Genomic DNA, 57671 nt, shown 5'->3' with positions numbered 1-57671 from the left:
GTGGTGAGGTCCGCTCCGCGCACACCGCGCGCGTGCAGGGTCTCGGTCAGCGCAGTGGACAGACGCGCGACGGCGTCGAATGCGTCGGAAACGGCCGTCTGTGTCACCGATACTCCGATCGTCAATCGCACGATGTCGGGAACAGCTGTTGCAGTGGCAGTTCCGGTCACCGTGACAGTGGACGGCTCCGAGGTGAAGGCGGTGGTGGGCACGTGTGGTTCCTATCCGATTCGTCCGGCGGATATGACACTCCGCAACATCAGGTCCAATTGCTCGTAGGCGCCCGCAGCCAGTCGTTCGAGAAGCGCAAGTTTCAACTCGGGTGCCTGTGCGGTCAGTTCTGCATATCGCTCCGGAGTCAGCACGGCCACGGTGACCGTGGAATCGGCGCGGATGTCGTTGAGGAACGGAGTGTCGAGGAACATCGTCATCTCGCCGAACGTCATTCCGGCGGAGAGCGTCGTGATGCGGTGCTCGACCCCGTGCGCGTCGGTGAACATGGTGCTGACCTGGCCACTGAGAATCAGGTAGAAGCCAGACGCCGATTCACCTCGGCGGGCGATCTTCTCGCCGCGGGCATAGGCTCGCGTCTCCAACTCTGCCGAGAATCCCTCGATCTGTGCCGCGGACAGAGCATCGAGAACTGGGTGGTCCTCGATCGAGATCGTCGACGCCTGCCGATCGACCTCACAATGCACCGCAAGCAGAGTGTCTTCGCACCACTGCATGGCGGAATCGAGATCGGCAAAAACCCGACCACTTCTTCTGGCGGGGTCGATGCTCGAACTTCGTTGTCCCAGCAGTCCTTGCGGATCGACGACGGCCACCGCACAAGCCTGCTCGGCCAGTTGAACCTGCAGCGCGGTGATCATGCGTACTGCGACGTCGCTGGCGTCGTCGACGCGGCGGACGTCGATGACGACAACTTCGAGGCCCTCGTCCACCGAGCCGATTTCGCGGACCGCCGATTCGGCACCGGTGAAGAGGAGATCGCCGTGCAGTTCGTAGACCCGGCTGCGCTTGCCGACGTCGTCGAGCACGGCTTGTTCGGTCGGGGTGCGTCGTACTCGCGACGGTGCTTCGATGACGCTGTATCTGGCCCGGATCGACGAGCGTGACGCCCGCGTCACGTGGAGGAAGTGCAGTTCGAGTTCCTTCGACAGCGCGCGGGCAGACGCAACTCCGCGAACACTGTTGCCGTGAACGTCGAGCCTGGGGGAGTACACGGCGATGCCGATCTGGCCCGGCAGAACCGCCAGCACTCCGCCGCCGACGCCGCTCTTGGCCGGCAATCCGACCTCCACCAGCCACTTGCCGGCGCCGTCGTACATCCCGCAGGTTGCCATGACACTGAGGACCTGTTCGACGCCTGCGGGTGCCAGCGCACGCTCGTGGGTGAGCGGATTGACGCCGTTGTTCGCCATCGTCGCAGCCATCAGACTCAGATCACGGCAGGTCACGTCGATCGAACACTGACGGAAGTACAGGTCGACGGCCTCGTCGGGATTGCCGGTGATGACGTCGAAGGATCGCAGCATGTGGCCGATCGCACGGTTGCGGTGACCGGTGCGGGCCTCGGAGGTGTAGACGGCTTCGTTGAAGGTCAGCTCGCGACCTGCGTATCGCGAGTACGCCGAGCGGATGCGCTCGAAGCGGGCCTCGGGATTCGGTCCGGCAACCAGTGATGCAGCGGTGATCGCCCCGGCATTGATCATGGGGTTTCGTGGCCGTTCGGTGAGCGGGTCGAGGCTGATTTCGTTGAACGGCTCGCCGGATGGTTCGACGTCGATTTTCGCGGCAACCGCCTCGCTTCCTCGATCGGCGAGAGCCAAGGCGTAGGTGAAGGGCTTCGAGATCGACTGAATGGTGAACGGGATTCGCGAGTCACCGATCTCGTAGACGTAACCGTCTACGGTGGCGATGCAGATTCCGAACGAATCGGGGGCGACCGCCGCGAGTTCGGGGATGTAGTCGGCCAACTCGCCTTCGTCGAGTGATCGGACTTCGTCGAACACTCGCGTTATCAGGTCGTCGACCACAGTTCCCATACGTCGACCTTAAGCTGACATGGCGGTCGTTTTGTGGAAGAAGAGTTGCCGAGTCGATCGCGACGGATCCCATTTGTCTGTGATTGCGATCACGAGCGATCCGCGGGATTTCGCTGTTACGCGAAGTCACACCGGAATCGGGCCGAGTCCGCGTGTCGGTTCGCCGGAACGCTCCGTAGACTGGCAGCACTGTCGCGAAGACAGCCGCGGCGCGCACCGGTGCAGCTGTGAAGCACGGAGGGAGCGATCTCGTTGGGTGTTCTTGCCCGCATTCAGGGTCCTGACGATCTACGTCAGTTGAGCCACGCCGAGATGACGGAGTTGGCCGACGAGATTCGTGAGTTCCTCGTGCTGAAGGTCGCTGCGACCGGTGGTCACCTCGGGCCCAACTTGGGCGTCGTGGAGTTGACCCTCGCACTGCACCGAATTTTCGACTCGCCGCAGGACGCGATCATCTTCGACACGGGCCATCAGGCCTATGTACACAAGATCCTCACCGGTCGTCAGGATCAGTTCGACACTCTGCGTAAGCAGGGTGGACTGTCCGGGTATCCGTGCCGCGCCGAGAGCGAACACGACTGGGTCGAGTCCTCTCACGCTTCCGCCGCGCTGTCCTATGCCGACGGCCTCGCGAAGGCCTTCGCGTTGACGGGTCAGAATCGCCACGTAGTTGCCGTCGTCGGTGACGGTGCGCTGACCGGCGGAATGTGTTGGGAAGCTCTCAACAACATCGCGGCAGGCAAGGACCGTTCGGTGGTGATCGTCGTCAACGACAACGGCCGCTCGTACGCGCCGACCATCGGCGGCCTCGCCGACCATCTTTCGGCACTGCGAACCGCACCGAGTTACGAGCGCGCCCTCGACAGTGGCCGACGCATGGTCAAGAGACTGCCCTGGGTGGGGCGCACCGCGTACTCCGTCCTGCACGGAATGAAGGCGGGTCTCAAAGACGCGGTCAGCCCTCAGGTCATGTTCACCGATCTCGGTATCAAATACCTCGGACCGGTGGACGGACACGACGAAGCCGCCATGGAATCGGCATTGCGCCGGGCGAAGGCCTACGGCGGACCGGTCATCGTGCATGCCGTCACTCGTAAGGGCAACGGTTACGCACACGCCGAGAACGACGTGGCCGACCAGATGCATGCCACCGGTGTCATCGATCCCGTCACCGGTCGCGGCACCAAGTCGTCCGCGCCGGACTGGACGTCGGTCTTCTCGGCCGCGTTGATCGAGCAGGCTTCGCGTCGTGAGGACATCGTCGCCATCACCGCGGCGATGGCCGGGCCCACCGGCCTCGCAGCATTCGGTGAGAAGTTCCCCGATCGGATTTTCGACGTCGGTATCGCCGAGCAGCACGCGATGACCTCAGCCGCCGGTCTTGCACTTGGCGGACTTCACCCCGTCGTTGCTATCTACTCGACCTTCCTCAATCGGGCTTTCGACCAGTTGTTGATGGACGTCGCTCTACTCAAGCAACCGGTCACAGTCGTGCTCGACCGCGCCGGGGTCACCGGAGTCGACGGCGCCAGCCACAACGGCGTCTGGGATCTTTCGCTGCTCGGAATCATCCCCGGAATCCGCGTCGCGGCACCGCGTGACGCAGACACGCTGCGGGAAGAGCTGGACGAGGCGCTTCTCGTCGACGACGGCCCAACCGTCGTTCGTTTCCCGAAGGGCGCTGTACCCGAAGCGATTCCGGCCGTGAAGCGACTCGACGGAATGGTCGACGTTCTCAAGTCCAGCGAGGGTGAGCGCGGCGACGTGCTCCTCGTCGCGGTGGGCCCGTTTGCATCCCTGGCACTCGAGATTGCCGAGCGGCTCGACAAGCAGGGCATCTCGGTTGCCGTCGTTGATCCGCGATGGGTTCTGCCGGTCGCGGATTCGCTGGTGAAGATGGCGGACAAGTACGCCCTCGTGGTCACCATCGAAGACGGCGGTCTGCACGGCGGCATCGGTTCGACGGTCTCGGCCGCGATGCGTGCCGCCGGAGTGCACACGTCGTGCCGCGACATGGGCGTTCCCCAGCAGTTCCTCGATCACGCCAGCCGCGAAGCCATCCACAAGGAACTCGGACTCACGGCTCAGGACCTCTCCCGCAAGATCACCGGCTGGGTGGCGGGGATGGGTAGCGTCGGCGTCCACGTCCAGGAAGACGCGTCCTCGGCGTCGGCTCAAGGTGAAGTCGCGCAAGGCTGACAGCTCGTCTCACGATAATCTTCACTACGATCTCGAAAAGCGGTGGCCCACGGATCAATCCGAGGGCCACCGCTTTCGGTGAAATCGTGAGAGTTCGCTACTGGACGGATTCGAGTGTGCTGCCTCGCGTTTCCTTCACGAACCTCAGGACGACGAACAGCGACAACACTGCCATGACGGCGTAGCCGGCGTAGGTGTACGACAGATTCCAATCGGCCAGTGCCGGGAACGTCCAGGACACCAGGAAGTTCGCGACCCAGTTGGTGGCGGTCGCAATTCCCACTGCTGCAGCACGCACGCGGTTGGGGAACATTTCGGAGATCAACACCCAGACGACCGGGCCCCAGGACAAGGCGAAGAAGAATACGAATGCGTTCGCCCCGATAAGAGCGATAGTGGCATTGGCTCCGGTCAGCGTCGCCACGGATTCGCCGATCTCGTTCTTGGTCACTGTTGCCGAATGGAAACAGAACGCCGCGGTGCCCAGTGAGATGGCCATACCGGCGGAACCGACCAACAACAGCGGCTTTCGACCGACCCGGTCGATGACGGCGATGGCGACAAACGTACCGACGATGTTGACCAAGGCGCTCACGACGCTGATCAGCAGGGATCGGTCGGCGCCGAATCCGACCGCCTGCCAGAGGGTGCTCGAGTAGTAGAAGATCACGTTGATGCCGACCAACTGCTGCAACGCGGCGAGTGCAATACCGACCCACACCAGATGGGAAACCCCGAGCCGCTTCGAGAAGAGTTGTCGGACTGTGGTCTTGGCTTGCTTCTCCGTCAGAGATTCGCGGATCTCGTTCATGCGTTCGGTGACGGCGTCGTGATCTCCACCTTCGAGATCGGAGATGATCTTGCGAGCACGATCGTCCTTGCCCTGCGCCACGAGGAACCGTGGAGACTCGGGAATCGTGGTTGTCATGATCAGGTACAGGACTGCGGGAACCGCCTCGAGCATCAGCATCCACTGCCAGGCTTCGAGGCCTGCGATCTGATTGCGATCACCACCGGCCGCGGCCTGGAGGGCGTAGTTGACCAACTGCGACACGGCGATTCCGAGAACGATAGCCAGCTGGTACATCGAGCCGAGACGTCCGCGAATCGCGGCGGGAGAGATCTCCGCGATGTAGGCCGGGGCGATGACTGACGCGAAACCCACTGCCAGGCCGCCGACCACGCGCCAGAATGTGAGGTCGTAGACGCTGAACGGAATTGCGGAGCCTACGGCGCCGATGATGAACAACACCGCGGCTATCTGCATGACGCGGATGCGGCCGAGTCGGTCGGCGAGTGTGCCTGCGATCCAGGCGCCGAGTGCTGCGCCGAGCAGAGTCAGTGAGACCGTGAGCCCGGTGCCCGAGGCGCCGATGTCGTACTTGTCTCGGATCGCACCGACCGCCCCGTTGATGACGGCGGTGTCGTATCCGAACAGAAAACCGCCGAGCGCGGCGGCGCCGGCGAAGAGCACTGCATGTCCGACGTCGGCGCGAGTAGCGCCTGATCCTCCGCCGGAGGCGGTTCCGCTGAATGCCATTCCTGCCCCCTCAAAGGCCCTACGGTCGACACCCCGATGCGCCGATCCATCCGCGAGCACTCTGCACGCTACGCCCACCGGGGCAGATTTGGCGGGGACTCACGCGCCGTTACCCAGCTGAGTCCATTCCCGCAGAGAATCAGCTTGACACAGTAATGTCGTATTGATTGCAGTTAGTATGCAAACAATATGGTAAGTGCAGGTGAGGGCGCTTTACTCGCCCGAGAGACGCTCGGCTTTTGCTGCGATGTCTTCGAGATCCTTCGCCATGAATTTCCGGGTCACCCGCGCGCCCAACCGACCGAATACCGCTGTGAAGATCTTCGAGATACGTGAAGTGGATTCGGATTCACCGGAGAAATGCATCTCGAGTATCGTGCCTGTGGCGTCAGGCTTCAGCGTGAACCCACTCGTGTAGTTCATGCCGTGGGAGTTGGCTTTGACGACGGTGCGGGTGGGAGCCTCGACCTCGGTGACCCACATGTCCTCGGTTGCTTCCTTGCCCATCATCTTCCGAGTTTCACGCCACTTGGTGCCGACGGCGTATCCCTCTCCGGCGAGCCGTTCGATACGGATCAGGCCGGAGAGGGTGTCTGCAGCGTTGTCGAGGTCCGTCAGGACCTGCCACACAGTGTCCGCCGGTGCGTTGACGTGCCTGGTTACGGAGATCGAAAGTTCGGCCATGCAGGTGAGCATAAAGACCGTGACCGACACTGCATCTTTTCTAGGCGGAGGCGCGCTTTGCGGCTTCGCTCAACGTCGGTGTGATCTGGCCGAGGACCCACGGCGTGCTCAGGACGTTGACGTTGCTCAGTCCGCCGATGACCCGGGTGTCGCTGAGGAATGCGGTGGATCCACGCTTGACCGCGCCGAGTCCACCGACTGCGGGTATGCCGGACGGATCACCGGAGCCGTCGGTGAAGCCGACAATCACATCGGCGTCGATGTCGGCGATGTTCTCGTAGGAGATCGTCTTGAAGAACGATCCACCTGCATTGTCCGCGGCGAGCTTCTCGACGCCCGGTGCGTTGACGAACCCGAGTTCGGTCAGCACCTGGACCCGCGGATCAGTGGGCAGATAGACGTTGATGTTGCTCGAATCGGTGTCGAAGTTGACCACTGCCAATGTCTTTCCGGCGAACTCCGGGTGGGCTGTGGCGGTATCGGCGAGAGTCGCGTCGAGGCCGTCGACGAGCTGGTCGGCCTCTTCGCTCTTGCCGACTGCCTTGCCGACGATGCGGGTCTGGTCCTGCCAGGATGTCTGCCAGGCCGCGCCGGGGTAGGCGGCCGTCGGTGCGATCTTGCTCAGTTGGTTGTAGACGGATTCCTCGAAGCCCTCGTACGGCGCGAGGATGACGTCGGGGGTCAACGACGCGATGGACTCGATCGGCGGTTCTCCGCTGGCCGGCATGTCGAAGAGCGTTGTCTTGTCCGCGTCGAAGTAGTCCTGCGCCCAGGGCATGACGCCGTTGTCGTCCGCGCCGTAGGTGTACTTGGGCTGTCCGACCGGAGTCAGATCGAGTGCGTACAGGATGTCCTGCGCGTTCCATCCGAGGGTGACGAGGCGCTCGGGCTTCGAGTCGATGGTCGTGGTGCCGAAGGTGTTCTCGATGCTGACGGGGAATCCGTCCGTACCTTGGGATGGCGTGGATGTGCCTGAATCCGAGGAGCACGAGACAAGTGCGGTGACCGCGATTGCAGCCGCACCGAGGGCAGTGAAGCCCCGAACAGAAGTTTTCATGAAGGGCAGCCTAACCTACTGAATTTCGGCAGCCAAACGAAACCGATTGTGCCGTTTATGCAGGTGGGAGTCGGATCTGGACCGCGTTTCTCAGTGCACCGTTTCGGTGGGCAATACTTTCCTCGTGCGATCACAGCAGAAGATTCTCGGCGCCGCCCTCGGACTGATCGAAGGTGGCGGATTCGAGGCTGTGAACATTGCCGCAGTTGCCACCGCGGCCGGTGTCTCGCGCCAGACGGTGTACTCGATTTTCGGCACACGTGAAGAGGTCGTCTCCCAGGCGATGGGCGGTCTCGCTGTCGAGGTTCTCGGGGAGATCACGGCACAGGTGGAGTCGGTCGACACGGCGTGTGAATACGTCGTCGAATTCATCGTTGCCGCGCGAACTGCCGTGCGTGCTCACCCGGTGCTCGCGACTCTGCTCCTCGCCGAGCGGGGAAACCCTGTCTTCGATCTCGAAATGATGAGTCGAGCAATACCTTTCGCTGGTCAGATGCTCACCCCCATGGTCGAACGTGGCCTCGCCACCGAGGCGGAGTTGGATGAGATAGTGGAAATTGCCGTGCGACTGGGGCTTTCGGTTGTTGCATTCGACAGTGACCTCGTACATTCCGACGACTCCTTGCGGGCCTTTCTCTCGAGGTGGCTCGGGCCCGCAATCCGGTCGACCTCGTAGTTCCTTGCCTGCTCCGCCAAAACCTTGACACTCGAGCGTCAGAGTGTCTAGTTTTGGCGTGCCCGGAATTCTCTGGCGACATTCTTCGAGGGAGCACCAGTCATGTCCGGAGTGAAACGTAGATCGTTCTTGGCCGGTACGGCCGCCGTGGGAGTCGCGATGATGGCGCCACGCACTGCCAAGGCTGCAACAGGGATTCCGCTGACCCGTGAGGAACACCGTGTCGTCGTCGTGGGGTCGGGATTCGGCGGCGGGGTGACGGCACTTCGCCTGGCCGAGGCGGGGGTTCCGGTCACTTTGCTGGAGAGAGGGATTCGGTGGCAGACCGGGCCGAATGCCGAGACTTTTCCGCACCCAGCCAGTCCGGACAAGCGCATCCTCTGGCATCAGTCCAACCCGACTCTGTTCGGCAGGCCGGCGATCTTCGAGCCATACGCGGGTTTGTTGGAGACGGTGATCGGTGAGAACATGACCGCGATCTGCGCAGCCGGTGTGGGCGGCGGATCGCTTGTGTACCAAGGGATGACGCTGCAACCGGAAGAAGCGGTCTTCAACACGCACTTTCCGGAGGAGCTCGATTACGCACGAATGGACCGCGTCCATTACCCGCGGGTGGCGCGGATGCTGCAAGTGGAAACTGCACCAGACGAACTGATTTCCAGCCCGAACTACGAGGCGGCACGTGTATTCGCGCGTAACGCAACGCGTTCCGGTCTACCCGTGTCGAAGATTCCGATGCCGATCGACTGGAACTTCGCGTTGGCCGAACTGAGGGGTGAGATGAAGCCGTCTTACACCAACGGTGACGGCGCGCTCGGTGTCAACAACGGTGGCAAGCATTCGGTGGATGTCACCTACATTGCGGCTGCGGAAGCGACCGGATTGGTGAATGTGGAGACTCTGCACCAGGTCACCGATGTCGAGCGGGCCGCCGACGGACGGTGGCGCGTGTACGTGGACCGGACCGACATTTCCGGCAAGATTCTCGAGAACAAGATCTTGACGACGGATGCGCTCGTGATGGCTGCAGGCAGCATGAACACCACCAAACTCCTGGTCCGCGCCGCGGCGACGGGGCGGATCACGGATCTGCCGGACGAGCTCGGCGCAGGGTGGGGGACCAATGCCGATCGGATCTACATCTGGTCGGATCTCGCCGAGAACTTCGGTGCGACGCAGGGCGGGCCGGTCGTCTACGGCAGCCGGAACTGGGACGACCCGCATAATGCGTTCACCGTCATTCAGGCGTCGTTCCCGCCGGTGGCGTTCGACGCTCACAGCACGGTGATGGTCGGATTCGGTGTGAGCCACGACCGAGGTCGGTTCGTGTACGACTCAGCGCGGGGTGAGGCGGTGCTCCGTTGGCCGAAGGACGGGGATTCGGCGATCCAGCAAGGCCACATCGGGCCGGCCGCCCAGCAGATCGCGGCAGGAGGACTGCTCACCGACACCAACGCGTTACTGCCGTCCACCTGGCATCCCCTCGGCGGTGCCTGCATGAACTCGGTGTGCGATCTTGATGGGCGGGTTCTGGGCCAGCGGGGGTTGTACGTGCTCGACGGCGCTCTGCTGCCGGGAAACTCCGCTGCGTGCAATCCGTCGATGACCATCGCCGCCGTCGCGGAGCGCGCGCTCGAGAACATCGTGAAAGACGATGTGGGAACACTCTTCTGAGCCTGCAGAACGTCACGGACGGCGTACCCGAGGGCACGCCGTCCGTGACGGGTCGATCGACTGACTCAGACGCTGGCAACACCGGGCGCGAGGAAGCGCTTGCCGTTGACGGCCTCGGAGGTACCGGTCCGGTCCAGGTACGGCGTGATGCCGCCGTTCCAGAATCCGAATCCGCCGCCGAGCAGCAGGCAGAGGTCGATGTCCTCGGCTGCCGCTACGACGCCCTCGTCGAGCATGATCTGAATTTCCTCGGCAAATGCACGACGTGTGCGCTCGAGGACCTCTTCCGAAGTGGACACCTTGTCACCCTGCGGCCACAGTGCGGCGACCTCGGGGTCGACGGCCTGACCGTTCTCGCCCCAGGTCCACACGCCGGGCTTGCGGGCCTCGACGAGTGCTTCGAGTCCGGGTGAGCTCTTGAACCGGTCCGGGTACGACTCCTGTAGGGTCTCACCGGTGTGCAGTGCCACTGCGGGTCCGACGAGGGCCAGCAAGGTGAACGGCGACATGGGCATGCCGAGTTCGGCGATGGCATTGTCTGCGACGTCGAAGGGGGTGCCTTCGTCGACGGCGGACATGACCTCACCCAAGGTGCGGGTGACGAGGCGGTTGAAGACGAAGCCGGCCTTGTCGCCGCAGAGGACGGCGGACTTCTTCAGCGACTTCGCGGTGGCGAAAGCCGTTGCGAGAGTGGCATCATCGGTCTTGCTGCCCTTGATGATCTCGAGGAGGGGAAGAACGGCCACCGGGTTGAAGAAGTGGAAGCCGACCACACGCTCGGGATGCTCGAGGCCGGACGCCATTTCCGTGATGGAGAGCGAAGAGGTGTTGGTGGCGAGGATGGTTTCGGGAGCAATGAACTGCTCGAGTTCCGCGAAGACCTTCTTCTTGACGTCCATGTTCTCGAAGACGGCTTCGATGACGAAGTCGGTCTTGGCGAACGCGGCCTTGTCGAGGGAACCGGAGACGAGCGCCTTGAGGCGGTTCGCAGCGTCGGGGGACAGGCGCCCCTTGCCCTGGAGCTTCTCGATCTCGGTGTGGACGTAGCCGACACCCTTGTCGATGCGTTCCTGGTCGATGTCGGTCAGGATGACCGGCACCTTGAGCTGGCGGACGAAGAGCAGCGCGAGCTGGCTGGCCATGAGGCCGGCGCCGACGATGCCGACGCCGCTGACCTTACGAGCGAGCGAGCGGTCGGGTGCTCCGGCGGGACGCTTGGCGCGCTTGTTCACCAGATCGAAGGCGTACAGACCAGCCCGGAGCTCGTCCGTCAGCAGAAGATCGGCAAGAGCCTCGTCCTCGGCCGCGAAGCCCTTGTCGAGCGAGGCGGCATCGGTGATGTCGGTGCTGCGAGCCAGTTCGAGCAACTCGACGGCCTTGACGGCGCCGGGAGCGTTGCCCTTGGTCTTGCCGTCGACGATCGCCTTCGCACGAGCAATCGCGTCGTCCCAGCCCTGGCCACGATCGATCTCGGGGCGAGCGGGGGTCACTGTGCCGGCGAGGACCTGCGACGCCCAGGCGAGGGACTGCTCGATGAAGTCGGCAGAGTCGAGAACGACGTCGACGACGCCGAGTTCGAGTGCCTTCTTGGGGGAGAGCACCTTGTTCTGGTTCAGCGAGTTCTCGATAACCACGGTGACGGCGTTCGACGGGCCGACGAGGTTGGGGAGCAACTGCGTTCCGCCCCAACCGGGGACCAGACCGAGGAATGCTTCCGGAAGACCCAGTGCGCCCGCATTGGCGGCAACCGTGCGGTAGTGGCTGTGCAGTCCGACCTCGAGGCCGCCGCCCAGAGCGACACCGTTGATGAAGGCGAACGTGGGAACGGACGACTCACGCAGGCGCCGGAACACCTTGTGACCCAAGCGGCCCAGCTCGAGTCCCTGCTCACGAGAGGTGATCGCGGGAACACCCTTGAGATCCGCGCCGGCGGCGAAGATGAAGGGCTTGCCGGTGACGGCGATGGCAACCGGGTTGGCGGCAAAGGCTTCGTCGAGGGCGGCGTCGAATGCTGCGAGTCCGCCGGGACCGAAGGACGACGGCTTGGTGTGGTCGAAGCCGTTGTCGAGGGTGATCAGTGCAAACGGGCCCTCGATGCCGGGGACCGAGATGATCTTCGTGTAGGCGTTCGTCACGACCTCGTCGGCGAATGCTGTTGCAATATCAGACATTTAGTTAACTCCTGCCTGGTAGTCAGCGTGGTTCGGGTTCTCCCAGATGACGGTGCCGCCCATGCCGAGGCCGATGCACATGGTGGTCAAGCCGTAGCGCACGTCGGGACGCGTCGCGAACTGGCGGGAGAGCTGCGTCATCAGGCGAACGCCCGAGGAAGCGAGAGGGTGGCCACACGCGATGGCGCCGCCCCACTGGTTGACGCGCGGGTCGTCGTCGGCGATTCCGTAGTGCTCGAGGAACGCGAGGACCTGAACGGCGAACGCTTCGTTGATCTCGAAGAGTCCGATGTCCTCGATCTTGAGGCCGGTGCGTGCCAGCAGCTTCTCGGTGGCGGGAACCGGGCCGATGCCCATGACGGCGGGGTCGACGCCCTGGTAGGCGAAGCCCACCATGCGCATGCCGACCGGCAGGCCGAGTTCGGCTGCGGTGTCCTCACCGGCGAGCAGTGCTGCGGTGGCACCGTCGTTGAGTCCGGCTGCGTTACCGGCGGTGATGCGTCCGGCCGGGCGGAACGGCGTCTTGAGCTTCGCGAGATCTTCGACGGTGGTTCCGGGGCGCGGCGGCTCGTCTTCGGTGGCCAGACCCCAGCCCGCGGAACTGCGGGTGGCGACGGGGACCAGGGTGTCGGCGATGAAGCCGGCCTTCTTGGCAGCGTCGTACTTGTTCTGGCTGTTGACGGCGTAGGCGTCCGTGCGGTCCTTGGTGATGGTCGGGAACCGGTCGTGCAGGTTCTCGGCGGTGTTACCCATCACGAGGGCGCTCGGGTCGACCAGGCGGTCGGCGAGGAAACGCGGGTTGGGGTCTGCGCCCTCACCCATCGGGTGGTGACCCATGTGCTCGACGCCACCGGCGATCACGACGTCGTACTGGCCGAAGCCGATGCCCGACGCGGTCGTGGTGACGGCGGTCATCGCGCCGGCACACATGCGGTCGATGGCGAATCCTGGAACGGTTTCGGGGAGACCGGCGAGGATCGCAGCGGTGCGGCCGATGGTCAGGCCCTGGTCGCCGGTCTGCGTGGTGGCTGCAACGGCAACTTCGTCGATCCGTGCGGGATCGAGCTGCGGGTTGCGGCGAAGCAGCTCACGAATCGCCTTGACGACGAGATCGTCTGCGCGCGTGTCGGCGTACATGCCTTTCGGGCCGGCCTTGCCGAACGGGGTGCGAATGCCGTCGACGAAGACGACGTTGCGTTGGTTGTTTGTGGATGGAGCCACGCGAATTCCTCCTGATGGAGCTGCCCACCGCACCGAAGGGCGGTGAGACGTTGGTTCGGCGATCACGGCCAGGCGTCCGGCCTCGTATCGAGCGTACTACTGCCCATTACTGACCGGTAACTTAACGTGCCGAATTGCTCCAACCTCACACCGGGGTCAGGTCAGGATTCCGGCTCTTCCACTTCGGGCTCGGCCGGGACCACGGAGTTCAGTGCCTCGGCGAGGACGGGAACGGTCAAAGTGCGTTGCCAGCCACGTGCGCCACCGGAAGTGAGCTTGGTCTCGATCGCACTCTCGACTTCGGCGATGTCCGAGTCGGGTTCCAGTTTCCAGTCCCAGCACAGGCGCCTGACCAGGTCGGGTTGGAGCAGATTCTCCACGGGCACCGAAACCTCTTTGCTCAGGTCCGACAGTGCTGCGCGCGCCGCGGTCAACCGATCAGCCGCCGCTGGATCCTGGCGGGCCCAGCGGCCGGCAGCGGGCGGCCCGACGATGGGCGGGGTTTTCGGCGGAAGCTCGCTGTCGGGGAGCTTCCGCGCGGCTTCCAGTGCGTCCATCCAGATACGCGAATAACGGCGTTGACGTGGTCCGCCGAAGACGGGAAGCGAGCGGAGCGCGTCCAGCGACCGAGGATCTTTGAGAGCGGCATCGATGATCGCGGAGTCAGGAAGAACCCGACTCGGAGACACGTCGCGCTTGCGTGCGAGATCCTCGCGCGCCTGCCACAGCGCCCGTACTGCCGCCAACTGACGGGTGGTCTTGAGTGAGGTGATGTGCGACGTACGACGCCAGCGGTCCGGTTTGGGCTTGGGCGGGCCGGCCAGACGGATGTACTCGAACTCTTCCTTCGCCCACTCGAGCTTGCCTTGGGATTCGAGTTCGGCTTCCATTGCGTCGCGCAGTTCGAGAAGCACTTCGACGTCGAGGGCGGCGTAGTTCAACCAGGCGTCCGGCAGCGGACGTGTCGACCAGTCCGCAGCCCCGTGACCCTTGCGAAGTTCCACTCGCAGGGTTCGTTCCACGATCGCGGCGAGTCCGACTCGCTCGAACCCGGCCAGTCGTCCGGCCAGTTCGGTGTCGAACAGTTCGGCCGGCGTCAGGCCCAGTTCGGCGAGGCCGGGGAGATCCTGATCGGCAGAGTGCAGCACCCATTGCAACGGGTTGATCACCTCGGCCAACGGCTGCAGGTCTTGCGCTGTCGGAATCGGGTCGAGAAGGAACGATCCTGCTCCTTCGCGTCGAAGCTGGATCAGGTACGCCCGTGCCGAATAGCGGAATCCGGATGCGCGCTCGGCGTCCACGGCGAGCGGGCCGTGGCCGGAGGCCAGCGCGGCCGCGGCGTCGGCGACACCGGCGGCAGTGGTGATGACGTCCGGAACTCCGTCACGCGGAACGAGCAGCGGAACTACGTCGGAGGTGGGCTCGGTTGCATCATCGGTGACTTCGGACATGGTCACTGACTCTACGTCGCAGTCGGGGCCGGGGTTGTCACCTCAGCGTCGAACAGTTCGTCGAGTGCGGCTCCGAAACCTTGCGCGAGCTGGTCCAATTCGGGTGCCAGATCGGAGCAACTGACGATGCCGACGTCGAGTTTTCCGTCGAGAGACATCACCGTCACGTTGAGACCTGCCCCGTGAAAGATCGGGCCGAGCGGGAACATTCCCTTGATCTGGGCACCGAGGAAGTAGAGCGGGACCGGTGGTCCAGGCACATTCGACACGACCAGGTTGGACACGACGGGGTGACGCTCGGCGAGTTTGAGCGACGAGTACACGCGCATGGCGGCGCCGAACACCGCCGGCGAAGCGAACTGCGACCAGTCCTGGAGCATGTTCGCGCCCAGAGCCTCGTTGTGGTTCTTCGAGGTGGCGTTGTAATCGCTGATCGCGTGCAGGCGTTCGACCGGATCGGCGATCTGGGTGCCGAGTTGCGTGAACATGCCCGAGATCTGGTTCGTGCCCGGACGATCGGATTTGCCGTGGACCGACACCGGCACCATGGCGACGAGGGAGTCCTCCGGCAGCTCGTCCCGGTCCTCCAGATACTTACGCAGTGCCCCGGCGCAGAGCGCGAGAACCACGTCGTTGACCTTGACGCCGTGACGGTCCTTGACGGCTTTGACCTTCGCGAGATCGAGTTGGCTGAACGCGACGTTGCGGTGACCGGTGATCGCGCCGTTGAACGAGGTCCGCGGCGCGGTGAACGGAGCAGGCATCGCTTCACCCTTTCGCGCACGCGTCACCCACTTCGGGAGCATGGCGATTCCGCCGGGGACCAGACGGGCAATTCTTGCGGGTCGGGCGATGACGGCCATGAGTCCGCCGATGGCGATGTCCAGCGTTCCCGCGTCGCCCGCACCCTGTGCTGTGGGATCCACGAGCGCCGGTGAATCCGGTTCGAGACTGCACAGCTGAGCCAGGATGTTCGCGCCGGTGACACCATCGGCAGCGCTGTGATGGATCTTCGACATGACGGCGATCTGTCCGTCGGCAAGTCCCTCGATGACCCACATCTCCCACAGCGGTCGGGAACGATCCAGCGGTTGGCTCGCGATGTGTCCGGCGAGCTCTGCCAGTTCCGCGTGTGTGCCGGGAGCAGGTACCGCGGTCCGGTGGCAGTGCCGCTCGATGTCGAAATCGTGATCGTCGACCCACACGGGGTAGTCGAGATTGAGACGGGAATCTTTGAGTTTGCGCCGGAAGGTCGGCATGGTGGCCATCCGCGAGTCCAACTCGCGAAGCAGCTTCCGGTAGTCGTAGCCGCCCGGGATGGTCGTGGGGTCGAGCAGGACAAGTCCACAAACGTGCAATAGCTGGGTCGGTGTTTCCAAGTAGAGGAAGGTCGCGTCGAGTCCGCTGAGACGTTGCATGACTCATTCTAGAACAGGTTCTAGTATTTTTCCGGGGGAATGCTCAAACGAATAGCAGAGTCAGTCGTTCTGCCGCGACAGCGTGGTTATCCCGGCAGGCGGAAGCCCCGCCGCGTACGCGAGAACCTCGCAGAAAGCCTCGACGTGGTGAGCCAATTCGGACGAAGTTGCAGTCCAGGACGCTCGCAACTCCAGTTGATGGGCTCGCGGAGGCCCGGCGATGTCGCCGTACCGCACGGAAGTTGTGGCTGTGACCGTACCGCCCAGGGCCACAAAAGGTTCCGGTCCGGCCTCCAAAGCGTCCACCAGCCAACTCCAGGCTACTTCGGGAAGTAGTGGATCCGCGGCGACGGCTTCGTCGAGATCGGCCTGGATGTACGCCACCAACCGCATGGTGCCGTTCCACGCCTCGTCGCCGTCCGGATCGAACAACAGGATCAGGCGGCCGAAAGCGTCACCTTCGGACTGCTCGGCCACGACGTCGGAGTCCGGGTGGAGAACCTCGGCCCCCACCGCGTGGCTGTACGGAGCGAGACGCTGCGGCGGGCGGATGGGACCGACCTCTATCTCGGGCCGAACCCGCGCAGCGGTCATCGCCTCCACGGCGGCACGGAACTCGGCCGGGTCGGCTGTCGATCCGGATGTCGTCACAGGTCAGGACGTTAGTCGGGGATGCGGGCGGGGAGGTGGAGGCGCGCCGACCGAGTGTGGCTCGGGTGTGTGGCCGCTCACGAACCGCTCGGGTGTCCGATCCCGAGTGTTGGACGTGGCAGCATTGAGTCGATCGAAGACACACGTTGGCGGAGAGCGCGAGGACTGATGAGCGGGTTGGACAACATGAATTCAGGCATTACCGGGTCGGCGGAATACAGCGCTCGGCGAGTCTTGCCCGACGCACCGTTGCTTGCCGCGGCGACCGGACGCACTCCGAGTCGACGGCCGGTGTGGTTCATGCGTCAGGCCGGGCGTTCGTTGCCGGAGTACCGCGAGATCCGCGCCGGGATCGGCATGTTGGAATCTTGTTTCGATCCGGCGCTGGTCTGTGAGATCACGATGCAGCCGGTGCGCCGTCACGACGTGGACGCGGCAATCCTGTTCTCGGACATCGTCGTTCCACTCAAAGCCGCGGGAATCGATCTCGACATCGTTGCCGGCGTCGGACCGGTGGTCGCCAATCCGATTCGCTCCATCGCCGACGTTGCAGCACTCCCGCGACTGGTCCCCGAAGAGGTAGGCGCAATCGCGCAGGCCGTTCGGCTTCTCACCACCGAGTTGGGCTCCACGCCGCTGATCGGCTTTGCCGGAGCGCCGTTCACTCTGGCGTCGTATCTGGTCGAAGGTGGTCCGAGCCGGAACCACGAGAAGACCAAAGCGCTCATGCACTCCGATCCGAAGACCTGGCACGCGTTGCTCGGAAGCTTGGCCGACACCACGATCTGCTTCCTGCAGGCGCAGCTCAAGGCGGGCGTCGACGCGGTCCAGCTGTTCGACTCGTGGGCCGGCGCGCTCTCGCTGGCCGATTACCGGGAATTTGTTCTCCCGCATTCCGAGCGAGTGTTCGCCGAGGTTGCCGCTGCCGGCGTCCCGCGTATCCACTTCGGTGTCGGCACCGGTGAACTTCTCGGCGCGATGGGGGAGGCAGGCGCCGACGTCGTGGGTGTCGACTGGCGGATTCCGCTCGACGTCGCGGCTGGTCGTGTCGGTCCGGGTAAGGCGCTGCAGGGCAATCTCGATCCCGCCGTACTGTTCGCGGGCCCCGAGGTGATCGATCGTGAGGTGCGGCGGATCGCCGCCGAAGGGGACCGCGCGATCGAGGCCGGTGCCATCGGCCACATCTTCAACCTCGGCCACGGAGTTCTTCCCGACACCGATCCCACGGCGATCACCTCGGCGGTGGAGCTGGTGCACTCGCTGTGACAACGACTCGGCCGTCGGTCGCGGTGATCGGAGGCGGAATCTCCGGTCTGGTTGCCGCGTACCGGCTTCGGCGCAGTCTGGGCTCCGAAGCGGACATCACGATCGTCGACGACTCACCGCGGCTGGGCGGGAAGCTGCGAACGATTGATCTGGGCGGCGGACCGATCGACATCGGTGCCGAGGCTTTCATCGCTCGTCGGCCCGAGGTTCCCGCGCTTCTCGCCGAGCTGGGACTGACCGATCAGATCGTCTATCCCGCGGGCCTGAGTCCGTTGATCTGGTCTCAGGGCTCACTGAATCGGTTGCCGACCGGAACCCTGATGGGAATCCCGGCTTCGGCGGAGTCGGTTCGAGATCTCGTCGACGAGCAGACCCTGGCGCGCATAGCGGCCGAGGCCGGCGTCCCGCTGGAGTGGACCCGCGGTTCCGATTGCAGTGTTGCCGAACTGGTTTCGCAGCGATTCGGTGATCAGGTGGTCAGCCGATCGGTGGATCCGCTTCTGGGCGGGGTGTACTCGGGGCTGGCGGAGACCATCGGCGTGCGTGCAGCTTTGCCGACACTCGCTGCGGCCCTCGATGCGGGCTCTCGGAGCCTCACGGATGCAGTCGCAGCCGCATTGCCGACGCCTGCACCGGGGCCGGTGTTCGGAGCGCTCAGAGACGGGTACGGCATCCTGCTCGATGCGCTGCAGCAGGCCGCCGACGCGACCTTCGTCCGTGGCGAGGCTTCTGGGTTGCGCAGCGACGGGGCTGGTTGGAACGTCGATCCGCTCGGAAGCGTCGACGCGGTGATTCTGGCCGTCCCGGCGCCGCGCGCGGCGGCGCTGTTGGCCGGAGTCGATGCGGATGTTGCGAGTACCGTCGCTCGGATCGAATTGGCGTCGTCCGCGGTGGTGGCGCTCCGGTTGTCCGGGCAGGTCGAACTTCCGCAGAATTCAGGGATCCTGGTAGCCACCGACGCCGACCTGACCGCCAAGGCGTTCACGCTGTCGAGCCGAAAGTGGACACACCTCGCTGATCGCGGTGAGCACCTCGTTCGGGTGTCGTTCGGTCGATTCGGTGCATCGGAGATCGTCGACCGGCCGGATGGTGAGTTGATCGACTTCGCGCGCGCCGATCTCGAGACCGTGACCGGAATCACCGAGGAGCCAGGCGCGAGCTTCGTACAGCGGTGGCACGGAGGTCTTCCCCAATACGCCCCAGGTCACACGGAAATCGTGGCTGAAATCGAGTCCGGGATGACGCAGTTCGACGGCCTCGCCTTGGCCGGGTCGTGGCTGCACGGCGTTGGGGTTCCGGCGTGTGTCGCAGTCGGCACGACGGCGGCTACACGGATATTCGAGCGAGTGGCACGATAGACCCATGGCACGCCTTGATTTCGACAAACTGAACTCTGAAATCCGTTACCTCATGTTCTCCGTGTTCCAGGTGGAACCCGGTGTGCTGGGCGATGATCGGGAAGCTGCGGTCAAGGACGCCCGCTTGTTCTTCGAGGGTCTCGAAGACAAGGGCGTCGTGGTTCGCGGCATCTACGACGTCGCCGGCTTGCGCGCCGACGCGGACTTCATGATCTGGACCCACGCGGCCACCATCGAGGAACTGCAGGCCGCGTACGCGGATTTTCGTCGCACCACCGTCCTCGGACAGGCCAGTGCTCCCATCTGGAGCAACTCGGCGGTGCACCGCCCCGCGGAGTTCAACAAGAGCCACGTGCCCTCGTTCATCGCGGGTGAGGATCCGGGCGACTACATCTGCGTTTACCCGTTCGTCCGCTCGTACGAGTGGTACCTGCTCCCCGACGAGGAGCGTCGTAAGATGCTCGCCGATCACGGTATGGCTGCTCGCTCGTACAAGGACGTTCGCGCCAACACGGTCCCGGCCTTCGCTCTGGGGGACTACGAGTGGATTCTCGCGTTCGAAGCACCCGAGCTCATTCGTATCGTCGATCTGATGCGCGATCTGCGTGCCACCGAGGCTCGCTTGCACGTTCGCGAAGAGGTGCCGTTCTTCACCGGCCCGCGCGTGGACATCGAGAAGCTGGTCCTTTCCCTTCCCTGATCTGCTTCGAAAGTGGTTCCTGTGACAACTGCACCGAACCGGCGTCGTCAACACATGTCCCATTGGGGAATGTTCACCGCCGAATCGGTCGCCGGTGAGGTGACCGCCGTGCATCCGTACGAGGGTGATGCGAATCCTTCGCCGATGCTCGGGAACCTCGCCGGTTCGGTGCGCAGTCGGGCTCGTGTTTCGGGCCCGGCGGTGCGTCGGGGTTGGCTCGAGAACGGGCCGGGTCCCAGCGACCGACGTGGAGCCGACGAATTCGTCTCGGTCTCCTGGGACGAACTGACCGAACTCCTCTCGCGTGAACTGCGTCGCGTGGTCGACGCGCACGGAAACAACGCGATCTTCGGCGGCTCGTACGGCTGGGCCAGCGCCGGCCGATTCCATCACGCGCAGAGCCAAGTTCACCGATTTCTGAATCAGCTGGGTGGATACACCAAGTCAGTTCACAGCTACTCGCTCGGTGCCACCGGTGTCATCATGCCGCGTGTGGTCGGAACGCACTGGAAGTTGTTCGCGCGCTCCACGTCGTGGGATGTCATCGCGAAGCACTCCGATCTCCTCGTCTCGTTCGGGGGAGTGCCGATCAAGAACACCGGAGTCAATGCCGGTGGTACGAGCGATCATCCGACGCGCGGGGCGCTCGACGCGTTTCGTGCCCGCGGCGGGAAGATCGTCTCCTTCAGTCCGTTGCGTGACGACGTCGAGGGTGACTGCGAGTGGATCGCACCCGTTCCGGGAACCGACGTTGCAATCATGCTTGCCCTGGCGTTTGTCCTGGCGTCGGAGGACCTGCACGATCGCGATTTCCTGGGCCGTTTCTGCGTCGGTTACAAACGCTTCGAGGATTACCTGCTCGGACGTTCCGACGGTGTACCGAAGGATCCGCGCTGGGCGCAGAAGATCTCCGGTGTGTCGGCGGAGTTCATCACCGACCTGGCTCGGAGAATGGCGTCTGGCCGGACGCTGGTGACCGTCACGTGGTCGTTGCAACGCATCAAACACGGTGAACAGGCACCGTGGATGGGCGTGACACTCGCAGCGATGCTCGGCCAATTCGGGCTTCCGGGTGGAGGTTTCGGGCACGGCTACGGTTCGATGAACGAGCCGGGTCTGGCTCCGGTGCCGTATCCCTTGCCGACCTTCTCGCAAGGTGTGAATCCGGTGTCGGATTTCATTCCGGTAGCCGCGATTTCCGACCTGCTGCTTTCGCCCGGGGAGGAGTTCGATTACGACGGCCGACGCTTGACCTATCCCGACATCCGGTTGGTCTACTGGGCCGGTGGCAATCCGTTTCACCACCATCAGGATCTCCCGAGGCTGCGACGGGCATTTGCGCGTCCGGACACGATCGTCGTTCACGATCCGTACTGGACGCCGATGGCCCGCAACGCCGACATCGTTGTCCCGTCGACCACCTCGCTCGAACGAAATGACCTGAGCTGCACTCGAAACGACCCGCTTCTGGTCGCGATGCAGCAGGTCGTTCCACCTTTCGAGAACTCGCGTGACGACTACGACACGTTTGCCGCTCTCGCTTCTGCGCTCGGATTCGGGGAACAGTTCACCGAGGGGCGATCCTCACAGGAGTGGATCGAGCATCTCTACGGTCAATGGCGGCCGTTCGTCGATGCAGACGGCGGCAACACACCGACGTTCGAGGACTTCTGGGCAGAAGGGCACTACCGGATGCGAACCGAAGACAACCTCGTGCTCTTCGGTGACTTCCGTGAGAATCCCGAGAAACATCCGCTCTCGACTCCGAGTGGGAAGATCGAGATCTTCTCCGAGACCATCGAGTCCTTCGGCTACGACGACTGCGCCGGCCATCCGCGCTGGTACGAGCCCGACGAGTGGCTGGGTGGACCGCGAGCCTCGCAATTCCCGCTTCACTTGATCGCCAATCAGCCCAAGACGCGTCTGCACAGCCAACTCGATCACGGCGCTGCGAGCCAGGCGTCGAAGATTCAGGGACGCGAGCCGATTCGTATGCACCCCGATGCAGCGGCCGCGCGCGGCGTCTCGGCAGGAGACGTGGTGCGGGTGTTCAACGATCGCGGAGCGTGCCTTGCTGGTGTGATCGTCGACTTGGACTTGCGGAGCGACGTCGTCCAACTTTCCACCGGTGCCTGGTACGACCCGCTCGATCCTGCCGATCCCGACTCTCTGTGCGTGCACGGCAATCCCAACGTTCTGACACCGGACATCGGTACGTCGTCACTCTCGCACGGGTGCACCGGCCAGCACGTTCTGGTGCAGATCGAGAAATTCGACGGGGCCCTGCCGCCGGTCAAGGCGTTCGATCCGCCCGTGCTTCGTTCACGCTGACGGAACCGATCGGCCACCTCTCGCGTCGAACCTCGTGAGCGCCTGAATCAGGTGTCACGATCTATCGAAGGTGGGGGCCATCGTGAGTGCAGCGGATGTTGGTTCGATGCGGGGGCAAGTCGAAGTACTTCGGGCCCAGATCGATTCGATGCAGCACGTTCTGTTGGAGCGGACTCGATCGCTGGCGGACTTGCAGGAGAGGATCGCTCGAGCGACGGCGAGCGCGCGTTCGAGTGACGGCAGCGTGGAAATCGTCGTCGACGCCTCGGGGGCGGTGGTGGGAGTCGATCTCTCGGGGAGTTCTTACGCCAAGCATTCGCCGGCAGCGTTGGGGAATCTGATCCTGGCTACGGCCGCGTCTGCGGCAGAAGACATACGCCGACAGGTTGCCGAGATGACGAAGCCGCTCACGGAGGCGGCCGGAATCGACTTGCCGGACCTGGTTCCGGGCGTGCTCGGATTGCGCGAGATTCTCGAACCTCGTCCGAGCTCCACACCGGCTTCCTGCGACGAGAACTGGGACCGCACCGTTCTGAGGAGCTCCGGCAATGTCTGAACTGGGCGTGAATGTGGCCGCGATGAAAAGTGCTGCACCAGCCTTCGCGGTGGTCGCTGCCGATCTCGACGAGGCGCGGAGCGCTCTCGACGCAGTGGTCGCCGCCGAAGAGGGTTGCTGGGGCACTGACCAGTTCGGATCAGCATTCTCAGGCGCATATGTTCCCGGTGCTGAGTCAGCAGTCGGTGGGATGACGCTGGTCGCGGGCGCGCTGCGCGAATTGACCGCCACGCTGATCGAGATCACCGATCGTTTCGAATCGATCGACACCTCGCTTGCCGACGACATGGCGGGTGGGCTCTGATGGGACTCGAGATTCCAGGCTGGTTACAGGCGGTTGCGTCGGTCGCGGTGGGCAGTGACTGGCCGCAAGGAGACGAAACGGCACTGTGGAGGTTGGGTGATGCCTGGTCAGGCGCGGCTGATCGGATCGAGGCTTCGGCCGCTGCCGGTGGTTACGGATTGCAGGCAGTACTGGCATCGATCGACGGTCGAGCCGGCGACTCGTTGTCTCGGTATTGGTCCGAGGCCGGGGGAGTTGCGGAGGTCTTCGAGCGGTTGTCCTCTGCCGCGGCCGAACTGGGTCAGTCATGCACCGATACCGGCACGGACATCGAGTACACCAAACTGTCGATCCTCGCGGCGCTGGGCGCACTGGCGCTCGAGATTGCCGCCATGGTGGCGGCTGCTGTCCCGACACTGGGTGTCAGTACCGCCGGGGTCGTGGCGGCTGAGGTCGCAACAACACTCACGGTCCGAATGTTGTTGCAGCAATTGTTGATACGAGTGATCGAGGCTGCGGCAGTGGAAGCTGCCGCTGCCGTCTTCTCCGGCCTCGCCATTCAACTCGGGCAGATGACGATGGATCATCGCCAGTCGATCGACGGTGGCAAGGTCGTGACCGAGGGGCGCGACGGTTTCATCAAGGGACTTGCGAACGGAGGGTTGAAGACGACGCCGGATCGTGTCGGCCCTGACCCGAACCCGCCCCCGACCGGTTCGAGAGTGCAGGAGATCGCGCGGGGCGCCTTCGACGACGCGGTGTCGGGAGCGTCCGCTGCGATCGTGACGAAGGAAGTCACGGGCGGCGACGCCTCGTTGACTGACATCACTTCCGGCGCGATCGGTGGCGGGATCGGTTCCGTCAAAGACGGACTTGTCACTCGCAACGAGGACCTGAATGCGGCCGGTCTGAGCCCGACTGCGCTGAACTGGGACTTCTGAGTGGAAAGTCTCGAATCGTGGGCTACCAGTGACACGGGGTAGCCCACGACCTGGCTACTGAGCGGGCTTGAGAACCAGCGAGATCGAGTTGATGCAGTACCGCTGATCGGTCGGCGTCGGGTATCCCTCGCCCTCGAAGACGTGACCGAGGTGGCTGTGGCACTTCTTGCAGATGACCTCGACCCGGCGCATTCCGAGTGAGCTGTCTTCTTTCAGGATCACGGCATCCGAATCCGCCGGATCGAAGAAGGACGGCCACCCGCAGTGCGATTCGAACTTCTCGGTGCTGCGGAACAGTTCGGCTCCGCAGGCCCGGCAGGAGTAGACACCTTCCGTGGTGGTGTCGGTGTACTCGCCGACGAAGGGGCGTTCGGTGCCGGCTTGGCGCAGGACGGCGAACTCCTCCGGCGTCAGTTTTTCGCGCCACTCGCTCTCGGTGTACGTGACCTCAGGTGTGCTGTCGATGCCATCGTGTGAAGAACTCATGCCTCCACGCTAATGCTTTGTCGCCGTTTCGGCTTCGTGGGCAGGTGAGACGGCATCGAGTGGGGGATCGAGGAGGTACGCGGGATCGATTCCCCGATCCAAACGGCCCTCTCGACGCGCGACCAGATACCGGTATCCGAGGACACAGAAGATCACGATCAGCAGAAGGCTCCAGCCGAGGGTGCTCTTGGTGTATTCGGCCGCCCGGCCGAAGGTCGGCCAGCGGTTCGACCACCAGCTGTCGAACGTCATGAAGCCGTAGACGGCGAGCCAGGCCGGCCAGTTCCGCATGACCGAGTTCTTGAGCACCACGGACATCAGGAGCGGGAGCAGCATCATCGAGTAGTACATCTGGCCGAGCGAGGGCAGCAGGAACGACGCGGTCATGATCACACCGGTCGCGGTGGTGAGGAAGAAAAGTTCGTCGTTGCGGTAGTAGCGGTACAGAAGCCACAGCGAGACGACGACCATGGCGGCCAACACGACGCGCAAGAGCAGGATCAACCATTCGGGCAGACCGAAGTAAGCGCCGTTTCCGACAATCGAACTGTTGAAGTAGTCACGAGATTCGAGCAGGTACGGCACGGTGCGGCGGACGAAGTCCATCGGATCCGACGCCAGCGGCCATGCCACGACCGTGAGAATGAACGGGATGCCCAGGGCGGTGACGAACACCTTCCACTGACCGCGAACGAGTGGCAGCAGGAGCAGCGGCGCGAGAGTGGGTTTCACTGCGATGGTGAGACCGATCGCGGCGCCGGCCCACAGATCCTTCTTGCGCATCAGCAACAGGAGGAAGGCAACTTCGCCGAGCAGGACGAGGCCGTTGATGTTGGTGAACACCAACGTGTTGGTGACCGTCTCCGACATGAACGCGCCGAGCACCAGAATCGGCGCCGCGATGGAACTGATCGTCAGGTCGAACAAGCGCAACAGCAGGTAGAGAGCCACGAGAATTGCGACGGCATTGACACCGATGAACAGCCACCGTGAGCGCTCGGGATCGAGGATCGCCAGGGGTGCCATCAACAAGGAACCCGATGGTGGGTACAGGTAATGGGGGTCTACGGAGTTGAAATCTGCGGTGTAGACGTCGCGCCCGTTCCAGAACGCCAGCGCGGCGTTGTAGACCGGTCGGAAGTCATCGGTGATGGCGCCGTTGACTGCTGTGACGATGACACGATTGAGCACTGTCATCACGGCGATCGGCCACAAAACGAAGTTGACGACTTGTTGGGTTGTCCGCCCGGTACGCGGCTCGAGCTGTCGAAGGAACACTTCGGCACGGTACACCGGAGCAGGGTGTGATCGGGGGATGCACCCCTTTTCGGTCGTGGTGGACGAGCGCCCGAGTCAGGCCGGGCACACGCTTCCGTTACTGGGCAGGGAGGCGTCGCTGAGGTAGAGGCGCATCGCCTGTTGAGCGCACGTGGATTGTGCCGCCGGGTGACCCGCACCTTGCCAGTCCAGAGTTGCGAAGCGCGATCCTGCATTGGTCACGACGCCGGTGACGGTCGAGAGTCCGGAGTTTCCGACGGCCGGGTCACCCTGACCGCTCAGCACGAGGACTGGGGGCTTCAACTGATTCGGCAAGGGAGAGTTGGCGGTCGACGGCCAGCTGGCGCACGCCAGCAACCCGAGCGCGGCTTCTCGCCCGAACACCGGATAGTTGGTGCCCCACGTGTTCGCAAGCTCGCGCGCACGCCCGATGCCCGGCCATTGCATGCCGTCGGTGCATCGTCCGATGAACTGGCCGTCGCCGTCCACCTCGTTCTCCGCCCGGGCGGCGCGCTCTCGAATCGGTGAAGCGTTGCCGGTACCGAGCGCGGACAGAGCGTCGGACAGTGAGCGGGTCTCCTGCTCACGGTTGGTTCCGGCAGTCCACAGGCTCGCCGAAATCGCGTTCGACACCGCAGCGGCGGACAGCGGCTGGAATTCATCGGCGCGAGCGCGCTCCATCAAGTCCGTGACCGATTTCTTCGGATCAGGTCCGAGCGAGCACCCCAGCGCCACACATCGCTGAGCGAATGCCGCCAATGCCGCTTCCTCGCCCTGCACGCGGCTTTCGGCCTCGGTCGCAGCGTCGGTGGCAACCGGAGCGGGAGAATCGAGGATCAATCTCGCGAGGTTGTTCGGGTGGGCTGCCGCATAGCTCAGCGCGATGTCCGAGCCGGACCCTGCAGACCACAGAGCGATGGTCTCGACGCCCCACCGTGTACGTAGAGCGTCGATGTCCTCGGCTGCGGAGTCGGCGCCGAACTTCAGTTCTTGAGGGTCGAGGTAGTCCGTGCAGGCAATGGTGGCGTCGTGACCGAGGGCCGCGACCGCATCGGCGGCGTCACCGGTGGTGTCCGAGTCGAATTGGCCCAGATCGTGAAGTCCGCGCCGAATCTCCGGCGTCATGCAGTCGATTGCGGTGGACCTGTCGATTCCGCGGCGATCGAGGGCAACCACGGGATGTTCGGCGAGAACCGTGTTCAAGCCGGAAGCGGCGAGCATGGCCAGAGAGTTTCCCGACGAACGATCGGTGCCCGATGTGAACACGATCGGATACGCGTCGGCAGGCGTCGACGAGGTCCGAGCGCGGGTCAAGCCGGCAGTGAAGTTGCCGTCGATGGCGCCGGTCACGTCGATGGGGGCATTGAATTCCGCGCATTCGAGAATGACGCCGGCGCTCGACGCCGCGAGAGCCTGGTCGGCGAGTGACGTGCCGGTGCAGTCTCGCCACGGTATGTCATCGGTCGGGACGCCAGGGTCAACCGGCGGCGCATCGGGCGACGGTCCCTCGCTCTGGGCAGGGCTGCCGTCGGTGCGGCCTTCGACCGCGACGGCGGGCCGAAGCGACGGACCGGCGCCGCACGCACAACACGTCGCGAGGACGACGGCCATCAAAGCAACTCTGCGCATGCCGACCAGAGTGCCAGGTTCACCGACGTGGCTGCTGACGAACCCATCGAGTGAGGATCGTGCCGTCCGTATCGCCGAGAATGTGCGCGGGACGCATGGCTGTGGGCATTGCGTTGGGGGAGAGGGAGATTCGGCCGACTTTGCTCCCCACCAGTTGAGGTGACGTGGTGATGCAGAGTTCGTCGACGGCATTGTCCTCGATCAACTGCCCGAAAAGTGATGGTCCGCCCTCGCACAGCACGCGACGGAGCTTGCGAGCCGACAAGGCCCTGTCGATGTCGCCGCTGGTGACGTTCGGTGAGTCCGTCACCTCCACCTGCGCTCCGGCAGATCTCAGCGCCGAAATTGCCGCGGAGTCCGCGTCGCGACCGACAACTAGGATCGGTGGAACTTCGGTATCGCGAAGGAGTCGGCTTTCGGGGTCGATCGACGCGTGCGCCGAGACGACGAGGATCGGTGGGACCGGAGCGAGGCCGCTCGCCTTTCGTCGCGCCCGAGCTGCGTCCGAGACCTGCACACCCCCGTAGTTCTCGGCTCGCGCTGTGCCTGCGCCGACCACGACGACGTCACAAAGTTCGCGCAAGATCCCGAATACCGACTTGTCTGCCGGTGTGCCCAGTCCACCGCTCACTCCGTCAACGGAGACGCACCCGTCGATGCTGGAAACGAAGTTCACGCGCATCCAGGGTTGCGAGAGGTTCTCCGGATAGGCGTACAAGCCGCGGAGCTCGTTTTCGTGGCCTGGTGTGAAGTAGGTCGCAATATCCATACGGTGCACATGAGAGATCACATCACGTAGATACCCTTGACGGATGCATGAACGTCTTGTCGATCGCAGCCCGGTGGTACCCGCCGATCAACTGGTAGCTCAAATGGTGCCTCCCGCAATGTTCGACGAGGTGAGTTTTGCGTCCTACATTCCTGATCCGAAGGAACCGAGCCAGGCAGCTGCTGTCGCCAAGGCCGAGGAATTCTCCAAGCGCGTCACCAAGATCCGTAGTGGTGGACGCCGCGGACTGTTCGGCAAGAAGACCCAGGCGACCGGCGCCGGCCTGTACCTCGACGGCGGGTTCGGTGTCGGTAAGACTCACTTGCTGGCGTCGATCTTCCACAGCGTTCCGTCGCCGAAGGCTTTCGGAACCTTCGTCGAGCTGACGCACGTCGTCGGCGCTCTCGGCTTCAACAAGGCGGTCGAAGCGCTCGCCGACCACAGCGTTCTCTGCATCGACGAGTTCGAGCTCGACGATCCGGGCGACACCATGCTCGTATCCCGCCTCCTTTCGGAGCTTTCCGCGCGCGGCGTGTCCATCGTCGCGACGTCGAACACGCTTCCCGGCCAGCTCGGGGAGGGTCGCTTCGCCGCCCAGGACTTCCTGCGCGAGATCAAGAAGCTCGGCTCGATCTTCGAGACGATTCGCGTCGACGGCCCCGACTACCGTCACCGCGATCTCCCGCCCGCACCCGAGCCCATCTCCTCGGAGGAGTTGGTCTCTCGGGCCGACGCCATCGACGGCGCCACGCTCGACAACTTCGACGAGCTGTGCAAGCACCTCAGCACCCTGCACCCGTCGCGGTACAACAAGCTGGTCGAGGGTGTGAAGGCCGTGTTCATCGACGGTGTCCACCCGGCAACGGATCAGTCCGTTGCACTGCGCATCGTGGTTCTCGCCGACCGCCTGTACGACGCGAGCATCCCGGTCACCGTTTCCGGCGCACGCCTCGACGAGATCTTCACTCCCGAGATGCTCGCCGGTGGGTACAAGAAGAAGTACTTGCGCGCGACCTCGCGTCTGCTCGCACTTTCTCGTTTCGAGGTCGCGGCCGGCTAGCCTGCACGCCTGTCAGCTGACGGGGCGCTCCATCACGAAATCGTGGTGGAGTTGTGCGCCCACGAGGAAAGTCTTCGTGCCGACCTGTGTGAAACCGTGCTTTGCGTAGAACTTCTGGGCGCGCAGGTTCTCCTGATTGACGCCCAGCCAGATCCCGGCACTTCCGCTGCGTCGTGCGTGGTCGACAACCGCGTCCATCAAGGATGCTGCCGCGCCGGTTCCGTGGTTACCCGGAAGCACGTACAACTTGCTCAGTTCCGTTGTCGGGCGAAGTGTCACAGCAGCTTTGACGTCCGGGTCGGAGGGCTCGTCGTCGACAAGCATCGCGTAGCCGACGATCGAACCGTCGCGAATGACCTTGAGAACGGTTCGTGTCGGATCGGTCAGGTACTCGGAGAACTTGTCGACGGAGAGAACGTTGTCGATGAAGGCACTGATGTCGTCGTCGGATGCGTCCGGCGGACACGCCAGTGGAAATGTCACCGCTGCCACGTCGGCTATTGCTTCGGAATCCCAGATCCCGGCCCGGTCAACGGTGATCGTCACGTCAGTTTCTGCCTCTCGTGCACACAATTCGGTCAATCAAGTACACCACTTTCCTCGGGCGCAATGCTCAAGCGGCGTTCTCGGCGACCGGAGTTGTGGCTCGTTTCGGTGCGAACGCGGGAGCAAGAACTATCAAGATCGCGCAGAACGCCAGCGGAATCAGGAACCCGATTCGAAGGTCACTGAAGGCGGCGACCGCGCCGACGATGCCGCCGCCGACGACTGTGCCGACGTAGTTGAAGAGGTTGATGCGTGCGATCACCGCATCGACCTGATCCGGGGGAGCCATCCTGCCGGCAGCGCTGAAGCAGATCGGAGCGATCACCGGTACCCCGAGCCCGACGATGAGGAACCCGGCGATGGCAACGGCGGGAGATTGCGCGAGGACGACAACTGTCATACCGACTACGCCGATGAGAGAGCCGATCCGCACGACGGTGGTCTCACCGAATTTCCCGACCCAGTAGTCCCCGGTCAGTCGTGCGACAAGTGCCGCGATCTGATACGCCGCCACGGAAAGGGCAGCGGTCCCGGCGTCGGCGAGCAGTTCGTCCTTGACGTACAGAGTCGACCAGTTTCCGACGCTGAAGTCGACCGCGTAGAACAATGCCATCGCGACGCCGAGGAGGACGAAGGCGCGGGTGGGTACCGCGAATTTCGCGGTGCTCGTGATGTTTGCCTCGGCAACCGGAGACTCGGACCGATCGAGTAGTTGCGGGCCGAAGGCCAGAAGCATCAGTCCGACAACAACTCCCGCGATCACCTGCGTGACGCGGATCGAAATGTCGAGGCCTGCGGTAGCAGAGATGAACAGGGCGCCGACAATCGCTCCGACGCTCCAGGAAGCATGGAACGAGGAGAGGATGAAGCGGCCCTTGGCGTGTTGGATCGAGACTGCCTGCATGTTGGCGGCCGCGTCGACCATGCCGAGTCCGATGCCGTAGATCGCCAGGAAGACGAAGAACATCGCTGCGTTGGGCGCAATTCCGGTTGCCCCGCCGAAGACTGCGATGACGGCGAGCCCAGTTCGCAGGGTCATCTTGCTCGACGTTCTCACGGCCAGCATCTCGGCGAGCACGCTGCCGAGCCCGGCGATGACGGACACGGTGACAACCGCAACCACAACCAGTGTCTCGCTCAGCTCGAACAAGTCCTTGTACTGCGGCAGCTGCGTCAGAATGGCGGCGAGCAGAAATCCTTGAAGTCCGAAGGCCACCGAAGTGGCGATCCGAGCCCTCGTCAGGGTGCGGGTGTTATCCGTCATCAAGCAGGGCCTTTGTCTCGTTCGTTCGGTTAGGCCGAACGGTACTGGATCTTGATACTGGTCGAGTGTCCAACAAAGCTGCGTGTTTTGCACGGTTCTTTGATTAACTGACCGACATGACTCGGCAGCCGACACCAGAATTTCCGACTTCCTTCGTCTGGGGAACCGCCACTGCGGCCTATCAAATCGAAGGAGCTGTGGCCGAAGACGGTCGCGGACCGTCGATCTGGGACGAGTTCTGTGACCGTCCCGGTGTTGTCGTCGGGGGCGACACCGGGACGGTCGCTGCCGATCATTATCACCGCTGGGAGTCGGACATCGAGCTGATGAATCAGCTCGGGCTCGACGCTTATCGGCTGTCTCTGTCGTGGTCGCGCATTCTGCCCACCGGATCGGGGGCCGTGAATGCGAAGGGGCTCGACTTCTACGACCGCCTGATCGACCGACTGTGTTCGGTGGGAATTACTCCTGCCGTCACGCTCTTTCACTGGGATCTGCCCCTTGCCTTGCAGGAACAGGGCGGCTGGATGAACCGCGACACCTCGTATCGGCTGGGGGAGTATGCGCAGGTCGTCGGCGAGCGACTGTCGGATCGGGTCGGAATGTGGATGCCGCTCAACGAACCAGTTGTGCACACGCTTTACGGGCATGCCCTCGGAGTTCACGCCCCCGGACTGGCCTTGGGGTTCGAGGCTTTCCAAGCCGCACATCACCAGCTGCTCGGGCATGGCCTCGCTGTCGAAGCGCTTCGGGCAACCGGATGCACGAACATCGGAATCGCCTCGAACCATGCTCCGGTGCGTGCCGCTTCGGATTCGCCGGAAGACGTGATGGCTGCCGACATCTACGACCACGTCGTCAATTGGATGTTCGCCGACCCGGTTCTGGTCGGGAAGTACCCGGCCGACGAATTCGCTCAGCTGCTCAGCGGTCCTGTCGACGAGGACTTGAAAATCATCGGGGCGCCGCTCGACTGGTACGGGATCAACTACTACGAGCCGACGATGATCGCCGCTCCGGTGGAAGGCCAGGGGACCGAAGGTGTGCTCGAAGTCGACCTGCCCCCGGGCCTGCCCTTTGCCCCTGTCGCGATTACCGGTTATCCCACAACCGATTTCGGTTGGCCGATCGTTCCCGAGGGGCTGGGCGAGATCTTGCGGACGTTCCACGCCCGCTTCGGTGACGCACTGCCGCCGATCTACATCACCGAAAGCGGATGTTCATTCCACGACGCCCCGGATGCCGCAGGCGTCGTCGACGACGAAGCACGAATCGACTACCACGATGCGCACCTTCGCGCCCTCCGATCGGCAATGGACGACGGTGTCGACGTCCGCGGTTATTTTGTGTGGTCACTTCTCGACAACTTCGAATGGGCTGCGGGATACAAAGAGCGATTCGGCCTGGTGCACGTCGATTTCGACACCCAGAAGCGCACTCCGAAGACCTCGTTCGAGTGGTATCGCGCCCTCATCGCCGAGCACAAAGCGGCTCAGGTCTGACCTGTGCGGAGGCGGTCTGGGTTGCATTCTCGAACCGGGCCGCCTAGCCTCGTCTCTCATGAAGCGAATTCTCGTAGTAAGCCGCCGTAGCGGGGTCTGAATCGGACCGACCCCTCGCTGCGGGTCGTCTTGCTACCAGTTGGTCCTCCACTTCATTCCAGGAAGACCACGATCATGACTTACAACTTCGCTTTCGCTTCTGATTCTTCTTCTGCTGCTGATCCCTTCGCGGCGCGTCACGGCAAATCTCTGCCCGCCGGCTTGCGTGCCGAATGCTCAGCGATGTCGTGGACCGAGTTCGAGTCCACGTATGCGGCTATGAGCGGCCCGATCCGTCTGGGTGCGTGGTCCTCCGAGAAGATTGCGCCGGGTCGTTGGGCCTTCGAAGCGACTCTCGGTCTGGGGGAGCGTATCCAGAAAGCGTCCGCCACCTCGACCGGCGCGATCTCGGCCATGACGTCGATGCTGCACGACGCGGGAATCTCGCTCGAGATCCTGTCTTTCCATCAGCACCAGATCGGCCACCGCACTGCGACGTTCATCTTCACCGAGTGCGACGGCCGTCGGAGCTGGGCGATGGGTATTGCGGAGTCGTCGACGGAGTCCTCGCTGCGCGCGATGACTTCGGCAGCGAACCGCTTCTCTCACTGAGCAGCTACAACAATCTGATCAGCTACATCAACCGCAGTACTGACGTGGATGCCCGAGGGGGCTTGCGTCAGTACTGCGGCCCGTGTGTTCGGCGCTCGAACGCAAAAAGCCGGAACCCTGAGGTTCCGGCTTCTTGCATTCTCAAATGGTGCGCGATACTGGGATTGAACCAGTGACCTCTTCCGTGTCAGGGAAGCGCTCTCCCGCTGAGCTAATCGCGCGGGTTCTGGAGAAAAATGGAGCGGACGACGGGATTCGAACCCGCGACCCCAACCTTGGCAAGGTTGTGCGCTACCAGCTGCGCCACGTCCGCATGAGCAATGAACTCCGTTACCGGAACTCAGTACTTTTCTAACTTATCAGACCTGCAAGCAGGTCTTGACCATCAGGCCCTAGGGCCTGACGTGGTGCGCGATACTGGGATTGAACCAGTGACCTCTTCCGTGTCAGGGAAGCGCTCTCCCGCTGAGCTAATCGCGCGAGGTGGAGACGGGAATCGAACCCGTGTGCACGGCTTTGCAGGCCGTTGCCTCACCACTCGGCCACTCCACCGTAAAAGGTTGAGTCACACCTCTCGAGCGGACGACGGGATTCGAACCCGCGACCCCAACCTTGGCAAGGTTGTGCGCTACCAGCTGCGCCACGTCCGCATCGCACCGTGTTGCTTGGAGAGCTGCTCGCTCTCCTCGGTGCGTTGGAAACATTAGCCGACCGTGTCGGATACACACAAATCACCAGCTCAGTGGCGTGTTCGGAGTCGAATCGGCCCGTTGCGCGCGTTGCAACTGTCCGTCTTGGCGATGAATACGGTCTGAAATCAGCTCGAATTCGTAGATTTCGGGGTCGCCTGGAGCAAAACGAATGCCAACCTGGTGATTCGTATTCATCGCGCAGCCGTGTTAATGTTCCAACTCGTTCGAGCGCATGCGTTCGGATGACTTACGGTCCCGTGGCTCAGTGGGAGAGCGTCCGCTTCACACGCGGAAGGTCGCTGGTTCGATCCCAGCCGGGACCACAACAAGAAACCGCCTGGTAACAGGCGGTTTCTTGCATTTCTAGGGTACTTCCTTTTCGGGCCCGTGGGCCCTATGTGGGCCTTGCCAATTTGTTGGCCTCCGCGGGCACGGCTTGTTTTGCGACGGCTTGGCCTGGTAGCGGCACGCTCTGACGCAGCTCTGGTATCTTCGATGTCATACGGCCCCCGTTGGTAGGGAATACCTGCTGAGAGCAGTGATCGGGCGGTTTCATAGCCGCCTGTAGCGAAAAGGGAACTCGGGGATAACAGCAGGCCGCTCACATGACGCCAGCCGCAGAAAGTCACCTGCCGTGCGGAACAACCAGTAATTCTGGAGTTCCGTCGTGTCTTCTGCATCTGCCCTTCCTGACCTTCGTGCGTTCTCAGTGCCCGAGGTCTCTGAACGTCTGCAAATCAGCCAACGCGCCGTCTGGCGCTTGCTTGCCGACGGTCAGCTGAAAACCCTCTTTGCCCGTAAGCCGGGTGTACCGGTGCGTATTCCGGCAGAAAGCCTGCGCGCACTGCTGGCCAACGGTCACAGTGACGGTATTGGTAGCGATGTCTGACGCCGCACGCATAAAACCCGCCAGCGGCGCTGACGGGGGCTTGAAGAAGGCTAGGGAGTCTTGGGGCAACGAAATGCCACGCCGTCGCTTACGGCAGTCACTGCTAGTCCATCGCGGACACGGGTCATAGCGACCGGATCGTCGTACCCGTGACGGCCGGCACGCTGAACCTTGTAGAGCTCGGAGAGGTCGTGGCCACCCGCGACAAGCTAACTGTCCCTATCTGGACGGCCTGGCGCCCGAGATTGGCTGCGCTTCTTCCAAGCAAGGCGACCGTGGGTAATCACATGGGGAGAGTCCTGCGAGCGTGCCAAGGGCGCGGAGAAGGCTTCCTGATGGCCACCGTGATTGTGTGCCGGGGCCGGGACGGGCATGGTGTCGGCGAGCCGTATGGCTCGCCTGCGGATGCTTGGGATGCTCGACGACGCCATCTGTGAGCGCGCAGTGGACATCATCGACCGTCTGCACTGGGTGGTGAGCGCCGCAAGAGCGTGTTTGAGACGCTGAGCGGCATTCTGCGGGGCCTTGAAGCAGCCCCGTCCCGTCGCCGCATCATCGATTCGTTCGTCAAGGCAATCGCGCGATGGGATGTCGAGAACGATGCCCGCGGATGCCAACCGTTGCTCGGCCTCGTAGTGGGCTGCGGATCCGCTGCTTGGTGGTGGTGATCAACCACGAAGGTCAAGAGGGCACGAGCGGGCCGCCTGGTGCGGCGGTGAATGTAGACCCCGACGCGGTCGTGACGCTGCACCCTGAGAGGACGCAGACGCCGATGGGGTCGCGGCGCCTCGGTTGCGAACTGTCAAGGACTGACACGGCGTTCCGGCACCTGGCCGCCTCCGGTGACCTCATGGTCTCGGGGAGTCGCCTCCGCAGTAGCGCGAGGGTGGTGGTGCAGTTTCACACCAAGCCAGTGAGGTCGTTCTGGGCAATGCCGCCGGTACCCGACTCTGCGATGCAGTGCTCGACTTCGGCACGCCGCTGCGAGTTCGCGTCGGTACAGGTGGTGCGAGCGGCCGAGATGGCCTTCTCGGCAGCTTCTTTCGCAGCCTTCGCTGTCAGCAGATCGACCGAGAGCGGCTCACCGCGCCGCACTCGGATCACCCGACGCCGGTGCCTACGAAGGTGCGCTGGACTTATCCGACCGACTCGGTGAGGGCGAGGTTACGCGACTGGTGGCGCTGCACTTCTGGGTGGATTTGGCCCTGGTCGTCGGACCGTGGTCACCTCGACACATGGCCGTGGTCCGTGCGCCTATGGTGCACCTGACGCTGATCGGGTTACGCCGCGGTGATCTGGCAGGGTTTCGCTGGAGCGCAATTAATTTGGACGGTGTAAGCATCGCGGTGGCCGCACGGACTAGGGGCGCGTCACAGGCCGAACCATCGATCAGAGCAATGGCAAGACTGCCACCGCGCGGAGATCACTGAAACTGGCGGCCTCAGTACTGACCGTTCTGCGGGATACGGAGGAACGACAGAAGTTCGCCAAGAAGTGAGCGGGTGAAGCATGGGTCGGGAACGAGATCTCCACGTGCTCATGCACTGGGACGGCCGCGCGATAGCGTCGCGGACTCTGAACGACTGGTGGAAGGAGGCGTTGCGGTACGCGGTCGTGGACATCTCTTGGTCGAATTGGGATCCGCTCCGATTGTCGGCGAAATAAACCAGCCTGGGAATCAGAATCGGACTATTTGGCCGAGTTATTTCGTAGAGGCAATGACCTGCGAGAACGGACGATCCCGAGTTTCTTCGAGTTTCTCCACCACTTTGCCGTAGAGAAACCTCGAGGCGAAACGTGTTCTCCTGTAGGATGATTCGATAGTCGCGCGGTGTTGCGCCCGAGGCATCCGACGCTCTATGGTCAGTCCATGGACGGCGAAAGCGGCAGGACTGGCGCAAACGGGGGGTCGTCCGATTTGCCGCGGTTTGTGGGCGCGCGTGATTTTGCCGAATCCACTGGGATCCCGTTGCGCTCGCTACACCGATATCTGATCCGCGGTCTGATTCCGGGCGCCGAGCGCGTGGGTCCCGGGACTAAATGGCGAATCCCCTTGTATGCCAGTGCGTTCGGAAAACCCGCGACTGACCGCCGTATCCCCGGCGACACCGCCATTTAGCTTACAAATTGAAGAACCCCCGGCACGATTAGGCCGGGGGTCCGTCGAAGGTGCGTTGAGGCCGAGTTACCAGCTCGATTCTCGATGATGCCTATCCCCGAAGGGATTCACTCTTGCCGGAGTGTTCTCAGGGTACATGCTGCCCAGAAGATGTTTCAACAATCACTGCCTCGCATGTTGCAGAACTGCAATCACCCCACGCTGGCTCTGCTCCGCCCCGGTGGAGCGAGCTCTACAAGCTGATCGTAGACTTCAGCGTCCCCGGCCGAGCCTTGATTAAGGGCGCCGACTCCACTGATGGTGCACAATCACTGAAGCCCGGCAACCCGATAGCACTCATCGCCGAAGCTGAGGAACTCGGCGGAGGTGACGCCGCCCATGCCGTGGTTGCTCGAATCCGACCTGATCTTCTGACGGTTGACCTTGATGGATGCGCCGACGTCATACAGTCGGGGGTCCTGGACGCTGCGGAGAGGGTGGGCGCACCGCTGGTCTACTTGGCCGCTTCCGGATCACCCAATTCGGTCCACATGGTTTTCGCGCCAGCTACGGCCTGGGCGCGGACCCATCTGAGGAGCCAGATCGATGAGATTCGCACGTGGGCTGGATACGACACCCGGGCGGTCGATGTCCTCACCCCAGCTCGCTACCTGCGGCTGCCCGGCTCGGCCTCACTCAAACTGGGCGGCGAATTCTGTCGACCGATCGATGTTGACGGCACGCCCCTGTCAGCCGCCGCTGCGGCCGCCCGGGCCCGCGCTGCCCTCGTCAGCATCAACCCATCGACCCGGCGCGATGTCGGTGATACGACACCTCCTGCCAGCGAAAGGCGTTTGCAGCCAACGAATGTGGGCATTGATGCGGTCACCGCTACCGGCATCGTGCGGACATCACCTGAAGACGCATCACCGGCCGTTGTGACCGATATTGCGCCGCGGGCATGGCGCCGGCGGAAGCGATTCACTTACGCGGACTGGCGGATCCTTATGAGCCACCCGCCTGTCGGTACCCGCTCAGACCGAGCCACCGAAGCTGCATGGAGGCTGTGGCAGTCGGGCATCCGCGACTGGTCGATTTCTGGCTGGTACTACCGAAACTGCGTGGTCTTCGAGAAGTTCACTGGCCGGGACAGCACCGCCCCGGGCAGTAGCCGGGCGCACTGGGAGTCCATCGCCACCCGGGCACGTGCGCATCGCCCACCACTGAGCAGCGCTGAGCGCGGCGTTATTGACCGCGTCCGCGAACGAATGTGCTCCTGGACCGACCGCCCTGCCCAGGCCATCGCGATGCTCGCCATCCTCGAGCATCGCTTCACTGATGGCCACGGACTCACTGACCGCCCTATCGCGGTCCGAGATCTGATGTCGTGGCTGAATGTGGCCTCTATCGGCACAGCCAAGGCTCTCCTCGACGGTCTCGTAGAACAGCGAGCCCTCGCGGTCTCCACCCCTTACGCGCAGACCGCTCCCCGAGAAGCGTCCCGATACTCGCTCGTAGATCCAGAAGTTGTTTTATCCCAGTCATATCCAGAACATGACGTCACAATCCTGTGCACTCCGACCCCACCCCCATCCCCCCTTACACCTACCGTCGGCGAGCCGCTCTCCCCGCTCTGGGGCCTGCTGGGCGCTGACTGCTGGCGGGTCTACTCCCATCTACTGGCAAGCTCCACTCCCTTAGCGTCAGCGGTCCTGGCCTCTGAGGTTGATCTGCCCGTGGGTACCCGGCGCTACGGCTGTCTCCGCCTGCTGGATGCTCTGGTGGCCGCGCAGCTAGTCGAGCGGACTGATCGAGGTCGCCGCACGAAATGGGTGGCTCTCGCAGGTGACGCAGTCCGGCGGGCTGAGGAGGCTACCGGTGCGCTAGTGCGGCTGAAGGCACTGAGGACTCGGATCAATGCTGAAAGGGCTGCTTGGCACGCCGAGACACGTACCGAGCACCGCAGGGCCCAGCGTGTGCTGCGCCGGATCCTTGATGGGCTGCGCGAACGCTCGCCGAAACGACAGCTCGAATTAGAATTCGAGGTCGGTGAGGAGTTCTCAGCTGCGAGTGTCGCAACAGCTCGTCCGACCGTTCGGACGAAGCGCGGGCGACACATGCGTCCGCCGGGACGTCCATCAGGTCGGGGAAGTCCCTAGATGAGCGTGACTGCTATGTGATCCCATGTTTGGTCGGAGCCTGGACTCGACCTGCTCACGACCGCCTGGCAACAAGAATTCTCTCGGTGTTGAAGTGCTTGCGCCCGGTCGGCTGAGAATTGGCGGAGCCAACATCGATTACCGCAGCGCAGATGCGGTAATCACGAAAGGTATTCCTATGGAAACGAATGAACCCACGAACATAACGATCATCGGCTGGCCGACTCCGGACGGAGAACCGGCCGCCACGCTAACGGGGTATGCGCGCCCAGAACAGGAGGCGACTGGTCTGGCAGCATTTGCTGCCGCCATCTCGCGGTCTTCTCCCGATGACGTAATTGGAGCAGTGCTCTGGGACAGCCAGTTCGACCAAAGTAGATTCCACGAGGCCGCCGACAGCTCCTTGTTCGCTAAGGATTCCGACGATTGGCTGGCTCAGAATCCAGCGGCTGTTGCGTCAGCCCGTGAACGTCTAATCGAGACAGTCACCAAATACCTCTTCGGGCCGAACCCTGCGCGGGTTGATGGTTATTTGAACACTGGACAATTCGTGTCGGTCTTCAATGATTTGGCAGCCGCGGTCGACGAGCAAAATGACGAGTACCAAGCAGTGGTTGGCCTTGGGGAGCTGCCGGAGCTGAGTCCATACTGGAGGACCGAGTGAAATTGCGACACTCCAACATGAAGCGACAGGCTGTCACGGTCATTGGGGGTTCAGTATCTCCGCGCACATACCGGGCGCTCCAACCACAGAACCCCGCAAGCGGCCTCGTGCTCTGACAGCGCGACTGCCCGGTTCCCCGGCTGCTGTCCCATCTGCAACGCGCGCGGCCGCACGGTGCTGCTGACATTGTGATTTCGATGCCAAGCACCACGGCACCGTACTGAGCGGGTGCTCTGGATGACTTTGCTCAACTTCCGTTCTCTACGTTGTCTGCGATGATCTCGCAGGTTAGCGAGGTTTCGAGGTGTTTGGCTGGGCAGTGCCGTCGACGTGCATGATTCCGAGCTGATGTGGGCCGCGACGATGGCCGCCAGCCCACCGCCGACCTATCCACTCCTCGAGGCGATCGAGAAGCAAGAGCACAAGTTGAACTTTTGTGAGCGAGAGCCGGTACCGGGGGCAGCAGGTGCAGTTCGTGGCGGTTGACCTCAGCACCGATCTCGACGTGCGCGAATGAGGCGGCACTGGCCCACCTGGGGGTGTAGGCGATGGGTTCCCTTCATTTGCCAGCTCGATGAGGGCACGCAAGGTGGGGGGCGGCCCAGGACAGCAACCCACCCCGCGGTGGTACGGCCGCGCGTGAGGGTCTAATGATGTCGAAGACCAACTCGGTTGCCTTGCGGTACAGGGCAACCGATCTGGTCAGCGGCACCCCGGATTAGTGCGCCAGTTGGGGTCGGTGCGGAACTCGCGCGTTCACTCTCGAGGACCTCCTCGAGTCGCGGTTCAAACGGGCGGTGACGGTGGCAGCCGACAGCCTGCAGGACGCGGGCTTCGATGCTGGAGAGATAGAGTTTCCGGACAAGGTGGCTCGGACGGTTTCGTGTTCGGTCGGGCTGATATGACCGCTACGGCGATGAGTGTGCGAGATCCCGGCGACCCACTTGGAGAGGGTGGACGGCGCAAATGCCCGCTCCCCGTCAGGTGTGAATGTGTCGGCAGCGTCGACGAGACACGCGGCAACAGTGGTTGGGTGCGTGGGGATCGCCGCATGTTGGTTGGTCTGGCACCAGCTCTCGAAGCGGCGCCAGGCCGAGGCGTAGGTCTTCAGGGTGCCGTCCGAGTGAGAGGCGGACATCGACTGCATGATCTTGGCGGTCATCGAGTCGGTCAGATCGGGCGCCGCGGCCGCGGCGATGTTGTTTTCCCGGGTGACAGGGACCGGTACTTCTCGCTGAGACGCCATACGGGCACGTTAGCGACCCCCACCGACACTTTTCGTCATCCGAAACATGCGCCGAGGTGGCCTTTTCCCGGAGACGCTGCGAGAAAGGAAATTCTCGTCGGTTACCGCGCATAAATAGGGAGTGACATGTGGGCGGGGTAGAGGGTAGCGGTTTCGGCGTGAATACGTAACTGTCGAGATCTGGCGGGATGCCGCGAAAACTGACAGAACAACCCACCTTGCCGAGCAATATGGGTTGAGTCATAAAGGGATTTGACCTGCATGGATACGGCAGGCTGTCTGCCTGTGTGACGGTTCCGGTTCAGCGGCGGCGTCGTGGCTGTCTGGGACGCTGGTCAGATCATTTTGGAGCGGCGTCCGCCGCGACTCGTGCGCGGTAGGTTCGCCCAGCAGCCTGTTCCCTGATGGCAACAGTCCAGGTCACGGGATCGATGACCGGGGTCGCATGACCGTGATGTGTGCGAAATGCTGGGCGGATGATGTTCACTGATGTCACAATCTATTCGTGACGTTGGGCGCCGCATCGAAACGATTCTGGCTCATCGCCGCCGTTCTTCTTTTGCTGATCAGCATGGGGTCGGTGGCGTGGGTACTTAGCGGTGCGCCGCCGGCGGCAGACGATCAAGCGTTCCGCGCCACGATGGCCGGCTGGGGAATCGGCATCGCCGCGCTGCTGCTAGCTGTGGTGTCACTGGCGATCGCGCTGCGAAGCGAGACCGCGAAACCACCAGCCCAGTCCTCGCAGTCACCCGGCGCGCACACCACACAAGTGATCGACGGAGGGAGCATCGGCACGATTGGCGGCACGCACACGTGGGGCTCGCGGGACACACCGAAAGGGCCTCGTCCTTTATGAGTTGGCCCCGTCGACCGGACCATACTGGTACTGCTCGAGACAGATCTGTCACCCAGTCTGTCACCCAGAACGTCAACGACGGCTATGCCACCTTCGACGGTCACCACGTTCACAATCAGATTCACATCGACCAGATCGTAATCGCCGCCGCGACGTTGAGCCCGGCCGATGCCCGCGACTGCCATGACGCACTGCTGCGATACCAGCTCGAAGAGATCCACCGAAGACAGAATTCGAAGCTCGGTGCCAATCCGGAATACATACGGCCCCAGTACTTTTCCGCCTGGGCGACGTATGCCGGACGCAAGAGCTGGAAACAGCGGGTGGCTGCCTACCTCGACGACATCGAATCAGCCTTGGAGGTGGGTCGGCAACGGCATTCTCTTGAGGAGATCAGGCAGTGGCGTCGCGACTATGTGGACTCTGCAGCCACCAATGCAGGAGTGCGGGCAGCACTGGCCCTGCTGAAGACCACTGATTTGGAGACGATCTTCGCCAGGCTGAGTTCTCGCGACAAGGACAGGGAGTCCACCTACCAGCACGCGGCGAGAGCGGCACAATGGATCGCCCGCCAAGTGAACGACCCCCAATTCGGGCTCGCGTTGTGCATAGCGGGCCTCTTCGGTAGTGGGAAGTCCAGATTCCTCACCGAGATCGCGTACAAGGAAACAATGAAGGGTGACCTGGTGATCTGGGTCCGACCGGCGACCGCCGCCGACACAATCGTCGTGGCCGTCGAACGCTATTTGGCCGAGGCGACCGGTCGGAAAGACGTTGGGCTCGGCGACCTGAGTGGTCTCCGTCGGACTGAGCACGGTGACGTCGCGGTGACGTTCCTCGTCGACGACCTGGACTCGTGGGCACGGGCGACACCAACGCTCCTCGACGAACTGCACAGGCTGGTAGACCACCTGTCGCGATACGACAAGGTGCGGTGGGTGTTCGCGTCCGAAACTAATTGGCTGGATGTAGTCACGCCGGTGGCGTCGACTTGGAGGAGCATCGCCTACCGCCAATACATCGACACGCCTGACCACGAGGTGTCCACCCTGGAACGCGCCACGGGCTGGCTGGACCTGGATGCCGCCAATCGAGAGCACGGTCTGGGGTTGAAGATTCTGCAGACGACGGGGTTGTCGCTGCCCGAGTTGGCGACGGCGGATAGGGACCGCAACGCGTTCGCCTTCGAGTTCACCCACCTGTACACGCCATTGAACGCGGTTATGCGGTTGGCCGTGTTCAATGGCGATCTGGAAGCAGCGGGGCCGCCACTCACCGACGCCAACTCGGTACAGTACGTGCAACGCTACTGGGAGTGGATCAAGGATGCCGTGGCGCGCAGGTTCAATGCCGCACCGACCGCGCTCGAGGCCACTGTGCGTGACATTGCCCAACACCATTCCGCGGAACCGTCGCACAACCTTCAGCTTCCCGCCGGGGTGGCCGCTAATCATGCGCTCCTAGAGCAGCTCGCCACGACGGGTCTTGTCCGCATCCTTACCCACGGCGATGAGCTCATCGAAGCACCTCACTACACCCTCACGACCGACTTCCCCGCACTCTGGGGATATCGCGTGTCACGTTTTGTGGACTCGGCCGACGACCCCGAGGTCAGAAGATGGTGGTCGAGGGCGACCGACGGCTCGTGGATCGCGGAGTCGACGTGCCAGTTCATGCTGTCGCATGCTGCAGGGAACAGCGACGGCAGCACCGATCTGTGGCAGCACTGGATGGCCAGATCCGCCCCGAAGGCGCCGATGTTCTTTGCTGCGGCGGCCCTCCCCGAGTCCGCCGAGGTGCGCATCGCGACGGACTGCATTACACGGCAGGGCTTCAAGGTGCGCTCCAAAAGGGAGCTGTTCGCCCTGCTGCGATTCCTCGCGACCGCCAAGAATCCCGAATGGTCAGGTCCCGACCGGCTCCGAACGATCGTCAAGCTCCAGCCCACTGCCGCCGGTTATCAGCTAGATCCCTATCTCGAATGGGCGCTGACCGATGTCCTCGGCAACGATGCCTTGATCAACCGTCACACCTATCTGGAGACCCTGCTCGTCTTGGACCGTCTGCCCGACGGACCATGTGCGCACGTGGCTGCCGCGGCGTTGGCGCGCCGCGGCTCGCTGTTTGAGACCGACCAGAAATGGGCGGAGACGATCCTCGAGTACTGCGTGCGCCGGTCCAACCCGCGGGCCCGTACGTCGAAACTTCGTGCCAAGGACACACAGCGCCGAGACAAGGCGACGAAGAAGCGGCGCAAACCCGCTACTCCCAAGCCCGTACCGGCGAAGACGCCACTGGTGATGACGGAGAACAAGCCAGACTTCAACAACAACTTCCCTGGACTACTCACCTCTATGGTCGCCTCGACGATGGTGGAGAGCGATGGTCATGTTGCGTGCCGAATGCTCGCTCAGATCGGTTGGTGGACAGCGGAAGAACATAACGTCGATCTGGAGCTTGCACGATATATGCGACGCAGTTTGACCACTTCTTACGGGGCGACCATTCACTACGCCAGAGACGATGGTCTCGTCGACGAGTACGTCGCGGTGGTGCGGGATCTGCTGTCGGGGCGGCTGCTGTCGGGGCGGCCGCTGGCAGGTAACAACGCCTTCTACCTGATCAAGCATTCAACGCCGACACATCGTAAGCGCGACGTCATCGTCAGGCCGGTGTTCCATGAGTTCCTCGACCAGATCGGGGCCGATGCTGACCTAATGCGTCGATTGGGTTCGGAAGCTACGACACTGATCCATGCCAACCGTGGCCATGCGTCGGGCAGCCGGTAGGCGATGGCTCGAAGATGCGAACTTCGGCACTTTGTCGACAGCTAAGCAAGCACCACAAATATGCTTCGCGGTCTGCTGCCATTGAGTTCGTGGTGGCTTCGGGAAAGGTCTTGAACTCCGATAAAGAAGTCTTCGCCTGGGCGGTCACGGCGCGCCCATCTACTAATCGACGCAGTGCAGGCGAAGATGAACTGTGCTGCCCATTCTGCTCGCCCAAGTGCCCACGACCGAGCCTCCAGTTCTGCCGGATATTCCAGTGGAAACTCTGCCGCCTGCTGAAATACCCTCGTCTCCGACGATCCCCGTCACACTTGAAGACTTGAAAAGTTTCCTCGACTCGGCATCGTCGTCGCCCGAAGGGCTGACTCAACCATGTGCGACCGTGCTCGCGAGCCTTGCAGTCCTATTATCCGGATTTCTCGTGTACTTGACCGGAATTTGGACACGAAGGCAAACCAAGAGACATTTCAAGACTTCTCATGATCTCGAAGTCACTCGCGGTTTGCGCGACAGATTCACCACCATCGCCGGCCAACTCGCGGATCCCGCCTCAGCTGTTCGTACTGCTGGCGTCTACGCAATGGAAGCTCTTGCCAACGACTGGCTGGTACGCGGAAATAAGTCCGAGGCGCAAGCTTGCATCAACGTCCTGTGCAGCTACATTCGTACGCCCTATGCGCCACTGCAGGGCCTCGGCCAGAATCAGACGAGCAGAATAGTCCGGAACACTCTTACGGACCGAATCGTCGAGGAGCACTACGAATACCGTCTGGACGATCGTGAAATACGTCAAAGCATCATTCTCACGATTGTTGCTCACTTGAAGCCTGATAGCGAGGTCAAATGGAGTGATCTAGATTTCGATTTCACCGGCGCGCACCTCGACAATGCGGACTTCTCTAACGCAATATTCAACAAACGTGTCTCTTTTGAACGCGCAAATCTACTCGGATCATCTACCCGATTTACTCGTGCAACTTTCGTGTCGTCGACGCGTTTCGGCGGGGCGCAATTTTATAGCGACCTCACGACGTTTGACGAAGCAAAGTTTCTTGGGACCTACAATAATTTCTCTGATGCAAAGTTCAAAAGCAAGAACAATAGATTCGATCGAGTCGAATTTGCCTCTGCTGGTGGCATTACAAACTTCACAGATTCCGAGTTCGGGGGCGAGGATACATCCTTTGAGGGCACTCAGTTCAAGAGTAAAAATACACTGTTCGTAAGCGCTAAGCTGCACAGCGCCCGAACGTGGTTCTCCGATGCCACCTTCGACGGCTCCATGACGTCGTTCCAGGGTTCGAGCTTCACAGGAGAAGCGGTGGACTTCGACCGAGCAAAGTTTCAAGCAGAAAATACGACATTCCAAAGAGCGGCATTTTCCAGTGCCAGCACCAGTTTCATTGACGCCGAGTTTCTTGCAGGATCGACGCGTTTCGCTTATGTTAAGTTCAACGGGTACCAGACGTCTTTCGATAAGTCAAAATTCGGTGCCACCAAGGCCACCTTTGTTGGTGCGGAGTTCAATAACGAGGGTGGCACCACCTTCTACAATGCAAGATTCATTGGCGGTCGAATAAAATTTAGGGGTTCCATTTTCGCCAAAGATGTGTCTTTTGATCGACCGGAAGTGTGGGCAAACGTGGAATTTGATTGGAGCGCTCAAATTCCATTTATAATGCATAAATTAAAGCCGGAGAATGTTTCACCGGATGTCTGGCCACCGGCTTTGATGGCACAACCTAGTGTAGAGGACGATGACGAGGCCAAGGAACACGAATAGCGCTATCGCCGCATGACCCGCTACTTAGCGGATCATGTCGCAGATCAGATCATTTCTAGGACGCGCGGGTCAGCGTGTCATCGCCAGCCCCACGCCGAATGCAACTCATAGTTCGGCATGGGAGTCACGAAAAAAGAAGACGCCGCCTCGTGCAATACGAGACGGCGTTTTATGCGCAGCTATGCGCCGATCAGGTTCGATCAGCGCGGGGTCAGCGTGTTGTTGCCGATCAGGAAAGGACCGAAGAAGTTCTCGCCACCGAGGTAGTAGCGCTGACCCTGTCCGGAGTCGATGAAGCCGCCGCCGGGAACGTCGATGATCTGGTAGTTCAGAGGGGCGAGAACAGAGTCAGGACACCATTCTGGACGCTGGCCGGCGAAGCGGACGGAATGCCGAAGTTAACTGTGGTGAAGGTGTAGTCGCCGGGAGCCACAGCAGCAGAGGCTACGGGCGCGGTAACGACGGTACCGACAACAGCGGCGCCGGTGGCAGCTAGAGCAAACGCTCCGGTGGCGATCAGGCGTCTGGGCTTCGTCATGAACCGTGTCCCTCCCGAGATGTCTTCGTGCGACGCTTCTCTAGAACGGATGCGTGTCTCACCGCTCATCACCACCACCGAGCAAGACGACCTAGTCGCGGTCGCCGACCGATCCGCCCGGCGTGCACTGGCGGAACCCGACCAAACAGAGGACACTGACAGCCGGAACGAGCAGGAGGACCCACGATGACCACCGCAGAAGCCCGCAAGACCTGGACTCCGAAAGAACGGCGCAACGTCGCTGCCGCAGCAGCCCGCGCCTCGATCGCACTCCGTGAACGCGGCGGCCGCGAGGTACCCCAGTGGATCAGTGACGCCGCTGAAGGTCGCCCTACCACCCCTCCAGCCGAAAAGCCCTAACACGGCCACAGCCGCAGACCCCAAACAGGAACCCGCATCCGACCCGGGTGCGGTTCTTTGTCTCCCTGAGCTGGCGACCATCACGAAACTCGACACCGACTGTCAGTGAGGGCCTCCAGTGAAAATCATCGTTCAACCCACGCTCCCGCGTCGACGCCCCAACAGCCCCCACGCGGACACGTTGTGTGTAGGCCTGGCTAGAAACCACGTTTTAGGTGCAAGTACTCAGGTTAGAAAGCAGTTGCCCCTAGCGACTCGGCACTGGTGCTAGCTGGCTAGGGGCTTACGAGAATCAACCGTACCAACGTCCTTTGGAGACGCCTCCATGACCGCAGCGCTATCCTCCAGCGGCTTCTACGACAAACTCGTCGGCCCGTTCTACGACACTCCCAGCCTCACCCAGTGGCGAGGAGTGAGCCGCCAAGCTATCAACAAGGCTGTCTCTGCAGGGACCGTGATCGCCTGCCAGCTCGACGGCGGGCAGTGGGTCTATCCCACCTGGCAGTTCACCGACTCCCGAACGGTGCACCCGCACCTGATCGCCCTGTGGCAGACGCTTCGTGAAAGCGCCGACCCGTGGACCTGCGCAATCTGGCTGCGCAGCCCGCAGGAAGAACTCGGCGACCGCAGCGCGGTCGACTGGATCACCAGCGGTCACCCCGTCGATAAAGCTCTGGAGCTGGCCCGCGCTGACGCGCAGCGGTGGGCCGCGTGAGCCGCGACAGCGTTGCACTCGGTTCGCCGTCCCGGTCGTTGCGACGGTTCCCCGGTTCCACGCTCACCACGGCTCAGAAGCTCCGCCGTGGACACAGCACCGGAAACGGTCCGTGGTGGTTCGCCTCCTCCGGCGGCGGACGGTTCGATCTGAACCCGCCGCGAGGTACGTGCTACCTCGCATATGACGAGCTCACCGCGATCCGGGAAACCGTCGGAGCTCCTCTCGCGAGCACCGGAGTCATCACTCATGCGTTTTCCGCCGACCGCCAGCTGTCGACTCTGACCGTGCCGCATGACCACCGCCTCGCCGACACCTGCACGGACGAGGCCGCGGATTTCGGTCTGACCCGAGAACTCGCGTCCATGACCCCCTACGCGGTCCCTCAAGAGTGGGCAGCAGCGTTCGACGCCCACTTCGCCGGCATTCGCTATCAGACACGGTTCACCACCGGGCCGAACCCCAACGCAGTTGGCCTGTTCGGGGACGCAGGGGAGGCCTCCTGGCCGATCGACCCAAGCCCTGAACCCTTCGTCGCTGCTGCTCGACGCTGCGGCTTCATCGTCGCCGGCCCGCCACGGGCAGTGCGCATCGTTCCACCACCCGTGGCCTAAGTGCTGATCGATGTCATCTTCGGGAGCAAGACCTACCGACAGGAAAACTGATGAAGAGAATCATTGCGGCGTCGGCAATCGCGGCGGCACTTGGGGGTGCTGCCTGTGCCGCTCCCGAGCCTCACACTGCACCCTCTCCGACGACGTCCGCTACCGCATCGGTCTACGTCACCATTCCGGAGGTGTACGGGCGCAATGGCGCGATCGTCGTTGATGAGCTGAAGAAGCTAGGACTCACCAATGTCCAGCTGGCATCCAAAGACGATTCGACAACCTCGATCAGCCAACCTCAAGACTGGCGGGCATTTGGAATCGAGCCTTCAGCGGGAACCGTCGTAAGTAGCGACGCACGTGTCGTTGTCACATTCACGCCAGGTTCCCAACGGCGGTGACCATCGCTCCACCACCCGTGGCCTGAAACGCCCGCGACCACCCAAACTGCACCTACAACAGGAAGAGCTAGACATGCGCCTCCGTGAAGCCACACCTGACGAGTTAGCCGCCGGTAAAGAATCCCCTGTAGTCGAAGCTGAACCCGAAGACGACTGGTACACCGCCGAGTCGCTGGTCGGTCTCGGCTACAAGCCGGAAGTCCTAGAAGAACTCTTCGGAGCACCCACCCCCGGACCGGGGGAATTGATTGGCTGGACAGTGTCGTCTGTCCTAAAGATTGAACAGACAATCATCGCCCCCGCCGCACGCCTCGTGGCCCGCATCTTCTCCGACGACGAAGCAGCGGGCGATCTTCTCGGACGTGTAAACGATCTCCCCTAGCTCTGCAGATACCGCACAGAGTCCGGGTACGCAATCGCTTCGCGTTCCGCTCCCGGGGATCATCGAAGGCTGCCGGCCAAGTAAGGAGAGCGCTGTTGTCCGCGATCAACATCACCGACCTGGCCGGCGCCGTCTACTCCTCGGGAAAAGTGTTCGACGGCCTCACTACCAGTCGGCGGGACACCGAGAACTTCCTGCGATCGGGAAGCCTGACCGGAATCTTCTCCCGCGCCGACCTTGCACTGCTCGAAGACCTCCGGGACGTCGCACAATTCATCATCGACCACCACGAGCAGCCGATCGACGCCACCTACGTCCGCGCCGTCAACGCCCAGATCACCCGCCGTGGAGCCCTGCACCCCGGTCAGCTTCGCACCGAGGACCAGCAGATCGGCGTCCACACCCGACACGGACGGCACACGCCTCCCGCGTTGACCGAGGACGGGCTACAACAGCTCATAGCCTCGCTGACCTGCGAGGATGTGACCGAACACGCGCTGGATCTGTTCGTCGAGCTCGCGAAAGCTCAACCCTTCGAGGACGGGAACAAGCGCACAGCGTTGTTCGTGGCGAACAGCCTGCTCATCGGTGGCGGCCGGATGCTCGTCGTTCCCGTCGACGAGAACGATCCGCAGCTCTCGGACACCTTCAACGACCTGCTCGCCAAGGCGTACCTCCGCGGCGAGCACGACGCGGTCAAGGATCTGCTGCGCGAACACGGCCTCATCGACCTACCTCACTGAGTAGGGTAAATCCGTCAGACTGCGCACAGCTGACCAGCACCACAGAACCCGCACTCTGCCTCCACGGCAGGTGCGGGTTCTCTGTTTTCCGTACAGCGAGCACGCTGCTCACCACGGCGCTCGTCACGGTTCTTCTCCGTTCGACACCGAACTCCCCGCTGGCAGCACCATTTCGATGGTCGGCGGAGCCGACTGCGGAGAATCTGCGACCTCACCGACACACAACACAGGGCGGACACATGGACACCGATTTCTACACACCTGGCGACGACTACGCGGCAGCCTCGACACACTACGCAGGTCCATTTTGTAGCTGCGGTGACTACTCCTGCCCGGCCAGCAATGACCCCTCCGCTCCTTGTATCAACGAGGATCGGTCGCCTGTCAACGACACCTGGTGCCGTTGCGGCATCAACGATTGCGCAGCTCACCACACCGACCAGCCATGTACCTACCCACCCGAACACCCTGTCCACCACTGATGGGCATGGTCGGGATTGAATTCATCTACAGAAACAGACACGCAAACCCGCACTCTGCCCCCACGGCAGGTGCGGGTTTCTTGTTTTCGCGTGACAGGTCTCAGTCGACCAGACCGTATCGATGCAGTTGGCAAAGCCAACTTCGGAACAACTGCGAACCAACCAGGTATCCCGGCCGTCCGAGCCTGGCACTCATCGATCAGGAGACGCACCATGACTGTCACCACCATCGAACGCGCAGAAATCACGCTGCTGGTCCTCCCCGCAGAGCCGGGCCCGCATGTCAGCCTGCTGCACGCATATCCGATTGATCTCGGACAGTCCGCCGACGAGATCGGCGCAGAACTCGACGCGGTCGCTCAGTTGGAAGGGGCCACACGCGATCAGCTGGTCGTCGCTGGTCTGGAGTTCGAGGATCCCGACCAACACAACACCAATGTCACCTTGAGCAGCGGCGACCTCGACGGGATCGCATGGGTGCTCGGCGACGGCGGACTGACGCTCAACAGCGTCAGAGGTGTGCTCGGAGTCCTGGAGCATCTCGCCTCGGTCGAGGTACCCGTCTACGCCTGAGCGCCCTGAAACCCACACATCACTCTGACCAGGAGAAATAAGATGGCATCCTCTGCGGTTATCAGTATCGTTGCCCACACTGACCAGGGACTGCGCTTGATCCCAGGTCTGACCACACCCTCGTCGAGGGTCTACCGAGACGCTCTCCGCGAAGCCTTCACCCCGGCTGGCTCCGATCCGGCGATCGCTGAAGCCTTCGACTTGGCCGCCAACTCGGAGGAGGGGTTCCCCATCCCGCTGGCCGCGATCTTCGCTCCCACGAGTCCGGGATTGGCGATCGACCAGATTGCCCACGAGCTCCCTGACCTGCACACAGACATCTCCGAGATGCTCGTAACCCTCGAACAACTCACCACCGACAGACCAATGGACGACATCACGTTGTTCGTCTCGTACGAATAGACCACCTGCCCGCACAACCAGAAGGGAGCCGGCCATGGCCACCAAGAAGAGGATTGATGCAACCGCACCGGCCTCCCCGGAACAGTTGCGGGCCCGCCTCGAGCTGCGTCGGTCGTCGGCCGCGTCCAAGCATGTACCTACCCCTCGCAAGGGCACACGCCGCAAGCAGCGTGCCCGCGCCATCGCGGCAGGATGGTAGAGGCAGGGAAGCGCCAGTCCCCGAAGACCCAATCGACCACGAACCCGCATCTGCCTCCATGGCAGATGCGGGTTCTTCGTTTTTTCTACGGCCGACTGAGGCCACCGCAGTGGTCACAGTCGCCGAAAACCTTTGGGGATATGGATGTCCGGTCGTTCGGTCGGCAGCCCAGCTGCTGCCCGAATGCTCCGGATGTCCTCAGCGGCCAACGGCGTGGACAGATTCTTCTGGATGACGATTGTGCCGTCCTGGTAGGGAAATGCCTCCACGCTGGGCGGGAGCTGCGTTTCCTCGATCGGCAACTCAGGAGCGAAGTAGGTGCAACTGCCCACGATCGCGTCACCCGGCACGTTGTACTGAGGCGATGATTCGGTTCGGCGGTAGAGCACGGTCACGCGAGAGTCCCAGATGTCGGTCAGCCCTTGGACCAGCTTCAACGACAGCGAAATCAGTGATTCGTCGGCAAAGGCACATACGAATGCGCCGGCCCCCGAGGTGCCCCCGAAACTGATAACGACTCTGACGTCGCCGGCATCTGAATACAGGGTCATGTGCTGCGGAAGCGAGAGCGGGTACACACCGTCGGTGGCGTCGGGGGAGCGCCTGCGCTCGACCAATGCAGCTTCGATCGATTCTTCCGTCGGAGGTACGAGGATCTGACGGATATTCGACCCCAAGGCCTGCTCGACCCCGGCACCGTCGGGGAGCGGATCCCCGACGGTTTGGTAAAAGTCGACGTCGAAGACCGGATCCAGCTCTCGAAGGAACTGTAGCGACCGCGCTGCCAGCGCTGCAGTGACCGATTCGGCTTCCGGCGGGCCCTTCCGTCCGATGACATTCACAGTCAATCCAGACATCGGATTGCGGCGCAAAGATGAGGCAGACACGATCACTCCCGTTCGAATGCGTTCTGATCAACCAACCGGACCATGCGCTACACCGGGTAACCCAACGCAGCCCGCACCGCCACGATGTCGGCGGCAGCGACGTGCATCGGTTCGTCCCCCAACCGAATCAACGTGCCAGCGGGCAGTTCCTCGATCGCCGCAGATCGGGGGAGTTTGCTGCGATCGAGTGTGATTCCGGAATGAAAGTACGTTTCCCATCCCACCTGGATCTGACCTCTCACTCGCGGTTGCAGATCGAGGTAGTCGCCGATGCTCCACCGAGCGCGCTCCGGTTCCCAATGCTTGACGATCACCTTCATGATCGCTTCTCCAATATCCGGTTCGAGCAGGTGTCGGAGGTTGTCGGTGAGCTGCTTCTCCGTCGGCAACGACACCCGAACACTGTTCGGAGCACTGGTTTCGAGTCCGCCGACCTCGGCGATGATCCGCCGCGCGGTCCCGTCCTCGGGCGACAAGTCGACGTCGTAGCCCGGTCCTGGGGTGTCCGAATATCCCATTTCGTTCGAGCGGGAATGCTCGAAGATTCGCACCAACCCGTCCACGCTGAGATCCGCGGGCACCTTGTCGAACTCGGCAGTCGAGACCCACGGCAACGCCAACTCCGGGTTGATCGCTTCCAGGTCGTCGAGGAAAGCCCGCATCGTCTGCGCCACCTCCTGACTCGACTGCACCCGCGTGCCCCAATATCCGCCCACTGTCGGCCGCCGCCCGAAAAAGCTCATCGCCCCACCCTCTCCAACCCTCGAATCTTCATTGTCGCCACGGACACCGCAGACTCTGGCGAGTTCAGCACATCGTTCGGTCATCTCGCAGCGCACGACTGTGTGCCGTTCGGCACCCGAAGAACCCGCACTCTGCCCTCCGGCAGGTGCGGGTTCTTCCTTTTCGCTACAGGTTCCGGTCGCCTCAGTGCCGCCGCACAACTGCACAGCAGCCGTCCAGGTGACGCAATTACCGGCTTCTGGCGCACACCTCGACGCCCCGAACCAGACATCTATATGGCTATATAACTGCCTACACGTTCGACCGAGTCGGAACTATGGCTGCACAATCGTCCCTAACGGGACGGTGTACCTGGCTAACCGGCTCATGAGTGTCTGTATAACAGTTAAACCGTCTCTTGTCCGCCGGTACTGCTGTTCTACTGTCCCTTAACTGCCTTCATAACGGTCAGGCTCCAACCGCTGTACCAGCAGCAGAGCGGTCTCCATCACGGCTGGATCAGCGCTGACTGAGCAGTGTCGAGACAGCACAATAGCCGTACAGCAGCCACTATGACGGCAGAATCAGCATCAACCCTGTGACCTGCGCTTTTACTGTGTGCGTGACTGGGTGCAGAGGTCCTGCACCCCCGCCCGGGAGCGTCGACATGTTTCTCCGCTAATGCGAAACCGGACCATTCCTTTCCGGAGAACAACAATTCGATGACCTGTTTCTTTCTATTCACGTAATTGGTATCCACTTTCGCAAAAATAACTCTACGAATCACGAAAGAAAACCTTTTCGACCCATCGCTGCGAATGCCACGAAACAAGCATTCCGACGTTCGCCGCTTATCGCGGTCAAGACCCGCACCGAAACGACACACAAGAGACCACATCGGCGTGAAAAGCTCTTTCGGCACACGGTGGCACCAGGTATTCGATTCATCGATGGGAATGACCTGGTAACCCCGCCGTTTCGCGCCGGGAGCGGCCGCAGAAAAGCGCTGCAGCCGCCACCACCGTGTGCCGAAAGAGCCGAGCCTGTCTCCATTGTCGAGGCCACCGGCTGCGCCGGAGTCAGCATCTATCCCTATTTCCACCGGCTGCGCCGGAGCCTGTGTCCGAGCCTCGCAGGCCGGCACGAAAACCCTGTGCAGGCCCGCAGCCAACGCGTGCCGCATCGGACCAGTCGAGGCCGGAATCCCTGCCCTCATCGGCCCCTCTGGGGCGGGCTGCGACCCATCCGGCAGCGCCCCCCCCGAGGGCGGACAACTTATCCCCGCCGAAGACGCACCCTGTGACGTCACGGCCGTTCCCACGGCAGTCCCGCCGCGGTCTCTTCAGCGGCCTCCAGCCGCAACGATCCAGCCCCGATCAGACCGTGTCGCGCCCCGTAACCACAGGCCCGGCGATCCTCGGCCGCAACCAGCCGGCATCGATGCCGGCGACCCGCCTGTATCTGACCCTGGACCCGGATCACCCCGGGGGAAGCGAGTGGCGTTTCGACGCCGGCGAACCAACACCGGCGACACGAACCCTCGGGCGCGAGATCGCGCCCAACCCCAGCCGCCTGCGGCGGCCACACAACCCGGCCTACGGCCCGCTCCAGTGCTGTCTTTTCGTGGGGCCCTCACCGGTGCCAGCTTCTCTGTCATACGCGCTCACGCGCGGGCACCGGACCCACGAAAAGCCAACACCTGCGCGCACGTCGGATCGAGCCCGTACCGACCCGCCTGTGTCTGACCCTGGACCCGGCATGGGTCTACGACCGCCACCCGATTCCGGGGACAGGACAGTCGCAGCGATGCTGCGACCACACGGCGACCCGATGGGGACACGAGCCGCTTCGCGACCCGTGTAAACACTGACGCCACCACAGTGGGACGACGCCTCTCGCTCCGCTCGCCAGGCGCCGCCAACGCTGACACAAACCCAGAAACGGGGTTTGCGCCAACGCCGTCAGTGACGCAGCTCATACACCCCACCGGCTCACCGCTCTTAACTGCGGAAACAGCAAAACGATGCCATCCTTGCGACCCCCGTTCCGAAGCCGTCTCACGTATCTGCGACCGGTCGCAAGGATGGAGAATCTAGCCTGTTTCCCCAGTACGCCACGGTCGCAACCTCAACTCGCTGACGCTCGTAGTCGGATGCTGTGGCTCGATTCGAAAAGGGCATAAGGAGTCGTGACGCACGGCGGGTTTCGTTCGCTTCGCTCACTACACCCTTGTTTGCCCGGCAGAGCCGGGACGACCTCCTCGGCTGGCGCCTCGTCGCCCTCGCTGGCGCTTGGGTCCTTATCGCCGTCAGGGTTCTCTCGGGCGGCCGCGGGCGGCCTTCTCGTTCTCTCCTGTCGGCGCCCCCTTCGGGGTGCCCTGGTCCGCTGCGGCGGAGATCCGTCAGCGGTGCTCGGCGCTGGCGCGCCTGCGGCCCGTTCCGGGTCGGTTACTCGTTCGATCGCAACCTCGGGTGCCGCTGCGTCCTGTCGGCCTGGTTCGCGCCCCTGGCGCGCTCTGCTGTCACGGTGGGGCCGCGATCAGCCGGCGTCCGCTCGGCTGCTGCGGGTGTGGCGGCCTTGCGGCCGTCTGCTGTATCCCCGGCTCGCTCGCTCGTCGGGGTGGTCGGCCGTCCCCCGGCCGTGACGGAACTTCCGGCACAACATCCGCTGCGTTCGGTGCCGCGTCCGGTGCTGTGCGCGGAGCGTAACCCAGCGCGGATACGCAGAACTTACAGGCACGGGCCTGTCAGAATCACTAAATCTATGCGCCGACTACCTCGTCTATGCTCCGACTACCTCGCTGTCATCGAAGGCACGCGGCATTCACTTCAAGAGTCGGTTAATCGAAGCAGATCACCGAGCGCAGCTAAGCAACCAGCACACGGATGTCAACCACACAGACTTCCTAGATTATGGCGGAGGTTACAGTGGGCGTTCGATCACGATTTCGCAGAGGAGGGTAGATGCTTCGAACGGCGATTTGTGCACTTCGCAATGAGCACACCACCTTGGTGGACGACGTCGCCGACGGACGCCGCTTATTCTGGCTCGGATCCGGCATCTCTCGAGGCCAGGTCCCCGATCTGATCGAAATGCTCACGCGTGTCCTTATGTTCCTTCGAGATCGGGCCGCGAACGGGCCAGAAAACGAGATTCATAGAGACGCGCTCGTTCACATCCTTTCTACCTATTTGCCGAGCGAGCGAAGCAAGTACGAAGACGATCGAATCGGCTGGATTCCAGTCGATATCGAACCTCTACGAAACTCCTATGGTCAAGTACTGAATACCCGCGTGGGAACGCATGAGAGCGACTATCTGCTGATGACCGCAGCGGACTTGCCGAATACATATGGGGCGCCGGGCCTTGAGCCGGGTCCGACTCACCGACTCATCGCGATTCTCATCGCCGAAGGGGTGCTGAAAGAAATTGCCTCCGGAAACTGGGACGGGCTTGTCGAAACGGCAGTCACGAACCTCACCGGGGTCTCCGACTTTCTCAACGTGTACGTCACCGCTGAGGATGCGCGCAACACACCTCCCTTCGCCCGAATTGCGAAGTTTCACGGTTGCGCCGTTCTTGCGCGAACCGATCCAGACAACTATGCCGACAAGATAATCGCTACTCGAGCTCAGATCAGCCGTTTTGGAAGCAGTAAGTTCGCGCATATGCGCGACGCGCTCAAAGAGCGGACGAGGACGCACCGGTCCCTGATCTTGGGATTGTCCTTGCAGGACGACGATCTCCTCGGAGTCTTCACAGGAGCTGCCGAGATTCACCCATGGCCATGGGACACGGCGAGCCCTGCATATGTGTTCGCTGAACCCAATTTGAGCGACACCCAACAGGACATCCTCGAGAATGGATACGGCAGTGAGTACCACACCCACCGCGCAGAGATTCTCAAGCGCTCCACGTTTGGCACCTACGCTGAACCGCTACTTGCTGCGCTTGTAGTCGAAGTCCTTACCCGCAAGTTTCTCGCTCTGCTCAAGAGGTGTCAACGTCGGATGAAAAGTGATCGGTGATCGTCGGACGAAAATTCACCACCCGGCTTGGATTTAGTCCCTGCTGG

At 62.6% G+C, this 57671-nt stretch carries 50 protein-coding genes and 6 tRNA genes (1 of these 56 running past the window's edge); 30 read left to right on the top strand and 26 right to left on the bottom strand.

What is annotated here, in order from left to right:
* Nucleotides 1-212 carry the start of an SIMPL domain-containing protein gene (locus tag AC1Q61_RS24010; RefSeq protein ID WP_003942616.1) on the bottom strand. 454 nt of this gene lie to the left of the window's left edge, so the window shows 212 of its 666 coding nt (coding positions 1-212); its start codon is at nt 210-212; its stop codon lies beyond the left edge, outside the window.
* A 9-nt stretch (nt 213-221) separates the two neighbouring features.
* On the bottom strand, nt 222-2048 hold the full coding sequence (gene glsA / locus AC1Q61_RS24005) for a glutaminase A (protein ID WP_492651135.1): 1827 nt from the start codon (nt 2046-2048) through the stop codon (nt 222-224).
* Between the two features lie 252 nt (nt 2049-2300).
* Here glsA and dxs point away from each other — a divergent pair, with 252 nt between their 5' ends.
* Nucleotides 2301-4247 carry a 1-deoxy-D-xylulose-5-phosphate synthase gene (gene dxs / locus AC1Q61_RS24000; RefSeq protein ID WP_007732868.1) on the top strand — a complete coding sequence of 649 codons (1947 nt, stop codon included), beginning with the start codon at nt 2301-2303 and terminating at the stop codon, nt 4245-4247.
* 97 nt (nt 4248-4344) lie between these two features.
* On the opposite strand, the gene AC1Q61_RS23995 is transcribed toward dxs, so the two are convergent.
* From AC1Q61_RS23995 to AC1Q61_RS23985, 3 genes are all read right to left on the bottom strand, one after another.
* Nucleotides 4345-5787: a sugar porter family MFS transporter gene (locus tag AC1Q61_RS23995; protein ID WP_007732869.1), complete on the bottom strand. Its 1443-nt coding sequence runs from the start codon at nt 5785-5787 to the stop codon at nt 4345-4347.
* 213 nt (nt 5788-6000) lie between these two features.
* Nucleotides 6001-6471, bottom strand: coding sequence for an SRPBCC family protein (locus tag AC1Q61_RS23990; protein ID WP_042920006.1), 471 nt, complete (start codon nt 6469-6471; stop codon nt 6001-6003).
* A 40-nt stretch (nt 6472-6511) separates the two neighbouring features.
* On the bottom strand, nt 6512-7528 hold the full coding sequence (locus tag AC1Q61_RS23985; protein WP_215515884.1) for an iron-siderophore ABC transporter substrate-binding protein: 1017 nt from the start codon (nt 7526-7528) through the stop codon (nt 6512-6514).
* Nucleotides 7529-7652: 124 nt separating this feature from the next.
* Here AC1Q61_RS23985 and AC1Q61_RS23980 point away from each other — a divergent pair, with 124 nt between their 5' ends.
* Both AC1Q61_RS23980 and AC1Q61_RS23975 read left to right on the top strand, forming a co-directional pair.
* Nucleotides 7653-8204, top strand: a complete 552-nt coding sequence (locus AC1Q61_RS23980; protein WP_042920005.1) for a TetR/AcrR family transcriptional regulator — start codon at nt 7653-7655, stop codon at nt 8202-8204.
* Between the two features lie 102 nt (nt 8205-8306).
* Entirely contained in the window at nt 8307-9878 is a 1572-nt protein-coding gene (locus AC1Q61_RS23975; protein WP_215515885.1) for a GMC oxidoreductase, read from the top strand.
* A 65-nt stretch (nt 9879-9943) separates the two neighbouring features.
* Here the strand turns inward: AC1Q61_RS23975 and AC1Q61_RS23970 are convergent, their stop codons facing one another.
* The 5 genes from AC1Q61_RS23970 to AC1Q61_RS23950 all read right to left on the bottom strand — a co-directional run bounded on the left by AC1Q61_RS23970 (nt 9944) and on the right by AC1Q61_RS23950 (nt 16790).
* Nucleotides 9944-12049 (bottom strand): 3-hydroxyacyl-CoA dehydrogenase NAD-binding domain-containing protein, encoded by a 2106-nt coding sequence (locus AC1Q61_RS23970; RefSeq protein ID WP_007732875.1) that lies wholly within the window; start codon nt 12047-12049, stop codon nt 9944-9946.
* Nucleotides 12050-13270 carry a thiolase family protein gene (locus tag AC1Q61_RS23965; RefSeq protein ID WP_003942598.1) on the bottom strand — a complete coding sequence of 407 codons (1221 nt, stop codon included), beginning with the start codon at nt 13268-13270 and terminating at the stop codon, nt 12050-12052.
* Nucleotides 13271-13431: 161 nt separating this feature from the next.
* A complete protein-coding gene (locus AC1Q61_RS23960; RefSeq protein ID WP_050656618.1) occupies nt 13432-14721 on the bottom strand; it encodes an HRDC domain-containing protein in 1290 nt (429 codons plus the stop codon).
* Nucleotides 14722-14732: 11 nt separating this feature from the next.
* Nucleotides 14733-16139, bottom strand: a complete 1407-nt coding sequence (locus AC1Q61_RS23955; protein WP_003942594.1) for a WS/DGAT/MGAT family O-acyltransferase — start codon at nt 16137-16139, stop codon at nt 14733-14735.
* Nucleotides 16140-16199: 60 nt separating this feature from the next.
* Complete coding sequence (locus AC1Q61_RS23950; RefSeq protein WP_003942604.1) at nt 16200-16790, bottom strand: DUF3000 domain-containing protein; 591 nt, start codon at nt 16788-16790, stop codon at nt 16200-16202.
* A 168-nt stretch (nt 16791-16958) separates the two neighbouring features.
* On the opposite strand from AC1Q61_RS23950, the gene hemE reads away from it, so the two are divergent.
* The 7 genes from hemE (at nt 16959) to AC1Q61_RS23915 (ending at nt 24225) form a co-directional block, all read left to right on the top strand.
* Entirely contained in the window at nt 16959-18056 is a 1098-nt protein-coding gene (gene hemE, locus AC1Q61_RS23945; RefSeq protein WP_030536874.1) for a uroporphyrinogen decarboxylase, read from the top strand.
* Nucleotides 18053-19414, top strand: coding sequence for a protoporphyrinogen oxidase (locus AC1Q61_RS23940; protein ID WP_030536873.1), 1362 nt, complete (start codon nt 18053-18055; stop codon nt 19412-19414). Before hemE ends, AC1Q61_RS23940 begins: the two co-directional genes overlap by 4 nt.
* A 4-nt stretch (nt 19415-19418) precedes the next feature.
* Nucleotides 19419-20114 carry a hydrogen peroxide-dependent heme synthase gene (hemQ, locus tag AC1Q61_RS23935; protein WP_003942644.1) on the top strand — a complete coding sequence of 232 codons (696 nt, stop codon included), beginning with the start codon at nt 19419-19421 and terminating at the stop codon, nt 20112-20114.
* A 54-nt stretch (nt 20115-20168) separates the two neighbouring features.
* A complete protein-coding gene (locus tag AC1Q61_RS23930; RefSeq protein WP_492651136.1) occupies nt 20169-22445 on the top strand; it encodes a molybdopterin guanine dinucleotide-containing S/N-oxide reductase in 2277 nt (758 codons plus the stop codon).
* Nucleotides 22446-22527: 82 nt separating this feature from the next.
* Entirely contained in the window at nt 22528-23001 is a 474-nt protein-coding gene (locus AC1Q61_RS23925; RefSeq protein WP_223304570.1) for a YbaB/EbfC family nucleoid-associated protein, read from the top strand.
* Nucleotides 22994-23305, top strand: coding sequence for a hypothetical protein (locus AC1Q61_RS23920; RefSeq protein ID WP_003942588.1), 312 nt, complete (start codon nt 22994-22996; stop codon nt 23303-23305). The genes AC1Q61_RS23925 and AC1Q61_RS23920 overlap by 8 nt, the downstream gene beginning before the upstream one ends.
* Complete coding sequence (locus tag AC1Q61_RS23915) at nt 23305-24225, top strand: WXG100-like domain-containing protein (RefSeq protein ID WP_054828359.1); 921 nt, start codon at nt 23305-23307, stop codon at nt 24223-24225. Before AC1Q61_RS23920 ends, AC1Q61_RS23915 begins: the two co-directional genes overlap by 1 nt.
* Nucleotides 24226-24279: 54 nt before the next feature.
* On the opposite strand, the gene msrB is transcribed toward AC1Q61_RS23915, so the two are convergent.
* From msrB to AC1Q61_RS23895, 4 genes are read right to left on the bottom strand one after another with little or no spacing between them, the layout of a single operon-like run.
* Complete coding sequence (gene msrB / locus AC1Q61_RS23910) at nt 24280-24711, bottom strand: peptide-methionine (R)-S-oxide reductase MsrB (RefSeq protein WP_003942631.1); 432 nt, start codon at nt 24709-24711, stop codon at nt 24280-24282.
* Between the two features lie 9 nt (nt 24712-24720).
* A complete protein-coding gene (locus AC1Q61_RS23905; protein ID WP_054828358.1) occupies nt 24721-26004 on the bottom strand; it encodes a glycosyltransferase family 87 protein in 1284 nt (427 codons plus the stop codon).
* Between the two features lie 60 nt (nt 26005-26064).
* A complete protein-coding gene (locus tag AC1Q61_RS23900; protein ID WP_064688821.1) occupies nt 26065-27618 on the bottom strand; it encodes an alpha/beta fold hydrolase in 1554 nt (517 codons plus the stop codon).
* 19 nt (nt 27619-27637) lie between these two features.
* The gene (locus tag AC1Q61_RS23895) at nt 27638-28387 is read right to left on the bottom strand and encodes a pyrimidine reductase family protein (RefSeq protein WP_492651134.1); all 750 of its coding nucleotides are present in this window, start codon (nt 28385-28387) and stop codon (nt 27638-27640) included.
* A 43-nt stretch (nt 28388-28430) separates the two neighbouring features.
* Here AC1Q61_RS23895 and zapE point away from each other — a divergent pair, with 43 nt between their 5' ends.
* The gene (gene zapE / locus AC1Q61_RS23890; RefSeq protein ID WP_003942629.1) at nt 28431-29447 is read left to right on the top strand and encodes a cell division protein ZapE; all 1017 of its coding nucleotides are present in this window, start codon (nt 28431-28433) and stop codon (nt 29445-29447) included.
* 12 nt (nt 29448-29459) lie between these two features.
* Here the strand turns inward: zapE and AC1Q61_RS23885 are convergent, their stop codons facing one another.
* On the bottom strand, nt 29460-29993 hold the full coding sequence (locus tag AC1Q61_RS23885; protein ID WP_007732909.1) for a GNAT family N-acetyltransferase: 534 nt from the start codon (nt 29991-29993) through the stop codon (nt 29460-29462).
* A gap of 67 nt (nt 29994-30060) precedes the next feature.
* Nucleotides 30061-31257 carry an MFS transporter gene (locus AC1Q61_RS23880; protein WP_007732911.1) on the bottom strand — a complete coding sequence of 399 codons (1197 nt, stop codon included), beginning with the start codon at nt 31255-31257 and terminating at the stop codon, nt 30061-30063.
* Nucleotides 31258-31373: 116 nt separating this feature from the next.
* On the opposite strand from AC1Q61_RS23880, the gene AC1Q61_RS23875 reads away from it, so the two are divergent.
* Both AC1Q61_RS23875 and AC1Q61_RS23870 read left to right on the top strand, forming a co-directional pair.
* Complete coding sequence (locus AC1Q61_RS23875) at nt 31374-32759, top strand: GH1 family beta-glucosidase (RefSeq protein ID WP_054781938.1); 1386 nt, start codon at nt 31374-31376, stop codon at nt 32757-32759.
* 174 nt (nt 32760-32933) lie between these two features.
* On the top strand, nt 32934-33410 hold the full coding sequence (locus AC1Q61_RS23870; RefSeq protein WP_042919911.1) for an alpha-isopropylmalate synthase regulatory domain-containing protein: 477 nt from the start codon (nt 32934-32936) through the stop codon (nt 33408-33410).
* A gap of 146 nt (nt 33411-33556) precedes the next feature.
* Here AC1Q61_RS23870 and AC1Q61_RS23865 read toward each other — a convergent pair.
* The 5 genes from AC1Q61_RS23865 to AC1Q61_RS23845 all read right to left on the bottom strand — a co-directional run bounded on the left by AC1Q61_RS23865 (nt 33557) and on the right by AC1Q61_RS23845 (nt 34060).
* Nucleotides 33557-33631 (bottom strand) — tRNA-Val (locus AC1Q61_RS23865).
* A 16-nt stretch (nt 33632-33647) separates the two neighbouring features.
* Nucleotides 33648-33723: transfer RNA gene (locus AC1Q61_RS23860), tRNA-Gly, on the bottom strand.
* Between the two features lie 92 nt (nt 33724-33815).
* Nucleotides 33816-33890, bottom strand: a tRNA-Val gene (locus AC1Q61_RS23855).
* 1 nt (nt 33891) lies between these two features.
* Nucleotides 33892-33962 (bottom strand) — tRNA-Cys (locus AC1Q61_RS23850).
* Between the two features lie 25 nt (nt 33963-33987).
* A tRNA-Gly gene (locus AC1Q61_RS23845) sits at nt 33988-34060 on the bottom strand.
* Between the two features lie 293 nt (nt 34061-34353).
* Here AC1Q61_RS23845 and AC1Q61_RS23840 point away from each other — a divergent pair.
* From AC1Q61_RS23840 to AC1Q61_RS23830, 3 genes are all read left to right on the top strand, one after another.
* Nucleotides 34354-34425, top strand: a tRNA-Val gene (locus tag AC1Q61_RS23840).
* Between the two features lie 344 nt (nt 34426-34769).
* On the top strand, nt 34770-34991 hold the full coding sequence (locus AC1Q61_RS23835) for a helix-turn-helix domain-containing protein (protein WP_492651133.1): 222 nt from the start codon (nt 34770-34772) through the stop codon (nt 34989-34991).
* A gap of 491 nt (nt 34992-35482) precedes the next feature.
* Complete coding sequence (locus tag AC1Q61_RS23830) at nt 35483-35659, top strand: hypothetical protein (RefSeq protein ID WP_492651132.1); 177 nt, start codon at nt 35483-35485, stop codon at nt 35657-35659.
* 232 nt (nt 35660-35891) lie between these two features.
* On the opposite strand, the gene AC1Q61_RS23825 is transcribed toward AC1Q61_RS23830, so the two are convergent.
* The gene (locus tag AC1Q61_RS23825; protein WP_492651131.1) at nt 35892-36086 is read right to left on the bottom strand and encodes a hypothetical protein; all 195 of its coding nucleotides are present in this window, start codon (nt 36084-36086) and stop codon (nt 35892-35894) included.
* A 3340-nt stretch (nt 36087-39426) separates the two neighbouring features.
* On the opposite strand from AC1Q61_RS23825, the gene AC1Q61_RS23820 reads away from it, so the two are divergent.
* Entirely contained in the window at nt 39427-39912 is a 486-nt protein-coding gene (locus AC1Q61_RS23820) for a hypothetical protein (protein WP_492651130.1), read from the top strand.
* A gap of 718 nt (nt 39913-40630) precedes the next feature.
* On the opposite strand, the gene AC1Q61_RS23815 is transcribed toward AC1Q61_RS23820, so the two are convergent.
* Nucleotides 40631-41158, bottom strand: coding sequence for a hypothetical protein (locus AC1Q61_RS23815; RefSeq protein WP_492651129.1), 528 nt, complete (start codon nt 41156-41158; stop codon nt 40631-40633).
* A gap of 505 nt (nt 41159-41663) precedes the next feature.
* Here AC1Q61_RS23815 and AC1Q61_RS23810 point away from each other — a divergent pair.
* The 3 genes from AC1Q61_RS23810 (at nt 41664) to AC1Q61_RS23800 (ending at nt 46586) form a co-directional block, all read left to right on the top strand.
* Nucleotides 41664-42014: a hypothetical protein gene (locus AC1Q61_RS23810; protein ID WP_161120966.1), complete on the top strand. Its 351-nt coding sequence runs from the start codon at nt 41664-41666 to the stop codon at nt 42012-42014.
* The gene (locus AC1Q61_RS23805; RefSeq protein WP_492651128.1) at nt 42011-44803 is read left to right on the top strand and encodes a hypothetical protein; all 2793 of its coding nucleotides are present in this window, start codon (nt 42011-42013) and stop codon (nt 44801-44803) included. The genes AC1Q61_RS23810 and AC1Q61_RS23805 overlap by 4 nt, the downstream gene beginning before the upstream one ends.
* A gap of 193 nt (nt 44804-44996) precedes the next feature.
* Entirely contained in the window at nt 44997-46586 is a 1590-nt protein-coding gene (locus AC1Q61_RS23800; protein ID WP_492651127.1) for a pentapeptide repeat-containing protein, read from the top strand.
* A 328-nt stretch (nt 46587-46914) separates the two neighbouring features.
* On the opposite strand, the gene AC1Q61_RS23795 is transcribed toward AC1Q61_RS23800, so the two are convergent.
* A complete protein-coding gene (locus AC1Q61_RS23795; RefSeq protein WP_161120713.1) occupies nt 46915-47124 on the bottom strand; it encodes a hypothetical protein in 210 nt (69 codons plus the stop codon).
* Nucleotides 47125-47310: 186 nt separating this feature from the next.
* Here AC1Q61_RS23795 and AC1Q61_RS23790 point away from each other — a divergent pair, with 186 nt between their 5' ends.
* From AC1Q61_RS23790 to AC1Q61_RS23750, 9 genes are all read left to right on the top strand, one after another.
* Nucleotides 47311-47484 carry a hypothetical protein gene (locus AC1Q61_RS23790; RefSeq protein ID WP_492651126.1) on the top strand — a complete coding sequence of 58 codons (174 nt, stop codon included), beginning with the start codon at nt 47311-47313 and terminating at the stop codon, nt 47482-47484.
* Between the two features lie 325 nt (nt 47485-47809).
* On the top strand, nt 47810-48199 hold the full coding sequence (locus tag AC1Q61_RS23785) for a hypothetical protein (RefSeq protein ID WP_492651125.1): 390 nt from the start codon (nt 47810-47812) through the stop codon (nt 48197-48199).
* The gene (locus AC1Q61_RS23780) at nt 48196-48813 is read left to right on the top strand and encodes an RES family NAD+ phosphorylase (protein ID WP_492651124.1); all 618 of its coding nucleotides are present in this window, start codon (nt 48196-48198) and stop codon (nt 48811-48813) included. The genes AC1Q61_RS23785 and AC1Q61_RS23780 overlap by 4 nt, the downstream gene beginning before the upstream one ends.
* Nucleotides 48814-48863: 50 nt before the next feature.
* Entirely contained in the window at nt 48864-49205 is a 342-nt protein-coding gene (locus AC1Q61_RS23775) for a PASTA domain-containing protein (protein WP_161120717.1), read from the top strand.
* A gap of 73 nt (nt 49206-49278) precedes the next feature.
* Nucleotides 49279-49587 (top strand): hypothetical protein, encoded by a 309-nt coding sequence (locus AC1Q61_RS23770; protein ID WP_492651123.1) that lies wholly within the window; start codon nt 49279-49281, stop codon nt 49585-49587.
* A 95-nt stretch (nt 49588-49682) separates the two neighbouring features.
* Nucleotides 49683-50330 carry a Fic family protein gene (locus AC1Q61_RS23765; RefSeq protein WP_492651122.1) on the top strand — a complete coding sequence of 216 codons (648 nt, stop codon included), beginning with the start codon at nt 49683-49685 and terminating at the stop codon, nt 50328-50330.
* A gap of 695 nt (nt 50331-51025) precedes the next feature.
* Nucleotides 51026-51385 carry a hypothetical protein gene (locus AC1Q61_RS23760; protein WP_378503805.1) on the top strand — a complete coding sequence of 120 codons (360 nt, stop codon included), beginning with the start codon at nt 51026-51028 and terminating at the stop codon, nt 51383-51385.
* 42 nt (nt 51386-51427) lie between these two features.
* Nucleotides 51428-51787 carry a hypothetical protein gene (locus tag AC1Q61_RS23755; protein ID WP_492651121.1) on the top strand — a complete coding sequence of 120 codons (360 nt, stop codon included), beginning with the start codon at nt 51428-51430 and terminating at the stop codon, nt 51785-51787.
* Nucleotides 51788-51821: 34 nt separating this feature from the next.
* On the top strand, nt 51822-51986 hold the full coding sequence (locus tag AC1Q61_RS23750) for a hypothetical protein (RefSeq protein WP_492651120.1): 165 nt from the start codon (nt 51822-51824) through the stop codon (nt 51984-51986).
* 113 nt (nt 51987-52099) lie between these two features.
* On the opposite strand, the gene AC1Q61_RS23745 is transcribed toward AC1Q61_RS23750, so the two are convergent.
* Nucleotides 52100-52873 (bottom strand): hypothetical protein, encoded by a 774-nt coding sequence (locus AC1Q61_RS23745; protein ID WP_492651119.1) that lies wholly within the window; start codon nt 52871-52873, stop codon nt 52100-52102.
* Between the two features lie 47 nt (nt 52874-52920).
* Nucleotides 52921-53616 carry an Imm52 family immunity protein gene (locus AC1Q61_RS23740; RefSeq protein WP_378503802.1) on the bottom strand — a complete coding sequence of 232 codons (696 nt, stop codon included), beginning with the start codon at nt 53614-53616 and terminating at the stop codon, nt 52921-52923.
* 2943 nt (nt 53617-56559) lie between these two features.
* Between AC1Q61_RS23740 and AC1Q61_RS23735 the strand changes: the two genes are divergently transcribed.
* On the top strand, nt 56560-57624 hold the full coding sequence (locus AC1Q61_RS23735) for an SIR2 family protein (RefSeq protein WP_492651118.1): 1065 nt from the start codon (nt 56560-56562) through the stop codon (nt 57622-57624).
* Nucleotides 57625-57671 lie beyond the last annotated feature (47 nt).

Source organism: Rhodococcus sp. MPR-R1B, assembly GCF_058793255.1.
This window is presented reverse-complemented; position numbering and strand designations above follow the sequence as displayed.

Excerpts from the sequence above, each read along its gene's own strand:
- AC1Q61_RS23960 (WP_050656618.1), bottom strand. The coding sequence starts at position 14,721 with ATGTCCGAAGTCACCGATGATGCAACCGAGCCCACCTCCGACGTAGTT.
- hemE (WP_030536874.1), top strand. The coding sequence starts at position 16,959 with ATGAGCGGGTTGGACAACATGAATTCAGGCATTACCGGGTCGGCGGAA.
- AC1Q61_RS23805 (WP_492651128.1), top strand. The coding sequence starts at position 42,011 with ATGAGTTGGCCCCGTCGACCGGACCATACTGGTACTGCTCGAGACAGA.
- AC1Q61_RS23990 (WP_042920006.1), bottom strand. The coding sequence starts at position 6,471 with ATGGCCGAACTTTCGATCTCCGTAACCAGGCACGTCAACGCACCGGCG.
- AC1Q61_RS23755 (WP_492651121.1), top strand. The coding sequence starts at position 51,428 with ATGGCATCCTCTGCGGTTATCAGTATCGTTGCCCACACTGACCAGGGA.
- AC1Q61_RS23970 (WP_007732875.1), bottom strand. The coding sequence starts at position 12,049 with ATGTCTGATATTGCAACAGCATTCGCCGACGAGGTCGTGACGAACGCC.
- hemQ (WP_003942644.1), top strand. The coding sequence starts at position 19,419 with ATGGCACGCCTTGATTTCGACAAACTGAACTCTGAAATCCGTTACCTC.
- AC1Q61_RS23750 (WP_492651120.1), top strand. The coding sequence starts at position 51,822 with ATGGCCACCAAGAAGAGGATTGATGCAACCGCACCGGCCTCCCCGGAA.
- AC1Q61_RS23930 (WP_492651136.1), top strand. The coding sequence starts at position 20,169 with ATGTCCCATTGGGGAATGTTCACCGCCGAATCGGTCGCCGGTGAGGTG.
- AC1Q61_RS23785 (WP_492651125.1), top strand. The coding sequence starts at position 47,810 with ATGACCGCAGCGCTATCCTCCAGCGGCTTCTACGACAAACTCGTCGGC.
- AC1Q61_RS23895 (WP_492651134.1), bottom strand. The coding sequence starts at position 28,387 with ATGGATATTGCGACCTACTTCACACCAGGCCACGAAAACGAGCTCCGC.
- AC1Q61_RS23760 (WP_378503805.1), top strand. The coding sequence starts at position 51,026 with ATGACTGTCACCACCATCGAACGCGCAGAAATCACGCTGCTGGTCCTC.
- AC1Q61_RS23900 (WP_064688821.1), bottom strand. The coding sequence starts at position 27,618 with ATGCGCAGAGTTGCTTTGATGGCCGTCGTCCTCGCGACGTGTTGTGCG.
- AC1Q61_RS23915 (WP_054828359.1), top strand. The coding sequence starts at position 23,305 with ATGGGACTCGAGATTCCAGGCTGGTTACAGGCGGTTGCGTCGGTCGCG.
- AC1Q61_RS23875 (WP_054781938.1), top strand. The coding sequence starts at position 31,374 with ATGACTCGGCAGCCGACACCAGAATTTCCGACTTCCTTCGTCTGGGGA.
- AC1Q61_RS23995 (WP_007732869.1), bottom strand. The coding sequence starts at position 5,787 with ATGGCATTCAGCGGAACCGCCTCCGGCGGAGGATCAGGCGCTACTCGC.
- AC1Q61_RS23795 (WP_161120713.1), bottom strand. The coding sequence starts at position 47,124 with ATGACGAAGCCCAGACGCCTGATCGCCACCGGAGCGTTTGCTCTAGCT.
- AC1Q61_RS23740 (WP_378503802.1), bottom strand. The coding sequence starts at position 53,616 with ATGAGCTTTTTCGGGCGGCGGCCGACAGTGGGCGGATATTGGGGCACG.
- AC1Q61_RS23975 (WP_215515885.1), top strand. The coding sequence starts at position 8,307 with ATGTCCGGAGTGAAACGTAGATCGTTCTTGGCCGGTACGGCCGCCGTG.
- AC1Q61_RS23920 (WP_003942588.1), top strand. The coding sequence starts at position 22,994 with ATGTCTGAACTGGGCGTGAATGTGGCCGCGATGAAAAGTGCTGCACCA.
- AC1Q61_RS23870 (WP_042919911.1), top strand. The coding sequence starts at position 32,934 with ATGACTTACAACTTCGCTTTCGCTTCTGATTCTTCTTCTGCTGCTGAT.
- AC1Q61_RS23770 (WP_492651123.1), top strand. The coding sequence starts at position 49,279 with ATGCGCCTCCGTGAAGCCACACCTGACGAGTTAGCCGCCGGTAAAGAA.
- AC1Q61_RS23985 (WP_215515884.1), bottom strand. The coding sequence starts at position 7,528 with ATGAAAACTTCTGTTCGGGGCTTCACTGCCCTCGGTGCGGCTGCAATC.
- zapE (WP_003942629.1), top strand. The coding sequence starts at position 28,431 with ATGCATGAACGTCTTGTCGATCGCAGCCCGGTGGTACCCGCCGATCAA.
- AC1Q61_RS23775 (WP_161120717.1), top strand. The coding sequence starts at position 48,864 with ATGAAGAGAATCATTGCGGCGTCGGCAATCGCGGCGGCACTTGGGGGT.
- AC1Q61_RS23790 (WP_492651126.1), top strand. The coding sequence starts at position 47,311 with ATGACCACCGCAGAAGCCCGCAAGACCTGGACTCCGAAAGAACGGCGC.
- AC1Q61_RS23735 (WP_492651118.1), top strand. The coding sequence starts at position 56,560 with ATGCTTCGAACGGCGATTTGTGCACTTCGCAATGAGCACACCACCTTG.
- AC1Q61_RS23955 (WP_003942594.1), bottom strand. The coding sequence starts at position 16,139 with ATGCAACGTCTCAGCGGACTCGACGCGACCTTCCTCTACTTGGAAACA.
- glsA (WP_492651135.1), bottom strand. The coding sequence starts at position 2,048 with ATGGGAACTGTGGTCGACGACCTGATAACGCGAGTGTTCGACGAAGTC.
- AC1Q61_RS23815 (WP_492651129.1), bottom strand. The coding sequence starts at position 41,158 with ATGGCGTCTCAGCGAGAAGTACCGGTCCCTGTCACCCGGGAAAACAAC.
- AC1Q61_RS23820 (WP_492651130.1), top strand. The coding sequence starts at position 39,427 with ATGGAAACGAATGAACCCACGAACATAACGATCATCGGCTGGCCGACT.
- AC1Q61_RS23880 (WP_007732911.1), bottom strand. The coding sequence starts at position 31,257 with ATGACGGATAACACCCGCACCCTGACGAGGGCTCGGATCGCCACTTCG.
- msrB (WP_003942631.1), bottom strand. The coding sequence starts at position 24,711 with ATGAGTTCTTCACACGATGGCATCGACAGCACACCTGAGGTCACGTAC.